Origin of the sequence: Paracoccus niistensis, from assembly GCF_042432925.1 — a bacterium.
GTDB classification, from domain to species: Bacteria; Pseudomonadota; Alphaproteobacteria; order Rhodobacterales; family Rhodobacteraceae; genus Paracoccus; species Paracoccus niistensis.
Map to the genome: position 1 here is coordinate 1 of NZ_JBHLWE010000041.1, position 53496 is coordinate 53496.

Genomic DNA, 53496 nt, shown 5'->3' on the forward strand with positions numbered 1-53496 from the left:
ACGGGAGCCCATGGCTCCCACCCGAGACCGCGACAGGCCCGCCCCAAAGGGGCGGGCCTTTTGCATGAATTCGTGCCATCGTGAGGAGCCGCTGCCGCGACCCGCAATGGCATCGTTCCGCAGTCAGGGCAGGGGAGGGCCGACATGACTCACGACGGACGCAAGCGCGCATCCGACTTCGATCCGCGCATCCTGGAAATCTTCGACGGCTATGTGCACGGCAAGATCACCAAGCGCGACTTCCTGAAACAGGCCGGGCAATATGCTGCCGCCGGCGTCACCGCGACCGCGATCCTGGAAGCCTTGCAGCCGAATTATGCGCTGGCCCAGCAGGTCGCGCCCGACGATCCCGCGATCCGCGCCGAGCGCATGGCCTACGACAGCCCCGAGGGAACCGGCCGCGTCGAGGGGCTGATGGTGCGGCCCGCCGAAGCCGCGGGCAAGCTGCCCGCCGTGCTGGTGATCCACGAGAACCGGGGCCTCAACCCTTATATCGAGGACGTGGTGCGCCGGGTCGGAAGGGCGGGCTACCTCGCCTACGGGCCGGACGGGCTGACCAGCCTCGGCGGCTATCCCGGCAGTGACGAGCAGGGCCGCGAGATGCAGGCGAGCCTCGCCCCCGAGAAGCTGATGGAGGATTTCTTCGCCGCCTACGAGTTCCTGCGCGACCATCCCGACAGCACCGGGGCAGTCGGCTGCGTCGGCTTCTGCTATGGCGGGGGCGTCTGCAACGCGCTGGCCGTGGCCTATCCCGACCTGCGGGCCTCGGTTCCCTTCTATGGCCGTCAGCCGAAGGCCGAGGACGTGCCCGCGATCCGCGCGCCCCTGATGCTGCATTACGCGGAACTCGACACGCGCATCAACGAGGGCTGGCCCGCCTACGAGGCCGCACTGAAAGCGGGCGGCAAGGACTATGAGGCCTTCTTCTACGAAGGCGTCAACCACGGCTTCCACAACGACACGACGCCGCGCTACGATCCCGAGGCGGCAGCCCTGGCGTGGGAGCGCACGATGGCCTTCTTTGATGAGAAGCTGCGCTGACCCTTTCTGACGCGGCGGCGCTGGCGCCTCGGGTGGGCAAATCCGGCAGGCGCTTGACGCGACGGGCGTAATCGGGCATGCAGCGCCATCGCCGCCGGTTCCGCAGAAGTGCGGGCGAATCGGTTGCGCCTGACAAGGCCGCCCAGAATGGGGGCGGCCTTCCAGTTTTCTCAAGGTCCGATGCTGGCGCCGTATGGTGCGATGTCAGCCTCTCGACTGAAATCCCCGACCGAGGGATGCTTTGATGCAAAGCCAGACCATCCGTATCCGGCTCAAGGCGTTCGATTATCGCGTGCTGGACGCCAGCACCGCCGAGATCGTGAACACCGCCAAGCGGACCGGCGCGCAGGTGCGCGGCCCGATCCCGCTGCCGAACAAGATCGAGAAATTCACCGTCCTGCGCGGTCCGCACATCGACAAGAAGTCGCGCGACCAGTGGGAAATCCGCACGCACAAGCGGCTGCTGGACATCGTCGACCCGACGCCCCAGACCGTTGACGCCCTGATGAAGCTCGACCTCGCCGCCGGCGTGGACGTCGAGATCAAGGTCTGAGGGGGATCGTCATGCGGACTGGTGTTATCGCCAAGAAACTGGGCATGACCCGGCTGTTCCTGGAAGACGGCCGTCAGGTGCCCGTCACCGTGCTGCAGCTGGACAACCTGCAGGTGGTCGCTCAGCGCACCGCCGGTCAGGACGGCTACACCGCGCTCCAGCTGGGCGCGGGCGACGCGAAGCCGAAGAACGTGACCGCCCCGATGCGCGGCCACTTTGCCAAGGCCAATGTCGCGCCCAAGCGCAAGATCGTCGAATTCCGGGTGTCCGAGGACAACCTGGTCCCAGTGGGCGAGGAAATCATCGCCGCCCATTACTTCGCGGGCCAGTTCGTGGACATCGCCGGCACCTCGATCGGTAAGGGCTTTGCCGGTGCGATGAAGCGGCACAACTTCGGCGGTCTGCGCGCCTCGCACGGCGTGTCGATCAGCCACCGCTCGCACGGCTCGACCGGCCAGTGCCAGGACCCCGGCAAGGTGTTCAAGGGCAAGAAGATGGCCGGCCATCTGGGCGCCGTGCGCGTCACCACGCAGAACCTGCAGGTCGTCCGCACCGACGCCGACCGTGGCCTGATCATGGTCAAGGGCTCGGTCCCCGGTTCCAAGGGCGGCTGGGTCACGATCAAGGACGCCGTGAAGAAGCCGTCGGCCGAGAACACGATCTACCCGGCCGCGCTGCGGTCGGCCGAGCGTGAAGCCAAGCGTCTGGCCGAGGAAGCCGCCGCCCAGGCCGCTGCCGAGGAAGAAGCCGCGCGTCTCGCCGCGGCCGAAGCCGAAGCCGCCGCCCAGGAGGCCGCTCTGGCCGAAGCTCAGGCCTCCATCTCGGCCGAAGGCGACGCCGCTGCCCCCGAAGGAGACGAGAGCAAATGAAACTCGACGTGATTTCGCTTTCCTCGGGCAAGGCCGGGGACATCGAGCTGCCCGACGACATCTTCGGGCTGGAGCCGCGCGCGGACATCCTGCACCGCGTCGTCCGCTGGCAGCGGGCGAAGGCGCAGGCCGGCACCCATTCGGTGCTGGGCAAGTCGGACGTCAGCTACTCGACCAAGAAGATCTATCGCCAGAAGGGCACGGGCGGCGCTCGCCACGGCTCGCGCAAGGCGCCGATCTTCCGCAAGGGTGGTGTCTACAAGGGTCCGACCCCGCGCAGCCACGCCTTTGACCTGCCCAAGAAGGTGCGCGCCCTCGGCCTGCGCCACGCGCTGTCGGCGAAGGCCTCGCGCGGCAAGCTGGTTGTGTTGGAGAACCTGGACCTTGCCGACGCCAAGACCTCGGTCCTGGCCAAGGCCGTCAAGGAGCAGGGCTGGAAGCGCGTCCTGGTCATCGACGGTGCCCAGGTGAACGAGACCTTCGCCCGCGCCGCCCGCAACCTGGAAGGCGTGGATGTCCTGCCCTCGATGGGCGCCAACGTCTATGACATCCTCAAGCGCGACACGCTGGTGATCACGCGCGCGGGTGTCGAGGCGCTGCAGGCCCGGCTGAACGGCGCGCAAGCTGCCGCTGCCGATCAAGGAGCGACCGTGTGATGGCTGCGAAACCCGAACACTACGACGTCATCGTCAAGCCGATCATTACCGAGAAGGCGACGATGGCGGGCGAACTGGCGAACGCCGTCACCTTCGAGGTGGCGAAGTCGGCCAGCAAGCCGCAGATCAAGGACGCCGTCGAGGCGCTGTTCAACGTCAAGGTCAAGGCGGTCAACACCGTCCTGACCAAGGGCAAGACCAAGCGCTTCCGCGGCCGTCCCGGCGTCCGTTCGGACGTCAAGAAGGCCTATGTCATGCTCGAGGCTGGCAACAGCATCGACGTGAACACCGGCCTCTGATAAGGGCAACGAATCTGCGGCCCCCGGGACTCTCGGGGGCCGCGGTGCTTTTCGAATGAAACGGACCTTTGGTCCAAGGCAAACGGAAGACAGAAACCATGGCACTCAAGTCGTACAAACCGACGACGCCTGGCCAGCGCGGGCTGGTACTGATCGACCGTTCGGAGCTTTGGAAAGGACGCCCCGTCAAGACCCTCACCGAAGGTCTGACCAAGACGGGCGGCCGGAACAACACCGGACGCGTCACGATGTGGCACAAGGGTGGTGGCGCCAAGCGGCTGTACCGCGTGGTCGATTTCCGCCGCACCAAGTTCGACGTGCCCGCCACGGTCGAGCGCATCGAATACGACCCCAACCGCACCGCCTTCATCGCGCTGATCCGCTATGAGGACGGCGAGCAGGCCTATATCCTGGCCCCGCAGCGTCTGGCGGTCGGCGACAAGGTCGTCGCCTCGAAGAAGGCCGACATCAAGCCGGGCAACGCGATGCCCTTCTCGGGCATGCCGATCGGCACGATCGTCCATAACGTCGAGCTGAAGCCCGGCAAGGGCGGCCAGCTGGCCCGTTCGGCCGGCACCTATGCGCAGTTCGTGGGCCGCGACGGTGGCTATGCGCAGATCCGCCTGTCCTCGGGCGAGCTGCGGATGGTGCGCCAGGAATGCATGGCGACCATCGGCGCCGTGTCGAACCCGGACCACTCGAACCAGAACCTCGGCAAGGCCGGCCGCAAGCGGCACATGGGCATCCGCCCGACCGTCCGCGGCGTCGCCATGAACCCGATCGACCACCCGCATGGTGGTGGTGAGGGCCGGACCTCGGGTGGCCGTCACCCGGTGACCCCGTGGGGCAAGCCTACCAAGGGCAAGCGCACTCGTTCCAACAAGTCGACCGACAAGTACATCCTGCGGTCGCGTCACGCGAAGAAGGGTCGCTGATCCATGGCACGTTCTGTTTGGAAAGGCCCGTTCGTCGATGCCTATGTTCTTCGCAAGGCCGAGAAGGCCCGCGAATCTGGCAAGTCGGACGTCATCAAGATCTGGTCGCGCCGTTCGACCATCCTGCCGCAATTCGTCGGCCTCACCTTCGGGGTCTACAACGGGCAGAAGCACATCCCGGTCAACGTGTCCGAAGAGATGATCGGCCAGAAGTTCGGTGAGTATTCGCCGACCCGGACCTACTACGGTCACGCGGCCGACAAGAAAGCGAAAAGGAAGTAACCGTCATGGGTAAGGAACAGAATCCGCGCCGCGTGGCGGACAACGAGGCGATGGCGAAGACCAAGATGCTTCGCACCTCGCCGCAGAAGCTGAACCTCGTCGCCGCCATGATCCGCGGCAAGAAGGTGGAAAAGGCCCTGGCCGACCTTACCTTCTCGAAGCGCCGCATCGCGGGCGACGTGAAGAAGTGCCTGCAGTCGGCCATCGCCAACGCCGAGAACAACCACAACCTGGACGTCGATCAGCTGATCGTCGCCGAGGCCTGGGTCGGCAAGAACATGGTGATGAAGCGCGGCCGTCCGCGCGCCCGCGGCCGGTTCGGCAAGATCATGAAGCCGTTCTCGGAAATCACCATCACGGTGCGCGAGATCGACGCTGCCGCCGAGGCCGCCAAGAAGGCTGCCAAGTCGCAGAAGCGCACGGCCTCGAACCGCCAGGCCGAAGCCACCACCACCCCTGAAGCCGCTGCCGAGGAGCTCGCGTAATGGGTCAGAAGGTCAACCCCATCGGGATGCGCCTGCAGGTCAACCGCACCTGGGACAGCCGCTGGTTCGCCGACAGCAAGGACTACGGCAACCTGCTGCTCGAGGACGTCAAGATCCGCGAGTTCATCCACGAGGAAGCCAAGCAGGCCGGCGTCAGCCGCGTCATCATCGAGCGTCCGCACAAGAAGTGCCGCGTGACGATCCATGCCGCCCGCCCGGGTGTCATCATCGGCCGCAAGGGCGCCGACATCGAGACGCTGCGCAAGAAGCTGGCGAACTTCACCGACTCGGAACTGCACCTCAACATCGTCGAGGTCCGCAAGCCCGAGCTGGACGCCCAGCTGGTGGCCGAGTCGATCGCCCAGCAGCTCGAGCGCCGGGTCTCGTTCCGCCGCGCCATGAAGCGCGCGGTGCAGAACGCCATGCGCATGGGTGCCCTGGGCATCCGCGTCAACGTCGGGGGCCGCCTGGGCGGCGCCGAGATTGCGCGGACCGAGTGGTATCGTGAAGGCCGCGTGCCGCTGCACACGCTGCGCGCCGACATCGACTATGCGCTGTCCGAAGCCTCGACCCCCTACGGGATCATCGGGGTCAAGGTCTGGATCTTCAAGGGCGAGATCATGGAGCATGATCCGCAGGCCCACGACCGCCGCGCCACTGAGGCGCAGGAAGGTCCGGGGCCGCGCGGTCCGCGCCGCGATCGCGACCGCGACGCGCGCTGAGGAGTAGGGAACAATGCTGCAACCGAAACGGACCAAGTTCCGCAAACAGCACAAGGGCCGCATCCACGGCGAGGCCAAGGGCGGGTTCAACCTGAACTTCGGCTCCTACGCGCTGAAGGCGACGGAACCCGAGCGCGTCACCGCGCGCCAGATCGAGGCGGCCCGCCGCGCGATCACCCGTCACATGAAGCGCCAGGGCCGTGTCTGGATCCGCATCTTCCCGGACGTGCCGGTGTCGTCGAAGCCGACCGAAGTGCGTATGGGTAAGGGCAAGGGCTCGGTCGATTTCTGGGCCGCCCGCGTCCACCCCGGCCGGATCATGTTCGAGATCGACGGCGTCGATGACGAGATCGCCCGCGAGGCGCTGCGCCTTGGCGCGCAGAAGCTGCCGGTCCTGACCCGCATCGTGCACCGCGAAGACTGGTAATCGACGGGAAATACCCGTTATCGGAAGCCCCGCCCGGAACGGCGGGGCTTTCTTCGTTTTTCCTTGCCTCGCTGGCCGAATCCGCGTATGCGCAGGCCTTCATCTCGAACTCCACCGGGAATCAGGGTGGCCCAGTCTGGCTGGGGCTCTCCGGTGATGTTGAAAGGAAGGGCGCCATGAAAGCGCAGGAACTGAGAGACAAGACCCCCGAGCAGCTGCGCGAGCAGCTGGTCGCGCTGAAGAAGGAGGCCTTCAACCTCCGCTTCCAGCAGGCCACCGGCCAGATCGAATCGACCGCCCGGATGCGCTCGGTCCGCAAGGACGTCGCCCGCGTGCTGACCGTCATGAACCAGAAGGCCGCCCAGGCGGCCGCGTCGAACTGAGGAGCGGTTTCATGCCCAAACGCATCCTGCAAGGCCGCGTCACCAGCGACAAGAACGAGCAGACGATCACCGTCCTGGTCGAGCGCCGCTTCAAGCACCCGGTGCTGCACAAGATCGTCCGGTCGTCCAAGAAGTACCGCGCGCATGACGCGCTGAACCAGTTCAAGGTCGGCGATACCGTTCGCATCATCGAATGCGCGCCGCTGTCCAAGACCAAGCGCTGGACGGTCCTGACGGACGACACCGCGACCCAGGCCGCCGAGGCCTGAACCGAACCCGCGGCGGGCCATGGGGCCCGCTCGTGATTTAGCGAAACCCTGGGGCCGGGACTGCAACCGGTCCCCAAAGGTCGGGAGCAAACCATGATCCAGATGCAGACCAATCTGGATGTCGCTGACAACTCCGGCGCGCGCCGGGTGCAGTGCATCAAGGTTCTGGGCGGATCGCACCGGCGCTATGCGTCGGTCGGCGACATCATCGTCGTCTCCGTCAAGGAAGCCATTCCGCGCGGCCGCGTGAAGAAGGGCGACGTCCGCAAGGCCGTTGTCGTGCGCACCGCCAAGGAAGTGAAGCGCGAGGACGGCACCTCGATCCGTTTCGACGCGAACGCCGCCGTCATCCTGAACAACCAGGGCGAGCCGGTCGGCACCCGCATCTTCGGGCCGGTCGTGCGCGAGCTGCGCGCCAAGAACTTCATGAAGATCATCTCGCTTGCGCCGGAGGTGCTGTAATGGCCGCCAAGCTCAAGAAAGGTGACCGCGTCGTCGTTCTGGCCGGCAAGGACAAGGGCAAGACCGGCGAGATCACGCAGGTGATGCCCAAGGACAACAAGGCGATCGTGGACGGCGTGAACATCGCCCTGCGCCACACCCGTCAGACCCAGACCAGCCAGGGCGGCCGCGTTCCCAAGAACATGCCGATCGACCTGTCGAACCTTGCGCTGATGGACGCCAACGGCAAACCGACCCGCGTCGGCTTCCGCATGGAAGGCGACAAGAAGGTCCGTTTCGCCAAGACCACGGGAGACGTGATCTGATGCTGGATCAATCGACCTACACCCCGCGGCTCAAGGCGGAATACGTCAGCCGCGTCCGCGCCGCGCTCAAGGAAGAGTTCGGCTACAAGAACGACATGCAGATCCCCCGCCTGGACAAGATCGTCCTGAACATGGGCGTGGGCGAGGCGGTCAAGGACACCAAGAAGGTCAAGCAGGCCGCCGAGGAACTGTCCCAGATCGCCGGCCAGAAGGCCGTCGTCACCCATGCCAAGAAGTCGATCGCCGGCTTCCGCGTGCGTGAGGAAATGCCTCTGGGCTGCAAGGTCACCCTGCGCGGCGACCGCATGTATGAATTCCTGGACCGCCTGATCAACATCGCGCTGCCCCGCGTCCGCGACTTCCGCGGTGTCAAGGGCACGTCGTTCGACGGCCGCGGCAACTACGCCATGGGTCTCAAGGAGCACATCGTGTTCCCCGAGATCAACTTCGACAAGGTCGACGAAGTGCTGGGGATGGACATCATCATCACCACCACCGCGAAGACCGACGCCGAGGCGAAGGCGCTGCTGAAGCACTTCAACATGCCGTTCAACAGCTGATCGCGCGAGGAAGAACGATATGGCAAAGAAATCCATGATCGAACGTCAGAAGAAGCGCGAGCGGATGGTGGCCAAGTACGCCGCCAAGCGCGCTGCTCTGAACGAAACCATCAATGACCAGTCGAAGCCGATGGAAGAGCGCTTCAAGGCCACGCTGAAGCTGGCCGAGCTGCCGCGCAACTCGTCGGCCACCCGGCTGAAGAACCGCTGCGAGCTGACCGGCCGTCCGCGGGCCTACTACCGCAAGCTGAAGCTGTCGCGGATCATGCTGCGCGAGCTCGGCTCGTTCGGCCAGATCCCCGGCCTGGTGAAGTCGAGCTGGTAAGGGAGCAGGGAAGATGTCGATGAACGATCCGCTCGGCGATATGCTGACCCGCATCCGCAACGCTCAGATGCGCGGGAAATCCACCGTCCGCACCCCGGCCAGCAAGCTGCGCGCCTGGGTCCTGGATGTGCTGAAGGCCGAGGGCTACATCCGCGGCTACGAAGAGGTGACGACCGACGCCGGTCACACCGAACTGGAAATCAGCCTGAAGTACTTCGAGGGCGCCCCCGTGATCCGCGAGCTCGCTCGCGTGTCCAAGCCCGGCCGCCGCGTCTACGCCGGCGCCAAGGCGCTGCCGCAGGTCCGCAACGGCCTCGGCGTCTCGATCGTGTCCACGCCCAAGGGCGTCATGACGGATGCAGCGGCTCGCAACGCCAATGTCGGCGGCGAAGTCCTCTGCACCGTGTTCTAAGGAGGGCGGGATGTCTCGGATTGGTAAGAAGCCGGTCGAACTGCCCTCGGGCGTGACGGCGAACATCAGCGGCCAGACGATCGAGGTGAAGGGCCCGAAAGGGACCCGCACGTTCACCGCGACCGACGACGTGACGCTGAAGGTCGAGGACGGCAAGGTGACGGTGACCCCGCGGGGCCTGTCCAAGCGCGCGCGCCAGCAGTGGGGCATGTCGCGGTCGATGGTGGCGAACCTCGTCACCGGCGTCACCACGGGCTTCAAGCGCGAGCTTGAGATCCAGGGCGTCGGCTACCGGGCCTCGATGCAGGGCAAGACCCTGAAGCTGGCTCTGGGCTACAGCCACGACGTCAACTTCGAAGCGCCGGAAGGCGTGACCGTGAACGCGCCCAAGCAGACGGAAATCGTGGTCGAGGGCATCGACCAGCAGGCCGTCGGCCAGGTCGCCGCCAACATCCGCGAGTGGAAGAAACCCGAGCCCTACAAGGGCAAGGGCATCCGCTACAAGGGTGAGGTCGTCTTCCGCAAGGAAGGCAAGAAGAAGTAAGGATCGCGCACATGGCACTGAACAAACGAGAGCTGTTCCAGAAGCGCCGCCTGCGCGTCCGGAACAAACTGCGCGAGATGGCCAACGGCCGTCCGCGCCTGTCCGTCCACCGCTCGTCGAAGAACATCAGCGTCCAGCTGATCGACGACGCGCAGGGCGTGACGCTGGCTTCCGCCTCGACCCTGGAAAAGGATCTGGGCGTGGTTGGCAAGAACAACCTCGAGGCTGCCGCCAGGATCGGCGCGGCCATCGCGGAGCGCGCCAAGGCGAAGGGCGTCGAAGAGGTCGTGTTCGACCGCGGCGGCTTCCTGTTCCATGGCAAGATCAAGGCGCTTGCCGACGCGGCCCGCGAAGGCGGCCTGAAGTTCTAAGACCCTGCGGGTGGCGGTGAACGCCACCCCGATGATCCGGGGGCGGTCCGACGGGCCGCCCACCTGGATCGGATTCACTCGGCGCCTGAGCCTGCGCCAATGCAAAAGGGATGCCTGATGGCAGAACGTGAACAGCGCCGGGACCGCCGCGACGATCGTCGCGAGCGCGAGGAAACCCCGGAATTCGCCGATCGCCTGGTTGCGATCAACCGCGTGTCGAAGACCGTCAAGGGCGGCAAGCGTTTCGGCTTCGCCGCTCTGGTCGTCGTCGGCGACCAGCGGGGCCGTGTCGGCTTCGGCAAGGGCAAGGCCAAGGAAGTGCCGGAAGCCATCCGCAAGGCGACCGAGCAGGCCAAGCGCAGCCTGGTCCGCGTGCCGCTGCGCGACGGCCGCACGCTGCACCACGACATCGAGGGCCGCCATGGCGCGGGCCGCGTCGTGATGCGGACGGCCGTTCCGGGGACCGGCATCATCGCCGGCGGCCCGATGCGCGCCGTCTTCGAGATGCTGGGCGTGCAGGACGTGGTGGCCAAGTCGCTGGGGTCGCAGAACCCCTACAACATGATCCGCGCGACCATCGACGGCCTGAAGGCCGAGGCCTCGCCCCGCTCGGTGGCGAACCGCCGCGGCAAGAAGGTCGCCGACATCCTGCCGTCGCAGGATGCCAAGCCTGCAAACGCCGGCGCCGCCGAGGTCGACTCGGCCGCTCTGGCCGAAGCCTGAGGAGACGCGACATGGCAACCATCGTCGTCAAGCAGATCGGCTCTCCGATCCGCCGCCCCAAGGAACAGCGCGCGACGCTGAAAGGCCTGGGGCTGAACAAGATGCACCGCACCCGCGAACTGCAGGACACCCCTGCGATCCGCGGCATGGTGAACGCGATCCCGCACCTGGTGCAGATCGTCGAAGAAAAGAACTGAGGAAACGGCCGGGGTTCGCCCCGGCCTTTTTCGTTGGCCCCACGCGATCACACCGGGTCGCGTTCGGGCGAGTCCCTGGACCTTTCGGTGGCCCTTGTGCGTTTCGTGCGAAACGAAAGGAGTTCGCCATGCGCCCATCCGTCGTCATCGCCGCACTCGGAGGCACCCTGGCCCTGTCCGCCTGTGCCCCGCCGCCCTCGACGACCACGGTCGTCGTCCCCGCCGCATCTACCCAATGCATCGCCGACCAGTACCAGCAGTACGTCGGCCAGCAGTCGCCGGCGATCAGCCTGCCGGCCGGCACCGAATACCGCCACTACCGCACGGGCGATCCGGTCACCAAGGACCTCAACCCCACGCGGCTGAACTTCGAATATGACCGCAGCGGCCGTCTGGTCAGCGTGACCTGCGGCTGACGCCCGAATGAAAACGCCCCGGAGATGTCCGGGGCGTTTCTGTTTCAGGCCGAGGTGGTCTGTTTGGGCGGCTGCGCCACGTAGCGCAGGTAGGGCAGGGTCTTAGTGACCTTGCCGAAGCGCTCCTCGGCCTGCTGGTCATTCAGCGACAGGGCCACGATCACGTCCTCGCCGGGGTTCCAGTTGGCGGGGGTCGAGATCGGGACGCCGTCCGTTGCCTGCACCGCGTCCAGCGCCCGCAGGATTTCCGCGAAGTTGCGGCCGACCGACATGGGATAGGTCATCGTCAGCCGCACCTTCTTGTCCGGCCCGATGATGAAGACGCTGCGCACGGTCGCAGTATGGGCGGGTGTGCGGTTCTCGGTCGGCAGAGAGACGTCGGCCGGGAACATCTCGTATGCCCGGGCGATGGTCAGCGACGTGTCGTCCGCCATCGCGAAATTGGCAGGGCAGCCCGCCACCGCCTCGATGTCGCGCTTCCATTTCCCATGGTCATCCAGGCTGTCCACCGAAACGCCCAGCACCTTGGTGTTGCGCTTCTCGAATTCCGGCACCAGCTGGGCCACGACACCGAACTCGGTCGTGCAGACGGGGGTGAAGTCGCGGGGATGGCTGAAGATGATCGCGTAGCTGTCGCCCATCCACTCGTGGAAGCGGATCTCACCCTCGGTGGTCTGGGCGGTGAAGTCCGGGGCAGTGTCGTTGATGCGCAGGGCCATGTGATGCTCCTTCAAGGCGGCAGGTTGTCACACAGATAAGATGTTGATGGGAAAAAGCCACCCGGCGCGGCAAGCGGCCGGGTCGGACACAACGCCGGTCGCGTCGGTCACATCGTCAGCCATACCGACCTTGCGCCGGCTGTGCCCCGGTGCAACGCTGTCGCCCGACAACAAGCCGACAAGGGGGATGCGACATGGCTGAACTGGCAGACAAGCGGAAATTCTACATCGACGGTGCCTGGGTGGACCCCGCCGAGGCGCGCGACCTCGAGGTGATCGATCCCACGACCGAGGAACCCTTTGCCGTCATTTCGGTCGGCGGCCAGGCCGACACCGACCGCGCCGTGGCCGCAGCCAAGGCGGCGCAGCCCGGCTGGGCCGCGACCCCGCCTGCCGAGCGGCTGGCCTTCGCCGAGCGCCTGCTGGAAATCTACAAGCGCCGCAACGACGACGTGGCCGAGGCCATGACCTGTGAGATGGGCGCGCCCACCGACATGTCGAAGGGTGACCAGGCCGAGTCGGGCTCGTTCCACATCGAGACCTTCATCAACAGCTTCCGCGACTTCGAGTTCATCCGTCCGCTTGGCGATCACGCCCCCACCAGCATGGTCGCCTGGGAGCCGGTCGGTGTCGTGGCGCTCATCACGCCCTGGAACTGGCCGATGAACCAGGTCACGCTGAAGGTGATCCCGGCGATCCTCGCCGGCAACAGCGTCGTGCTGAAGCCTTCGGAAATCGCGCCGATCTCCTCGATGGTCTTTGCCGAGATGATCCACGAGGCCGGGCTGCCCAAGGGCGTCTTCAACCTGGTGAACGGTGACGGGGCGGGCGTGGGCACGCAGCTGTCCACGCATCCGGACGTGGACATGGTGTCCTTCACCGGCTCGACCCGCGCGGGCATCGCCATCACCAAGGCGGCGGCCGACACGCTGAAGAAGGTCGCGCTTGAACTGGGCGGCAAGGGGGCGAACGTCGTCTTCGCCGATGCCGACGATAAGGCCGTCATGCGGGGCACGCGGCACGTCTTCTACAACTCGGGCCAGTCCTGCAACGCGCCGACCCGGATGCTGGTCGAGCGGTCCTTCTACGAGCAGGCGATCGAAACGGCCAAGCGCGTGGCCGAGGAAACCACCGTCGGCAGCGCGCATGAGCCGGGCCGCCACATCGGGCCCGTGGTCAGCAAGCAGCAGTGGGAAAAGATCCAGGGGCTGATCCAGACCGGCATCGACGAAGGCGCGCGCCTGGTCGCCGGCGGCCCCGGCCTGCCGGAAGGCGTCAACCGCGGCTATTTCGTCCGTCCCACGGTCTTCGCCGACGTGACCCCCGACATGACCATCTTCCGGCAGGAGATCTTCGGCCCCGTGCTGTCGATCACCCCCTTCGACAGCGAGGAAGAGGCGGTCGAACTAGCCAACGACACGATCTACGGCCTGACCAACTACGTCCAGACACAGGACGGCGCGCGGCGCAACCGGCTGGCGCGGCAACTCAAGGCCGGGATGATCGAGACGAACGGCGTGGGCCGCGGCCGGGGCTCGGCCTTCGGCGGCGTGAAGGCCTCGGGCCGGGCGCGCGAGGGTGGCGTCTGGGGCCTGGAGGAGTTCATGGATTCGAAGCAGATCTCGGGCTGGGACAAGAACGCCTGACGCACGGAAAGGAAAGGGCGCCCTCGGGCGCCCTTCCCGATCTCAGGCCTGGTGGCCCTCGCGCTCGGCCTGCAGTTCGGCCAGCGCATCCTCCCATAGGACGTCACCATAGGTGTCCCGCAGCCTGGCCTTGACCACCTTGCCGGTCGGTCCCAGCGGCAGCGTTTCCACGAAGATCACCCGGTCAGGCCGCTGCCAGCGCGGCACCTTGCCCTCGTACCAGGCCAGCAGCTCGTCTTCGGTCAGGTCGCTGCCCGGGCGCTTCTGGGCGCAGATCACCGGGCGCTCGTCCCACTTGGGATGCCGCGCGGCGATGGCGGCGGCGTTCGAGACCTGGGGGTGGCTGATGGCGATGTTTTCAAGGTCCACGGTTGAGATCCACTCGCCCCCCGACTTGATGATGTCCTTGGACCGGTCGCGGATCACCATGTAGCCGTCGGGGTCCAGCGTGGCGATGTCGCCGGTGTCGAACCAGCCGTCCCAGGTCAAGGCGGATTTCTCCTGCCCGAAATAGCTGTCCAGCACCCAGTGGCCGCGGATCTGCAGCTCGCCCTCGGTCTCGCCGTCGGTGGGCAGGACGTGACCCTCGGCATCGACGATCCGCAGATCCACCCCATAGGGCGGGCGGCCCTGGCCGGTGCCGATCCGGTCCTGCTGCTCGAAGGGCAGGGACAGGTGCTTGGCCTTGGGCGCGTTCAGCGTGCCCAGGGGACTGGTTTCCGTCATCCCCCAGGCATGGATCAGTTCCACCCCGTAGCGGTCGCGGAAGGCCGCGCGCATCGAGGGCGGCAGGGCCGAGCCGCCGACGATGGTGCGCTTGAAGCTGTCCGGCCGCTCGCCCGAGGCGTCCAGCGCGTCCATGAGGCCCAGCCAGATCGTGGGCACGCCCGCGGCCATCGTGACCCGTTCGTCGATGATCAGCCGCGCGAGGCTCTGCCCGTCCAGCCGCGGCCCCGGCATCACCAGCCGCGCGCCGACAGCGGCCGAGGCATAGGGGATGCCCCAGGCGTTGACGTGGAACATCGGCACCACTGGCATGACCGAGTCCGCCGCGCCGATTCCCAGCCCGTCGCGGTTGTTCACCGACAGCGCGTGCAGCAGCGTCGAGCGGTGGGAATACAGCACCCCCTTGGGGTTTCCCGTTGTCCCCGAGGTGTAGCAGAGCGAGGAGGGCGAGGTTTCCTCGACGGCGGGCCAGGGCGCCGCGGCATCGCCTTCGGCCAGCAGCTCGTCGTGGAACAGCAGGCCGGGCAATGCGTCGCACAGGGATTCGTCGCGCGGGCCGAGGACGACGATGCCGCGCAGGCTGGGCAACTGGTCGCGCAGGGGGGCGATCAGCGGGACGAAGGTGCGTTCGATGAATAGCATCCGGTCCGAGGCATGGTTGATGATATAGGCCAGCTGCTCGGGCGAAAGGCGCGGGTTCAGCGTGTGGCAGACCATCCCCGCGCCGGGCACGCCGAAGTAGAGCTCCAGATGGCGGCGGTTGTTCCAAGCCAGCGTGCCGACCCGGTCGCCGGGTTCCAGTCCCCGCGCGCGCAGGGCCGAGCCGATCCGGCGGGCGTTGGCGCCGACCTCGCCCCAGGTCGTCCGCTCGAACCCGCCCTCGGTCAGGGCCGAGACGATCTCGGTGTCGCCATGATAGCGCGCGGCATGGTCGATCAGCGAGCCGACCGACAGCGGCTGGTGCATCATCCGGCCAAGCAGCATGGTGTTCCCCCTCTTGCAACGCCCGCAGACTGCGCTGCCGGGTGCCGCCGCCGCAAGGGCCGAGAAGGCGGTGCACTGGGCGGTGCGCCCTGCCGTTCCATCAGGGGCGTCCCGCCAGCGCACAAGCCGCGTTCGGCTTGCCGCATCATGGAAATCCGGTCCTGTTCTGGTATGCCAGATTGCGGGACGCTCCGGCCTCGCCTATCGTCCCCGCGACTTGGCCAGAGGGGAGAGCCCATGAAACTGCTGCGATATGGTCCCGCCGGATCGGAAAAGCCCGGGATGCTGGACGACCAGGGCCGCGTGCGCGACCTGTCCGCCCATGTCGCCGACATCGCGGACGAGGTGCTGACGCCCGAGGGGCTGGCGCGCCTGGCCGCGTTGAACCCCGCCGACCTGCCGCTGGTCGAGGGCACGCCCCAGCGCGACCTTCGCCTGGGCCCCTGCGTCGGCAATGTCCGGAAGTTCGTCGCCATCGGCCTGAACTATGCCGACCACGCGGCCGAATCGAACATGCCCGTGCCGTCCGAGCCGGTCGTCTTCAACAAGTGGACCAGCTGCATCGTCGGTCCCGACGATGACGTGCGCATCCCCAAGGGCGCGACCAAGACCGACTGGGAAGCCGAACTGGGCATCGTCATCGGCAAGCCCGCCGCGGGCGTGACCGTCGAACAGGCGCTGGAGCATGTCGCGGGCTATTGCGTCGTCAACGACGTCAGCGAGCGCGAATGGCAGCTCGAGCGCGGCGCGACTTGGGACAAGGGCAAGGGCTTCGATACCTTCGGCCCGCTCGGCCCCTGGATGGTCACGGCCGACGAGATCCCCGACCCGCAGAACCTGTCCATCTGGCTCGAGGTGGACGGCAAGCGCTATCAGGACGGCACCACGCAGACGATGGTCTTCGGGGTGGCGGAGCTGGTCGCCTATTGCTCTCACCTGATGACGCTGCTGCCGGGCGACGTGATCACCACCGGCACGCCTCCGGGCGTCGGCATGGGCCAGAACCCCAAGGTCTTCCTGAAGGGCGGCGAGGTCATGCGCCTGGGGATCGAGGGCCTGGGCGAGCAGACCCAGAAGGTCGTTTCTCAGGGATGAAACAAGCGGCGGGGCCGGTCTGCGCGAGGGTGGGGCAGGGGTGATGCGCTTTTCGGCGAACCTCGGCTTTCTCTGGGCGGACCGGCCCCTGCCTGAGGCGATCCGGGCAGCGCAGGCGGCGGGCTTTGATGCGGTCGAGTGCCACTGGCCCTATGACACCCCGCCCGCCGCCGTCGCCGCCGCCCTGCGCGACACGGGGCTTGAGATGCTGAGCCTCAACACCCTGCGCGGGCAGCCGGGCGAGAATGGCCTTGCCGCCCTGCCGGGGCGCGAGGCCGAGGCGCGCGACGCGATCGACCGCGCGCTGGACTATGCCGCCGCCATCGGCTGCGGGGCGGTCCATGTGATGGCGGGCTTCGCGCAGGGGGCCGGGGCCGAGGCGGTCTTCCGCGCCAATCTCGACCACGCCTGCGTCAGGGCGGCCGCGCAGGGGGCCACCATCCTGATAGAGCCGCTGAACCATCACGACGCACCGGGCTATTTCCTGCAGCACTTGGATCAGGCCGCGCGGATCATCGCCGAAGCCGGGCATCCGAACCTGCGGCTGATGTTCGACTGCTATCACCTGCAGATCATGGAAGGGGACCTCACGCGGCGGCTGCGGGCGCTCGCGCCCCTGATCGGCCACGTCCAGATCGCCGCTGTACCCGACCGCGGCCCGCCCGATCACGGGGAACTGGATTACCGCCACATCATGGGCGTCCTCGCCGAAATCGGGTGGGACCGACCGGTCGGGGCGGAATACAGGCCGGGTGGTCTGACCGAGGGCAGCCTAGGCTGGATGGCGGCGCTGCGCGGCATCTGACCACAGGGCTGGGCGTTCAGGAGGTCAACAGGGCTGCCCGGCGCCTGCCCTTGAAAAGGTTATCAAGCACGCTAACTATCATGCGAACCAACCCGAGGGTCCGCATGCCCGACCAGTCCCCCATCGCCGCGACCCTGTTCCGCCTTCTGAAGGAGCTGCGGAGCAATTATGACGAGCAGGTTCGCGAACTGGGGCTGTCCTTCTCGCGCGCGCGGGTTCTTTCGGCGCTGATGCGGCACGAGGGCGGGACCCAGGCCGAGCTGGCCCAGGCCATGGGGATCGAGGCGCCCAGCCTCAAGCGCCAGCTGGACCTGCTTGAGGCCGAGGGGCTGGTCGAGCGCCGGGGCCTGCCCGGCGACGCGCGCAAGAGGGCGCTGTTCCTGACCGCGCAGGCCAGGGCGCTGCCCGTCACGGGCTACATGGACAGCATCCACGAGAAGCTGGTCGAAGGATTTACCCCCGACGAGCAGGCCCGGCTTCATGACGCGCTGAAGCGGCTGGCCGACAACGCTGCGCGGATGAACCAGAAATGAGGGCCGCCGAAGGCCAGGGTCCCGCGCCCGTTGCGCCGCCGGCACCGCCCGCCATGCCGCTGGGCCGGGCCCTGGCCTTTGTCCTGGCCGGGGCGATGCTGGCGATGTCGCAGGGGCTGGGGCAGGGCTTCGTCTCGGCCAACGTGCAGCAGTTCGCGGGCGGCCTCGGGATCTCGGCCACGGATGCCAGCTGGCTGATGGCGGCCTACCTGGTCCCGCGTTCGTCGCTGCCGCTGATGCTGACCAAGATCCGCACCCAGTTCGGCCTGCGCCGCTTCGCCGAGGTCGGGATCATCTGCTATGTCACGGTGGCCTTCGGCTCGGTCTGGATCGAGGACCTGCGCTCGGCCGTGGTGATGCAGTTCCTGGCGGGCGTGACCTCGGCGCCCCTGTCCACGCTGGCCTTCCTATATTTCCTCGAGCCCCTGTCGCGGGAATGGAAGATGCGGCTGGGCCTGCCGATGGCCCTGTGCCTGCTGATGATGGGGCCGTCGCTGGCGCGCGTGATCTCGCCCGCGCTGATCGGGGACGGCGGGCTGATGCGCATCCACCTTCTGGTGCTGGGGATGGCTCTGGTCTCGCTGGTGCTGGTCTACCGGCTGCGGCTGACGCCGGTTCCGCATGAGAAGGTCATCCGGCCGATGGACCTGCTCAGCTTCGGACTGATCGCCTTCGGCTTCGGCGGCATCACCGTGGGCGCCATCATGGGGCCGATCCACTGGTGGACGGCGACCCCCTGGATCGGCGTGCTGATGGCGGCCTCGGTCGCGGCGGTGACGGCGGCGCTGCTGATCGAGACGCACCGCGCCTCGCCCCTTCTGGACATCCGCTGGCTGATGAGCCCGGCCATGCTGCACCTGACGGGCACGCTGCTGCTGTTCCGGCTGCTGCTGTCGGAACAAAGCACCGGCGCGCCGCGCATGTTCCAGGTGCTGGGCGTCGCGCCCGGGCAGATGACGACCCTGTTTGCCGTGATCTGCATCGCAAGCCTTCTGGGCGGGCTCGCCTGCGTCGCCTGGATCAAGCCGGGGCGCGAGCCGCAGTTCCACTTCGTCGCTTTGGTGCTGATCGCGGCGGGGGCCTGGATGGATTCCCATTCGACGCTCGACACCCGGCCGGAACAGATGCTGGTCAGCCAGGCGATGATCGGCTTCGCAGGAATGCTGTTCATGCCGCCCGCCATGATGGTCGGGCTGATGGCGGCGCTGAAGAAGGGGCCGAACTATCTTCTGTCCTTCCTGATCGTGTTCCTGTCCACGCAAAGCATCGGGGGCGTGATAGGCGGCGGTCTCTTCAACACGCTGGTCAACTGGCGGCAGGCCTTCCACCTGCAGACGCTGGCCGAGCAGATCCGCGCCACCTCGGCCCCCGTCACGGCCGAGATCGCGCAGCGCATCACGGCCTTGGCCCCGCAACTGCCCGACATGGCCACGCGGCGCGCCCAGGCGGTCGCGCAGATCGCGCAGGAGGCCTCGGCCCAAGCCTATGTCATGGCCTACAACGACCTTTATTTCGTGATCTTCCTTGCCTCGCTCGCGGCGCTGGCCGTGCTGCTTCTGCACGTTGGGCGCGACCGGCTGTCCGCCCGCCTGTCGCCGCCCTCTGCCCCCCAATCCGGTTCCCCCGCATGAACAAGACCCATCTTCTTCCGACCCTCGTGATTGCCCTGATTGGGATCGCCGGCGTGCTGCTGATCCTGTTCGCCTGGCACCTGCCGCCCTTTGCCCCCACCCAGCCGACGACCGAGAACGCCTATGTCCGTGGCCGTGTCACCTCGATCGCGCCGCAACTGTCGGGCTATCTCAGCGAGGTGGACGTCCAGGACTTCCAGCAGGTCCGCAAGGGCGACCTGATCGCGCGCGTCGACGACCGCATCTTCCGCCAGAAGCTCGCCCAAGCCGAGGCCGCGCTGTCCGCCGCCCGCGCGGCCCTTGCGGTGGCCGAGCAGACCGTCCGCTCGGCCGAGGCGGTGCAGCGCGCGGACGAGGCGGCGCTGGCCTCGGCGCGTGCGGCGCTGGCCACGGCCGAGTCCGATTTCGCCCGCGCCCAGGAGTTGTCGGCCCGCGGCGTATCCAGCGAAACCTCGCGCGAGCAGGCGGCGCTGGCCCGCCAGCAGGCGACGGCCGCCGTCCAGCAGGCCGAGGCGCAGCTGGAGGTCCAGGTCCAGGCCATCGAGAGCGCCCGCGCGCAGGTCAGCGCCCGGCAGGCGGACATCGCCAGCGCCGAGGCGGCGGTGGAACTGGCCCGGATCGACCTTTCCAATACCGAGATCCACGCGCCCGAGGACGGGCGGCTCGGGCAGGTGTCGGCGCGGCTGGGGCAATATGTGACCGCCGGGACCGCGCTGGTTCCGCTGGTCGGGCCGGACATCTGGATCGTGGCGAACTTCCCCGAAACCGGAGTGCATGGGATGAGGCTGGGGCAGGCCGTGGACATCACGGTGGATGCCCTGCAGGACCGCCATTTCACCGGCCGGGTCGAGTCTTTCTCTCCGGCCACGGCCTCGGAATTCAGCCTGCTGGCCGGGTCGAACGCCACCGGCAACTTCACCAAGATCGTGCAGCGCCTGCCGGTCCGCATTTCAATCGATCCGGGGCAGGAGATGGGCGAATACCTCGCGCCCGGCCTGTCCGTCATCGTCAGGGTGGCGACCGGCGCAAGCTGAGCGGCAGCAAAAAAAAACCTGCCCCCGCCTTCGAGGCGGGGACCGGCCTTCAGTTGGATGTGCGGATTTCAGTGCAGGCCGAACTCGGCCATCAGCCTGCGGCGCATGGCGACAAAGCGCGCCTCGCTGCGGTCGCGGGGGCGGGGCAGGTCGATCTCGATCACCCGCGGCGGCGTGCCCTTCTCGCGCGGCATGACCAGCACCCGGTCGGCCAGGAAGATCGCTTCTTCCAAGTCATGGGTGACGAGGATCATCGTCACCTGCTGTTCGCGCCAGATGCGGGCCAGCTCGTCCTGCATGGTGATCCGCGTCATCGCGTCCAAAGCGCCAAGCGGCTCGTCCAGCAGCAGGATCTCGGGCTGCACGGCCAGGGCGCGGGCGATGCCGACGCGCTGGGCCATGCCGCCCGAAAGCTGGGCGGGGAAGGCGTTCTCGAACTCGGCCAGCCCGACCAGGCGGATGTTCTGGCGGGCCTGCGCCTCGGCCTCGGACTTCGGAATGCCGCGCACCTCAAGCCCGAAGGCCACGTTGCCCAGAACCGTCAGCCAGGGCAGCAGGCGCGGTTCCTGGAAGATGATCGCGCGTTCCGCGCCCACGCCCTGCACGGGGCGGCCGTCGATCCTGACCTGCCCGCCGTCCGGCGCCTCGAGCCCGGCCAGCACCCGCAGGAGCGTGGTCTTGCCGCAGCCCGAGGGGCCCACCACGGCCAGGCTTTCGCCCGGCCGGATATAGAGGTTCAGGTCCCGAAGGACCGGCAGCGCCGCGCCGTTCAGGGTGAAGGACTTGGACAGCCCGTGGATCCGGACCGCCCCGCGCGGGAAGGATTGGTGCGCGCCCATCACCTGGCCGCCACCGTCTGGGCCGGCGCGAACAGGATGTCGGCGGCCTTCAGCTTGCCATGTTCCAGCCGACCCTCGCGTTCCAGAACGTCGATCCAGAACTGCAGGTCGCGCTCGGTCGCGCGTCCGCCCTCGCGCACGCCGTAGCCCTTGAAGAACCGGGCGACCTCGGGGTTCTCGCCGCGTTCCTCAAGCACGCGGGCGAAGATGGCGCGCGTTTCCTCGGGGTTGTCGCGGGCATGGTCGAGCGCCCGGGCCGAGCCCTCGACAAAGGCGCGGGCCTCGGCGGGATGGGCCTCGACCCAGTCGCGGCGCAGGACAATGAAACCGCCCGCGATCTCGCCCAGCACGTCGGTGTCGTCGAAGACCGCGCGCAACCCGCCGTGTTCGCGGGCAAGGCCTTCGAAGGTCGTCTGCCAGTAGCCGAAGGCCGAGACGTCCACCTGACCCGAGCGCAGCACCTGTTCCAGTTGCGGCCCCGGCACGGTGACGAGGTTCGCCGCGTCCTGCGGCAGCCCCTTCCCGTGCAGCGCCTCGCGCACGGTATAGTCGAGATGCGCGCCCAGCGTGTTCACGGCGATGGTCTTGCCGGCGATGTCCTCGATCGTGCGGATGGGGCTGTCCTCCAGCACGTAGAAGATCGACTGCACCTCGTCGTTGATGCCGTTCGAGGGGAAGGCCGCCACGAAGTCGTTGCCGCCCGCGATCGAGTTCAGGACGGCCGCCGTCGCGGCGCTGCCCAGTTCCACGCTGCCGCCGGCAAGGGCGATCAGCGATTCCGGGCCGCCGCTGGAATAGCCCACGTTTTCCAGCGTGATGCCGGTGCCCTCGAAATAGCCCAGTTCCTCGGCCAGTTCATGGGCGGAAAGCCCCCCATGGCTGGCGAGATAACGGATCGTCACGTTCGCCTGCGCGGCGCCGGCGAAGGCAAGGCCAAGCGCGGTGGTCAGGGCGAGGCTGCGGAGGGTGATGGTCATGGTCGTGTTCCTTGTGAAAGAGGCGGGATCAGCGCTGCACGTCGGCCCAGCGGCACAGGCGGCGCTGCAGCAGGACGAGGATGAGGTTCGCGGCAAGGCCGAGGCCGGCCAGCAGGAAGATGGCCGCGAACATCAGGGGGATCTGGAAGTTGTACTGGGCGTTCATCACCTGGAAGCCGACGCCCTTGTTCGCGCCGATCATCTCGGCCGCGATCAGAAGCAGCAGCGCCGTGGTGGCCGACAGCCGCAGCCCGACAAAGATGGCGGGCACCGAGGCGGGCAGCACCACGCGGCGGAAGACCGTCAGGCGGCTCGCGCCGAAGGTCCGCGCCATCTCGATCAGCTTGCGGTCCACCTGCTTCACCCCGCCGATGGTCGCGAGCAGGATCGGAAACAGCGTGGCCCAGAAGATGACGAAGACCTTGGACGCCTCGCCCAGGCCCAGCAGCAGGATGAACACCGGGTAGAGCGCCAGCGCCGAGGTCTGGCGGAACAGTTGCAGGATCGGGTCGAGCGCCCGTTCCACCGCTGCGATCTGGCCCATGAACAGCCCCAGCGGGATGCCCAGCGCCACGGCGGCGGCGAAGGCGATCCCCGAGCGTTGCAGGCTGATGGCGATGTCGTCCAGCAGCGCCCCCGAGGCGAGGCCCTTCCACAGCGCCGCCGCGATGCTGTCCAGCGGCGGGAAGACGGCCGGGTTCACCCAGCCCTGCGTGGCGGACACCTGCCACAGCACCACGAAGCCGGTCAGCAGCCCCCAGCGGGACGCGAAGCCGCGCGCCCCGGCCCTTACCCGGCGCCGGATCGCGGCGCCGGGGGAGGATCTGCCTTCAAGAGGGGCGTCGAGCGATTGCAGCGCCATGGCCCTTACTCCGCTGCCTGCACGGCCGCGCGGGCGGCGGCGTGGCGGTTGACCGGATAGGGCAGGCCGAGGTTCTCGCGCAGGGTCCGGCCCTCGTATTCGGTGCGGAACAACCCGCGGCGCTGCAGTTCGGGGATCACCAGGTCCACGAAGTCGGTCAGCCCCGTCGGCAGCCAGGGCGGCAGGATGTTGAAGCCGTCGGCGCCCTCGTTCTCGAACCATTCCTGCAAGGTGTCGGCGATCTGGGCGGGCGTGCCCACCACGGTGAAATGCCCCCGCGCCGAGGCGACCCACTGGTAGAGCTGGCGGATGGTGAAGCCGTTCTCGTCCGCGATCTGGCGGATCAGCGCCTGCCGGGACTGGTTGCCCTCGGTTGGCGCCAGTTCCGGCAGCGGCCCGTCGAGGTCATGGCCCGTCAGGTCCAGCGAGCCGCCGGTCAGCCCCTTGATCAGGGCGATGCCGTCCTCCTCAAGGATCAGGCCGGTGAGGCGGTCGTATTTCTCGCGGGCCTCGGCCTCGGTCCGGCCCACGAAGGGCGAGACGCCGGGCATGATGAGGATATGGCTCGGGTCGCGCCCCAGACCCCGGGCGCGGGCCTTGATGTCGCGATAGAACTCCTGCGCGGTGTCCAGCCGCTGGTGGGCGGTGAAGATCACCTCGGCGGTGGCAGCCGCCAGGCCGCGGCCGTCCTCGGACTGGCCCGCCTGCACGATCACCGGATGGCCCTGCGGGCTGCGGCTGACGTTCAGCGGGCCCCGGACCTTGAAATGCTCGCCCGCGTGGTCGGTGTAATGGACGCGCGCGGTGTCGTAGAAGACGCCCGTCTCCTTGTCGCGGATGAAGACGTCATCCTCGAAGCTGTCCCACAGCTTCTTCACCACATCGACATGTTCCACCGCGCGCCTGTAGCGGTCAGCGTGCGGCAGTTGCCGGTCGAGGTTGAAGTTCTGCGCGGCGGCCTCGGTCGCGGTGGTGACCACGTTCCAGCCCGCGCGCCCGTCCGAGATCAGGTCCAGCGAGGCGAACTTGCGCGCGGTGTTGTAGGGTTCTTCGTAGGTGGTCGAAGCGGTGGCGATGAAGCCGATGTTGGTCGTCAGGGGCGCCAGCGCGGCAAACAGGGTCACCGGCTCGAAGCCCACGACCTTGGCGTTGCCGCCCTCGGTGCCGCCGCCGAAGGCCACCGCCAAGCCGTCGGCCAGGAAATAAGCGTCGAATAGGCCGCGCTCGGCCTCACGCGCGAGGTCGGCGTGGAAGGCGAAGCTGGTGGCACCGTCGGCGGGCTGGTCGGGGTGGCGCCAGGCGGCGATATGCTGGCCGCCACCGGGAAGAAAGGCGCCAAGGCGGATCTTGCGGGTCATGTCGGAGGTCCTTTCGGGGTGAGAAGGGCCGCCCCGCCGGGATGGCGGGTTCATGCGGGCCGGTCGGAGGGGAAGGGTCAGGCGGCCGAGGAGGCCGCCGCCTGATCCTGCGAAAGCCAGGGCGCGAACTGCTCGACTGCCCGGTCAAGGCGGGTCAGCAGCGCGTCCGAGGCGGGCTGGCCGTTGCGGAAGTCGGCGCCTCCGGCATAGACGCCGGTCGGCAGGCTCGCCGCCTCGAAGAAGCCGAAAAGCGGGCGCAGCTGATGTTCGATCACCAGCGCGTGACGATCACCGCCGCCAGTCGCAGTCAGCAGCACGGGCTTGCCGGCCAGCGCCGCAGGGTCGATCAGGTCGATCAGGTGCTTGAAGAGGCCCGTGAAGCTGCCCTTGTAGACGGGCGTCCCCATGACCAGCGCATCCGCCGACAGGATTGTGTCCAGAATCGCGCGGGGCAGGGCATCCAGCTGGTCGGCGCTCTGCGCCTGTCCCAGCGAGGGCTGGAGGTCCGCGATCTCGTAGCTTGCCGCCGCGCAGCCGAAGCGGCGCGCGGCACGCGACACCGCCAGATCGACCAGCGCCCGGGTCCGCGAAGGGCTGCTGAAGTTGCCCGAGAAGCCAACGATGCGAGGGGGCATTTCGCTCTCCTGAATAACGACTCGTCTTGTAGATGATTGTGGAGGCGGAAGCTGCCGGGAGCCATTCCAAAGATCGGGCCGGATGGAGAAGCCGTCTGTCGCAGTAAAGGCGTGCCGGGGAATGGCGTTCTCCGAGGCGGGCAGCAGACATGCCCAAAGATCGGGCGTTTGTCTCGGGTTCGGGAAAGAGAAGGAAAATTCCTTCTCTCGCCTCGGGAAAGTTTGGAACCCAAATCTCGATTGAGTTGATAGATATATAGGAGTGCACTCGGCAGGAGGATCCGATGCCCGCCAGATCGATCCCGCGGCACCGCGCGTCGGAAAGGCCGCCCGGCCGGGTCGGACCGGCAGTCCTGCCCTGTCCCTGTCCCTGTCCCATCCGCGAAGGAGAAGCCCATGACGTTCTTCACGCATAATGCCAGTCGGCCCGCCGAGCCCCCTCATGCGGGCACGCGCCATGTCGTGGTTGTCGGCGGCGGCGCCAGCGGCGTGCTGATGGCGATCCATCTTCTGGAGCGCAGGGAGGCCGATTTCCGCGTCACGATCCTGGAAGGGCGCAACATGCTGGGCTGCGGCATCGCCTATTCCACGCAGGACCCCGGCCACCTGCTGAACACCCGCGTCAGCAACATGAGCGCCTTTGCCCGCGATCCCGACCATTTCCGCCGCTGGCTGGCGGCCCGGCCGGGCCTGCCCTCGGACGATCTGTGCTTTGTCGGCCGCGCAACCTACGGCGCCTATCTGTCGGACCTGCTGCATTCCTGGCAGTCGGGGCCGGGTCGGGGGCGGCTGTCCTGCATCCGCCAGACCTGCACGGGGCTGCGCCGCAAGGGCGGGGGCTTCGTGCTGGAGCTTGAGGGCGGGGCGAGCCTGCTGGCCGACCAGGTGATCCTGGCCACGGGGCACAGCCGCCCGGACGGCGATCCCTCGGGGCTGCTGACGGGGGCTTGGGACGCGATCCCCGAAACGGACCCGGACGGGCGCGTGCTGATCATCGGCACGGGGCTTTCCATGATCGACCAGGCGCTGTCGCTGCTGGCGCAGGGCCACCGGGGCGAGATCGTGGCCCTGTCACGGCGCGGGTTGCTGCCGCGCGAACATGGCCCGGCCGTGCCCCTGATCCTGTCGGTCGCCGACGTTCCGCTGGGGGCGCCTGTCAGCGCCCTGTTCCGCTGGGCCCGCAGGCTGGCGCGGCAGGCCGAGGCGCAGGGCGGCAGCTGGCGCGACGCGATGGACGCGATCCGCCCTCATGTGCGGCGGTTGTGGACCGGCCTGTCCACCCCGGAACGGGCGCGCTTCCTGCGCCATGCGGTCGCCTGGTGGGACGTCCATCGCCACCGCATGCCCCCGGCCTCGGCCGAGCGCATCGGCAAGGCCATGGCGCGCGGGCAGCTTCGGGTGATGCGGGGCGCCTTTCTGTCGGCCCGCCCCGGCAAGGACGGCGTCATTGCCGAGCTGCGCCTGCCCGGCGAAAGCGGCTGCGTCGAGTTCTCTGCCGCGCGCGTCATCGACTGCCGCGGCATCCGGCGCGACCTGCGGCAGCATGGCTCGCCCGTGGTGCGCGACATGCTGGCCAGGGGGCAGGCGCGGCTCGACCCCCTGCAGATCGGACTGGACGTCGAGCCGGACTGCACCCTGCGGGACGCGGCGGGCGAGAGGATCGAGGGGTTGTTCGCCATCGGCCCTGTTTCACGCGCGGCCTTCTGGGAAATCACCGCCATTCCCGACATCCGCGAACAGGTCGCGACGCTTGCGGCCGCCATGGGTCGGGCCTGCTGCATGCGCGAGGTGGGCTGACGGGCGGCCTTCAGTAACCGATGGCGGCGCCCGCGGTTGCGCGGCTGTCGATGGCGCCGTGATAGCCGGTCCCGTCGCCTTTTTCGATGTCGGCCAGGTCCTTGCCGCCCACGAGGATGCCCGCCGCCTCGCCCCAGATCGTCCAGTTGGGGTCGATGCCCACGGTGTAGCCCATGCCGGTCAGCAGGCGCAGGGTGTCGGGCGACAGCGCGCGGGGCTCCATGAACACCCGGTCGGGCAGCCACTGGTGATGGATGCGGGGCGCATCGATGGCTTCCTGGATGTCCATGCCGTGATCGACCACGTTCATGATCGCCTGCAGCGTGATGGTGATGATGCGCGCCCCGCCCGGGCTGCCGATCACCATGAAGGGCTCGCCGTCCTTCGAGACAATGGTCGGGCTCATCGAGGACAGGGGCGACTTGCGCGGCTCGATGGCATTGGCCTCGCCCTGCACCAGCCCGTAAAGGTTCGGCACGCCCGGCTTGACCGTGAAGTCGTCCATTTCGTTGTTCAGCAGGATGCCGGTGCCCTCGGCGACCTTGGCCGTCCCGAAGGACCCGTTCAGCGTATAGGTGACGGCGACGGCGTTCCCGTTCTTGTCGATGATCGAATAATGCGTCGTTTCCGGCGACTCGGGCGAGACATTGACCTTGAGGTCCGCGCTGACCCCCGCGCGATAGGCGTCGATGCGCGACCGGATCTCGTCGGCATAGGCCTTGCTGGTCAGCTTCCCGACCGGGTTGTCGACGAAATCCGGGTCGCCCAGGGCGGTGTTGCGGTCCACATAGGCGTGGCGCATCGCCTCGACCATCAGCCGTGTCGTTTCCGCCGAGCCATAGCCCAGATACGAGATGGGATAACCTTCCAGCACGTTCAGGATCTCGCAGATGATCAACCCGCCGGACGACGGCGGCGGCGAGGACGCGATCTCGTAGCCGCGGTAGCTGCAGGTCACCGGCGCCATCTCGCGGACCTTGTACTGCTCGAAGTCCTCCTTCGCGAGGATGCCGCCATTGGTCTGACTGGCCTGCACGATCAGGTCGGCGATCCCGCCTTTGTAAAAGGCGTCCGCCCCGCCTTCGGAAATCTGCGTCAGGGACTTGGCCAGGTCGGCCTGCACCAGCCGGTCGCCTATGGCATAGGGCTCGCCGTCCTTGAGGAAGATCCTGGCGGCGGCCGGGTCCTGGGCCAGCCGCTTGTTGCCCCTTGCCAGCGAGGCGACGTCACCCTGTTCCAGAACGAAGCCCTCGGAGGCCAGCCGGATCGCGGGGGCCAGCAGTTCCTCGCGCGGCTTGGTGCCGTATCTCTCGCGCGCCATCTCGAAGCCCGCGACCGAGCCGGGGGTGCCGACCGCCAGATAGCTCTCGGTACTGGCGCCGGGGACCGGATTGCCCTGCGCGTCCAGATACATCGTCTTCGTCGCGGCCAGCGGCGCGCGCTCGCGGAAGTCGAGGAAGGTGGTGGTGCCATCAGCCATGCGGATCGTCATGAAGCCGCCGCCGCCCAGGTTGCCCGCGGTCGGATAGACCACGGCCAGGGCATAGCCCACCGCCACGGCCGCATCGACGGCATTGCCGCCGGCCTTCAGCACGTCCACCCCGACCTGGGACGCAAGATGCTGGGCGGTCACGACCATCCCGTTCTGCCCTTCCACCGGCGCGGGCGAGGCCGCGAAAGCCGGGGCCGTCCCCACCCACAGCGCCACCACGAAAGACAGCCGCGTCAATGTCGGGTAATGCATGAGAACCCCTCGCCTGAGTCAGGAGACTGCCTGAACCGAATGCCGCATCGAGGATGCGCCCGTTCGGCCTGTGCGTCCAGCCGCGATTCGCCCGTGAAGGGTCGTCCCGGCCCGGAACGGTTCCGGCGCGGCCGCGTTGCCGATGCATTCCTCTGGCCGCCCTTCTGCGGCATAGGGACCCCCGCCGTTGCGCAGGCGCCTTGGCCCGCGCCGACCGCGCCTTCATGCATTCACCGAAAGGATCTTCCGAATGACCGTCCTTGCCTATGGCGCCCCTGCCGCCGACCGCCCGCTGGAGGAAATGGCGATCACCCGGCGCCAGCCCGGTCCCCATGACATGCAGATCGAGATCGTCTTCTGCGGCATCTGCCATTCGGACCTGCACCAGGTCCGCAGCGAATGGGCGGGCACGATCTATCCCTGCGTGCCGGGCCACGAGATCGTGGGCCGCGTCAAAGCCGTGGGCGGCCACGTGACCTCGCACAAGGTCGGCGACCTGGTCGGCGTGGGCTGCATCGTGGACAGCTGCCAGCATTGCCCCGACTGCGAGGAAGGGCTGGAGAACTACTGCGACGGGATGATCGGCACCTACAACTCGCCCACTCCCGACGCGCCCGGCCATACGCTGGGCGGCTACTCGCAGCAGATCGTCGTGCATGAGCGCTATGTGCTGAAGATCACCCATCCCGAGGAGCAGCTGGCCGCCGTCGCCCCGCTGCTCTGCGCAGGGATCACGACATACTCGCCGCTGCGCCACTGGGGGGCGGGGCCGGGCAAGAAGGTCGGCGTCGTGGGGATCGGCGGCCTCGGTCACATGGGCCTGAAGCTGGCGCATGCCATGGGCGCGCATGTGGTGGCCTTCACCACTTCGCCCGACAAGATCGAGGATGCGAAGGCCCTTGGTGCGGACGAGGTGGTCGTCTCGCGCAACGCAGACGAGATGGCGACTCATGCGCAAAGCCTCGACTTCATCCTGAACACGGTTGCCGCGCCGCATGACCTCGACGCCTTCCTGGCGCTTCTGAAGCGCGACGGCACCATGGCGCTGGTGGGCGCGCCCGCGACGCCCCATCCCTCGCCCAACGTGTTCAACCTGATCATGAAGCGCCGCAGCCTTGCCGGCTCGATGATCGGCGGCATCCCGGAAACGCAGGAGATGCTGGATTTCTGCGCCGAGCACGGCATCACCGCCGACATCGAGATGATCCGCGCCGACGAGATCGAGCCCGCCTATGAGCGGATGCTGAAGGGCGACGTGAAATACCGCTTCGTCATGGACATCGCCACGATGGGTGCCTGATCCCCCTGCGCGGGCGGCATCGCTTTCGCCCGCGCAACCCGCCCGAAGGGCCGTCAGTCCTGTCCGTGCACCCAGATCCCCACAAGGGCGGCTGCCGCCACCGCCGCCAGGAACAGGTTGACCGAGATCAGCACCCATCCCGGCAGCTTGCGGATGTCGGGCGCCAGAAGCTCGGCCCGGAAGATCTGGCGCCACACCCCGGCGATGAAGCAGAAGATGGCGAAAAGGATCAGGACCGAGGCCTGACCCATGACCAGCCAGCCGGGCACCAGTCCTTCCAGCAGGCTGCGCGCGCCGATGCCGCTGGCAAGGCCGACAAGGCCGGTGCGCACCCAGGCCGCATAGGTCCGCTCGGCGGCGAAGACGGTGCGGTCGCCCGCAAGCTCGGTGCGCCGCTCGGCGCTGTCCTTTGTGACGACGGCGGCCTTGGCCGTCACCTGCGCCGCCTTGGCCGAGGTTTCCGCCGCCGCCGAGGTCCGGGAGGCCGCCTGCGTCGTCTGCTGCGCGGCGGCGCTGGTGTCCTCGGCCGCGCTGGCGGCGCTTTCCGCGGCATCCTGCGTCTGCCGGGCCGTCCGGGTCACGGCCTCGGCCGCGTTCTCGACCTTGCGCTCGTCCATGTGCTCCTCGGTGCAGGCTCAGCCGAAGGCCAGTCTAATACCCCTCCGGGCGGTCTGTCGCTTGCGAATCGCGCAGCCGATGCATGCGCCTGAGCGCCTGTCCGGCACAGGGCGTGTTCCCTTGGCCGCCTATCCCCTGCGGACCCACGGCATCATGCCCGGGACATCCTGCGGAGCCATGACACCCGCACTGTTCCGGCCTGCCGTGGAGGGGCCTTTCCGCGGTAAAGAAAGGGGAAAGACGCCATGATAGTTTATGCGAATGGCCCCATATCCTTTTAGACAGATTGCGGGTCAGCGCGTAGAATGGTTCATGGCGATCAAGACGATCGTCTTGAACATGTCACCTGTTTCATGTGTCTGCCTGTTTCTTGTCTGGTGACGCGACAACAAGACCACCCGCGCAGCCCTGCTGCGCGGGTCCTTTCATGACCGGAATCCGCCGCCGTCGCGGCAAGGCCAGCGTCTCCGCGTCCTGAGCGCGCCCCTTCGAGGAAAGACTGGTTCGCAAGCCGCGCCTGCTGCCCGGCGCGCCCACCCTCCTTGGCCCCGCGCCCGGCAGCAGGCGTTGCCCGGCAAGCCTGTGGCGAAAGCCCGGCCTTCCTCAGCCCAGTTCCTCGAGGAAGCGGGTCAGGAGGGCGGCATAGGCGGGCGCGACCTCGACGCCGGGCAGGTGGCCCGCGCCGGGAAGGACCTCGAAGCGTGCGCCGGGGATCAGGGCGGCCGTGTCGCGCACGATCTCGGGGGGCGTCGCGCCATCCAGCTCGCCCGCGATGGCCAGAGTGGGCAGCCGCAGGGTGGCCGTGGCCTCGCGCAGGTCGGCGGCAGCGATGGCCTCGCAGGCGGCGGCATAGGCGTCCAGCGGCTGGCGCTCCAGCATCATCTGCCAGGCGCGGCATTCGGTCGTTTCGCGGAAGGCGGGCGAGAACCAGCGTTCCATCGTGGCGGCGCCGATGGCCTCGATGCCGCCCGCGCGGACGGTGGCGATGCGGTCGCGCCACAGCTCTGGCGTGCCGATCTTCGCGGCGGTGTTCGACAGCACCAGCCCGCGCAGCAGGTCGGGGCGGCGCGCGGCGAGGCTTTGCCCGATCAGCCCGCCGATCGACAGGCCCACGAAGACCGCGTCCCGCAGCCCGAGGTGATCCATCAGCGCGGCGGCGTCATCGGCCAGCTGCCCGATGCTGTAGGGGCCGGGCGTCGCCTGCGTCAGCCCATGGCCGCGCTTGTCATAGCGCACGAGCCGCAAGCCCCGAGGCAGCAGCGGCAGCACCGCATCCCAGACCCTCAGGTCGGTGCCCAGCGAGTTGCCGAAGACGACCGCGCGGCCGTCGCGCGGCCCCTGGTCGGCGTAATGGACCGCAAGGCCCTGAAGCTCTGCCACCTGCATCGGACGGACAACTCCTTATGTTGCTGCGCAGCGGTGCCGGCCCGTGACCGGCCCATCGTCCAGCGATAGAACAGGCACCCGCCGCTTGAAAGCAGGCCCTCAGCGCGCCGCTGTCAGCGAGGCCACGCGCCGCAACCCTAGGCGGTACCCCTCGGTCCCGCAGCCCGCGATCACTCCGTCCGCCCGCAGGCTGATATAGGAATGGTGGCGGAAGCTTTCTCGCTGGTGGACGTTCGAGATATGGACCTCGATCACCGGCCCGTCGAAGGTCTTCAACGCATCCAGGATGGCGACCGAGGTATGGGTGAAGGCCGCCGGGTTGATGACGATGCCCGCCGCGTTTTCGCGCGCCTCGTGGATCCAGTCGATCAGCTGGCCCTCGTGGTTCGACTGCAGGAAGCGGATTTCCACCCCCAGTTCACCGGCAAGGGCCGCGCAGTCGCGTTCCACGTCGGCCAGAGTCTCGTGCCCGTAGATCTCGGGCTGGCGCTTGCCCAGCAGGTTCAGGTTGGGGCCGTTGAGGATGTAGATCAGGCGGGCCATGCTGTCCTTTCATGCGCGGCGGGGTTGCGGCCGCGCTCAGTCGTCCCAGTCGGGCGAGAAGTCGTAATCGCAGTAGCGCCGTCCCTCGGCGAGGCGGTGGATGGCCGCCATCTCGTCCCCGGACAGGACGAAGTCGAAGATGTCCAGGTTCTCGGCCAGCCGCGCGGGTCTGGAGGACCGGGGAATCGCCGCCACGCGGTCCTGCTGGACCAGCCAGCGCAGCGTGACCTGCGCGGGCGTCTTGCCGTGGCGCGCCCCGATCTGCTGCAGCAGGGCCACGTCCGCCACCGCGCCCCGCGCGATCGGCAGATAGGCCACCAGCAGCATGTCGGCCCGCGCCATGCGGTCAAGCAGCCGGGCCTGCGACAGGAAGGGGTGGTATTCCACCTGGTTGCAGAAGAGGTCCGCCTTGTGGACCTCCAGCGCCTCGTCCAGCAGGGGCAGGGTGAAGTTTGCAACCCCGATCAGGCGGGTGCGGCCGGCGGCCTTTTCCTCGGCAAAGGCGGCCAGAGTCTCGCCCAGGGGGATGTCGCGGGCGGGCCAGTGAACCAGCAGCAGGTCCACCTGGTCCAGCCCCAGCCGGTCCAGGCTTTCGGCCATGCGGGCATGGACGTCGTCTGGGCGCAGGTCGCTGGGCCAGATCTTGGTGGTCACGAACAGATCGTCCCGCGCCACGCCGCTGTCCCGGATCGCGCGGCCGACCTCGGATTCATTGCCATAGCGGATGGCGGTGTCGAGATGGCGATAGCCCATGGCGATCCCGTCGCGGATCGCGGCCTGCCCCGAGGCGCCCGTCAACTGGTATGTCCCCAGCCCCAGCGCCGGGACAGTGTCGCCCCGGATCGTCTTCAGCATGCCCGACCCCTCCGTTTCCGCTGGCCCGCAACCTACGGGGCCGCCCGGCGGCTTGTCAAAGCGGGGCGGACGCATGAATCCGCCCTCGGCTGCACGGCTTTCGGCAACAGCCCCATTGGCGGAAATCCGGACCGCTGCTACAAATTGGCCAAACCCCGTCGGATGGACAATATATGGACCAGGATCACGAGCCGCCGGTGCTGATTTCCTCGGCCGGCCGGCGGTCGGCGCTGCTCGCGGCCTTCCGCGAGGCGGGGGCAGGCCCCCTTCATGCCTGCGACCTGAACCCGGAGCTTTCGGCGGCCTGCCGGCTGGCCGACGCCGCCCATGCGGTGCCGCGCTGCGACGCGCCCGGCTTCGTCGAGGCGGTCGAGGCCATTGTCCGCGACAACGGCATCCGTCTGGTCGTGCCTACCATCGACACCGAGCTTCCCGCCTATGCCGAGGCCGCAGGGCGGTTTGCCGCCCTTGGCGCGCGGGTCCATGTCTCGGACCCCGCCACCATCGCCGTGGTGCGCGACAAGCAGCTGACGATGCAGGTGCTGGGCGCGGCGGGCGTTCCCGTCCCCGAGACGCGGACGGAAGCCGAGCTGCGCGCCGATCCGCAGGGCCTTGGCTGGCCGGTCTTCGCCAAGCCCTCGGGCGGCAGCGCGAGCCGGGGGCTCGCGGTCTATCGCTCGGTGGGCGAGCTGCCGGAAGGTTTCCCCGAGCCGATGATCTTCCAGACCCGGCTCTCGGGGCCGGAATACACGGTCAACATCTTCGTGGACCAGGCGGGCGAGCTGCGCTGTGCCATTCCGCACCTGCGGCTTCAGACCCGCGCGGGCGAGGTGGAAAAGGGCCGGACCGAGCGGCGGGCCGACCTGGCCGCCATCGCCCGGAAGGTGGCCGCCGCCCTGCCGGGCGCACGGGGCGTCCTGTGCTTCCAGGTGATCGACGATCCCCGCCACGGCCCCCGCGTCTTCGAGGTCAACGCCCGCTTCGGCGGCGGCTACCCCCTGGCGCACCAGGCGGGGGCACGCTTCGCCGACTGGCTGCTGGACGAGATCGACGGCCGCCCCTGCCGCGCCCATGACGGCTGGCGCGAAGGCGTCACGATGCTGCGCTATGACGATGCGGTCTTCCTTGGCTGAGCGGATCGTCTTCGACCTGGACGACACGCTTTACCTGGAACGCGATTTCGCCTTCAGCGGCTACCGCGCGGCAGGCGACTGGCTGGAAGCGCAGGGCAGCGCCCCGCCGGGCACGGGTTCACGTCTTGCCGACGCCTGCCGGGACCTGTTCACCCGGGGCGAGCGGCGCGCCATCTTCGACCTCGCGGCGCAAGGTCTGGGGCTGGCCCCGGAACTCGTGCCCGAACTGATCGAGGTCTACCGCGGCCACATGCCCCGGATCTCGCTTTGCCCCGACGCGAAGCGTTATCTCGCCGGGCATAAGGGGCTCGGCCTCATCTCGGACGGCTTCGAGCAGACGCAGCGCAACAAGATCGCGGCGCTGGGGCTGCAAGCGCATTGCGACATCATCCTGCCGACGGGGCAATGGGGGGCGGGCTACGGCAAGCCCCATCCGCGCGCCTACGAGATCGTGTCTGCCGCCTCGGGGGGGCGGACCTGCGTTTATGTCGCGGACAACGCGGCCAAGGACTTCCTTGCGCCGAACCGGATGGGCTGGATCACGGTGCAGATCCTGCGGCCCGGCCGCGTGCACGAGGGAAGCCCGCCCACCCCCGCCCATGCGGCGGGGGCGGTGATCGAGAGCCTCGATCAGCTGGACCAGGCCATCGCCGCCTTGCGCGGCTGAAGCGCGGCGCCCAGCACGGCGTCCCATTGCGCCATGATCCGGCCCTGCTCGAACCGGGCAGCGGCGATATGGGCCGCCTGGCCCAGGCGATTGCGCAAGGCGGGATCGGCGGCAAGCCGCGTCATCGCGCCCGCCAGCGCCGCCACGTCCTCGGGCGGGACCAGAAGGCCGTTCCGGCCTTCGACGATCATCTCGGAAGGGCCGTAGGGACAGTCGAAGGACACCACCGGCAGGCCCGAGCAGGTCGCCTCGGCCACGACGTTGCAAAACCCCTCGAAGCGCGAGCTGACCACCAGAACATGCCCCGCCCCCAGCCATTCCTCCGGCCCTTGGGCGATACCGGGCAGCGAGACGCGGTCCCCAAGGCCCGAGGCCCGGACCAGGCTCTCCAGCGGCCCGCGCTCGGGCCCCTCTCCGAAGATGGTCAGGCGCGCGCCGGGATGGGGCACACGGGCGAAGGCCCGGATCAGCAGGTCGAAGCCCTTCTGCGGGTCCAGACGCCCCACGGCGATGAATTGGCAGTCGGGGGCGGGCGAGGCGCGGCGGAAGGGGACCGGATTGCAGAAGTTGTGGATCACCACCGCGCGTTCCTGCAGCGCCGGGGGCAGGTCGTCGCGCTGGCCCCTGGTCTGCATCACGATCCCGGCCGCGCCATGGGCGAGGACCTGCTGGGCGCGGTTCCAGAAGCCGGGCGACTGCATCAGCGGGTTGTTGCGTTCCGAGATGACGACCGGGATGCCCGTTCCCCGCGCGGCCAGCATCGTCAGGCAGTTCACCTTGGTCAGGAAGGACAGGATCACGTCCGGCTTCACCCGGCGGATCAGCCTCCGGATCGCGGCCAGCCGCCGCAGGTGCAGCAGCTTGTCAGGGCGCGCGCCGTCGGCCAGCAGATGCAGGCGGACGTCGGGCGGATAGGGAAAGAACGGGCCCGCAGGCGGCATGAACATGCCCGCCACGTGAACCTCGTCCCCTTGCGCGTGGCGATGCGCCCCGATCGCGGCCATGATCTTCTCGGCTCCGCCCGTTCCGAAGCCGCCTTGTATCATCAACAGCCTCACTCGGCGGCCTCCATGCGCAGGGGGGTGACGGGGCCGGGGGCGTTCAGCGCGGCCTCGACGATCGGGGCGTTGATGTTCTTGGTCTGCAGGAAGATGCGGCCGATGTATTCGCCCAGGATGCCCAGGAACATCGCGTTCAGCGTCATCGACATCAGGAGCAGCACCACCAGCGTGGCAAAGCCAGGCGGCCATTCCTGCCCGAACAGCAGCTTGCCCACCAGGTAGCCCAGCAGCACCAGAAAGGTCAGAAGCCCCGCCAGCAGCGATACGGTGGACGCAAGCCGCAGCGGCAGCAGCGAATGGTTGACCAGCCCGTCCACCGCCAGTCCCAGCATGGCGCGGAAGGGGAACTTGGACTGCCCCGCCACCCGCGCCGCGCGGTCGTAGTCGAAGCCCGCCTGGCGGAAGCCCATGGCGCTGATCATGCCCCGCATGTAGGGCGAGCGGTCCTCGGACCTGCGGATCTGGTCCAGGATCACGCGGTCGGTCAGCCGGAACTCGCCTGCGTTGCGAGGCAGCTCGTCGGGGCTGACGCGATCGATGAACCAGTAGAAGGCCCGCCTGAGCGCGGCCACCACCGGGCCGTCGGGCAGGCTGCGGCGGATGCCGTAGACGACCTGGTTCCCCTGCCGCCACAGGTCCAGCATCTTCGGGATCAGCTCGGGCGGGTCCTGCAGGTCGCTGTCCAGCTGGATCGCGCAATCGCCCCGCGCTGCCTTGTAGGCGAACATGACCGAGTTCTGGTAGCCCACGTTGCGCGAGAAGCGGAACACCCGGACGCGGGGATCCTCTTCGGCGATCTCGCGCAGGATGGCGAAGGTCAGGTCGGTGGAATGGTTGTCGGTGAAGATGATCTCGGCCTCGACATCCTTCAGGCCGTCCAGCACCGCCGCGACGCGCGCGTGGCAGTTGCGGATGTTCTCTTCCTCGTTGAAGCAGGGGATCAGGATCGAGATCAGGGTCATGCAAGGCACTCCTGCGGGGGCATGATGCGCGCCCGCTCCCAGGTGATCGTTTCGCGCAGGCCCTCGGCCAGCCCGACGCGCGGGTGCCAGCCCAGGGCCGTGATCTCGGGCGAGGGACGGCAGGACACGACATGCGCGGCCAGGGCGGGAACCGGCGGTGGCGGGGGCAGGGGGCCGTCGGGGCGCAGGGCCAGCGCCCCGATGCCCTCGGCCAGATGGCTGGCCAGCAGGGGGCGCCCGGTGGCCACGGTAACGACGGGCGGCAGGGCGGCGGCATGGTCGGCCGCAAGCCGAAGGGCCGCCACGCAGTCGCGGACATGGATCAGGTCGCGCTGGGCCTGCGGCCGCTGCACCTGAAGCGGAAGGCCGGACAGGGCGCGGCGGATCAGGCCCGGAACCAGGAAGTCCGGGGACTGGTCGCCGCCATAGGTCAGGCACAGCCGCGCCGTGACGGCGGGCAGGCCCAGGCGCGCGCGGGCCAGCCGCAGCACCTGGGTGCCCATCAGGGCCGACAGCCCGTAGCCGTCACCGGGGCGCTCGGCCTCGTGCGGGTCGAGCACCCGGTTCGTTTCGCCCATCTCCGCCAGCGATCCGGTGCGGACCAGTGCGGGCGGGTGGGCCAGCCGCCGCAGCGCGTCCAGAAGAACCCGCAGCGGCGCGACATTCGCGGCGACCGCCTCGTCGAGATCCGACAGGTCGTCCCGCGCGGGGCTGCGCGTGCGGGCCGCGAGGTGGAAGACCTGCTGCGGCCGCGCGTGGGCCACCGCGGCGGCGACCGCCGGGGCGTCCAGGGGATGGGCGCGGGCCAGGGTGATCCGCCCCGCGAGATCCGCCAGCCGCCAGGGATCGCTGCCGGGGCGGGCCAGCACCGTGACCTCGTCCCCGCGCGACAGGCAGTCGCGCGCGAGATGCGAGCCGATGAAGCCCGTCCCTCCCGTGATCAGCACCCGCGCCATGCGCCTTACCCTTCGCCGCCGCCGACGATCCGGGGATAAGGCAGCGGCACGATGAACTTGCCCCCCGCCGCCTCGTAGTCGCGCAACTGGTCCCGGATCTCATCGAAGAAGTTCCAGGCCAGCACCAGCAGGTAGTCGGGGCGCTGCTCCTCGATCTTCTCGGGCCCGTGGATCGGGATCAGGACGCCCGGCGACAGCGTGCCCTGCTTCAGCGGGTTGCGGTCCACCAGGTAGTCCAGCGTTTCGGGGCCGATGCCGAAGTAGTTCAGCAGCGTGTTGCCCTTGGCCGCAGCCCCGTAGCCCGCGATCCGGGCGCCCGAGGCCTTGAGGTCGGCCAGCATCCAGACCAGCCGGTCGCGGATGTCCTCGACCCGCTGGGCGAAGTCGGCGAAGGCCTCGGCGCCCTGCATCCCCGCCTCGCGCTCGGCCTCGAGCATGGCCGTGACCTCGGCGCTGGGCGCCTGCGCGGCCTGGGCCTTGCGCATGAAGACGCGCATGGAGCCGCCGTGGACCGTCAGGCGCGTCACGTCCACCACCGCCATGCCCGTCGCCTCGGCCAGCCGGACCAGCGACATCAGGCTCATTTCCGACATGTGCTCGTGATAGACATTGTCGAACTGGTTGGTCAGCAGGATGTCGCGGCCCCAGGGCACCTCGACCACGAACCAGCCGTCGTCGGACAGCAGCGTGCGCACGCCCTCCATGAAGCCATGCAGGTCGCCGATGTGGTTGAGCGTGTTGGTGGTCGAGATCACCTGCGCCGGGCCGCGCTGGGCGCGGACGGCGGCGGCGGTTTCGGGGCCGAAATAGGCGACATGGACCTCGACCCCGTTGGCGGCGGCGTTGGCGACCAGGTTCGCGGCAGGGTCGATCCCCAGGGTCCGACCGCCCATGCGGTTGGCGAAGGACAGCATCAGCCCGTCGTTGCAGCCCACGTCCACGATCAGCCCGCCCTGGGCCAGGTCGGTCAGGACGCGGGCCAGCCCCTCGAAATGGCCGTGCATGGTCCGCGCCCCCGAGGGGACGTAAAGGTAGTGCGTGAAGAAGCCGTCCGGGATCTGGTCGGCCACCTGGATCATCCCGCAATCAAGGCAGGCCTGGGTGTTCAGCGGAAAGGCCGGCTGCGGCGCATCGCGATCCTCGGGGCGGACGAACATGTTGGCCGGCGGATGGTCTCCCATCGGCAGGAACAGCAGCAGGTTGTCCGAATCGCAGGCGCGGCAGCGGTCGAGCTGGTCGGGGCGGGGGGCGTGATCCTTCATCATCCGGCCTTTCTGCTGGCGTGATCGGCGAAGTCCTGGAACGAGGCGTGCATGTAGTCGATCTGGTCGTCCGTCAGCCCGTGGTGGCAGGCCATCAGGATGCCGCCGCGCATCACCGCGTCGGCGACCGGATAGCCGCCGGGGGCCTCGCGCCGGGGCTGGTTGCGCATGGCAGGCTGGCGCAGGATGTTGCCGGTGAAGACGGGCCGGGTCTGGATGTCGCGGCGCTCCATCCAGATCTGCAGGTCGCGCCGGGTGAAGGGCGCCTCGGGCCGCACGGTCAGCGGGAAGGCCAGCCAGCCGGTCACCGAGTCGGGCAGCTGCCGGGGCAGGATGAACCAGTTCCGGTAGGCCGAGAAGAAATCGAGATGGCGGGTGAAGTTCGCTTCTCGCGCGGCGATGTTGGCCTGCAGGCGGCCCAGCTGGACCAGCCCGAAGGCCGCGCCCATCTCGGACGGCTCCATGTTGTAGCCCAGTTCCTCGAACAGGAACTTGGCGTCATAGGGGATGCCGTCCAGGTCCACGTTGAAGCGGTTCTCGATCGTCTCGCTTTCGACGAACAGCGACGAGGTCCGTCCCCAGGACCGCAAGAGCAGCGCCCGCCGCGCCAGCGCGTCGTCGTTGACGCAGAGCATTCCCCCGTTGCCCGCGCAGTTGATGACATGGCTGCCGTAGAAGCTGGTGGTCGAGATGTCCGACCATGTCCCGGTGCTGGTCCCGCCGATTGTGGCGCCCAAGGTGTCGGCGCTGTCCTCGATCACCTTCAGCCCGTGGGCGTCCGCGATCCGGCGGATGCGCGGCCAGTCGGACAGGTTCCCGATCAGCGAGGGCACCATGATCGCGCGGGTGTCGGGGCCGATCATCGCCTCGATCCGGTCCGCGTCGATGTTGTAGGTCCCCTCGGCCGCGTCCACGAAGGCCGGCACCAGCCCGTGCTGGAGGAGGGGGGCGACGGTCGTGGCGAAGGTCAGCGCAGGCGTGATGACCTCGGACCCTTCGGGCAGGTCCAGCAGCGCGACGGCTAGGAAATTCGCCGACGAGCCCGAGTTCACCATGATCCCGTGCCGCTTGGAAAACAGCGCCGCCACCCGCTCCTGCATCTCGCGCACGTGCTTGCCCATCTGGGTCGAACTGCGCAGCACCGCCGTGACGGCGGCGATTTCCTCTTCTCCGTGAACAGTCTGGCCGTAGTTGACGCGCATCTCATCCCCTCTGAATGGCAAGTTGGCTGGTCGGCAATGCAGGGCGGGCCAGGGCTGCGGGCATGGGCCGCAGGCGGGCCGCGTAATCGGCGATCTGGCCCAGCGACAGGCGCAGCATGTCGGCGCCCGCGGCCTGGGCGCGGTACCAGGCCGCGGTCAGGCCCAGCGCCTCGCGCAGGGACAGACGCGGCTGCCAGCCCAGGCGCTGGCGCGCCTTGGTGCTGTCAAGCCGCAGGATGCCGGCCTCGTGGGGCGCGTTCGGTGGCGGGTCGGCGCGGAAGCGGGGGCCGTCCTCGCCCCAGGCCTCGGCCAGCATCGCGCAAAGGGTGCCGACCGGGACCGCCGCCTCGCTGTCGGGGCCGAAGTTCCAGGCGCCCGCGACCTCGGTCCCGCGCCCTTCCAGCATGGCCGCGCCGATGGTCAGGTAGCCCGCCAGCGGTTCCAGCACATGCTGCCAGGGGCGCAGGCTCGCGGGGTTGCGGATCACCGTTTCCCGCCCCTCGAGGGTCGCCCGCACGATGTCGGGGATCAGCCGGAAGGGCGACCAGTCGCCGCCTCCGATGACATTGCCCGCGCGCACGGTCGCGAGCTGCGGCCCGGCGGGGTCGGCGAAGAAGGACTGCCGGTAGGCCTCGGCCACCAGTTCCGTGCAGGCCTTGGAGGCCGAGTAAGGGTCACGCCCGCCCAGCCGGTCGGTTTCGCGATAGCCCCAGTCCCATTCGCGGTTGTCGTAGCATTTGTCCGAGGTGACGACGATCACGCCGCTCAGGCTGTCGCGGTGGGCGCGCGCGATCTCCAGCACGTTGGCGGTGCCCACGACATTGGTGGCGAAGGTCTCGGCCGGGCGGTCGTAGCCGCCGCGCACGATCGCCTGGGCCGCCATGTGGATGATGAGGTCGGGCCTGAAGCCTGCCACCGCGCGCGCGAGGTCCAGGGGCACGTTGATGTCGGCAAAGCGGCTGTCGCAGAGCGTGTCGATCCGCGCCAGGTGATACAGCGCAGGCTGGGTGTCGGGGGGCAGCGCGACCGCGCGCGTCTCGGCCCCCAGCCGGTCCAGCCACATCGCGAGCCACCCGCCCTTGAAGCCGGTCTGTCCGGTCAGCAGCACCCGGCGGCCCAGGAAGGATTCGCCGAAGGGACCCTCGGGGCCGAAGCCGGTGTCATGGCGCGGGCCGTTCATATCGCCAGCGCCAGATGCTCGCGCCGCCGGGTCTTTTCATCGAAGCACAGCCAGGGCGGCGTGTCCTCCATGCAAAGCTCGTTCAGCGTGTTGCGGTCGCGCACCGTGTCCATCGGGTGCCAGAAGCCGAAGTGGCGATAGGCCATCAGCTCGCCATCCTGCGTGAGCTGGGCCAGCGGCGTCTGCTCCAGCGGCTCCATCTCGTCCACGAGATAATCGAAGACGGCGGGCTCGAAGACGAAGAAGCCGCCGTTGATCCAGGTGTCATAGCGCCGGACCTTCTCGGTGAAGGCCTGAACGCGGTCGCCGACCAGCTCGATGTTGCCGAAGCGGGCGGGGGGCTGGACGGCGGTCACGGTGGCCAGCTTGCCGTGGCTGCGGTGGAACTCCAGCAGGGCGCCGATGTCCACGTTGCCCAGGCCGTCCGAGTAGGTGACCATGAAGGTCTCGTCCCCGATCCAGTCGCGCAGTCGCGCGATCCGGCCGCTGGTCATGGTATAGGCGCCCGTGTCCACGACCGAAACGGTCCAGCCGCCCTTGCTGATGGGCGACAGCCGCACCTCGCCCGTGTCCACCGAGACGCTGATGTCATTGGCGATCAGGTGGTAGTTGGCGAAGAACTGCTTGAGCATCATCGCCTTGTAGCCCGCGGCCACGATGAAGTCGGTGTGGCCGAAGTGGCAGTAGATATCCATCACCCGGGCGATGATGGGGCGGCCGCCGACCTCGACCATGGGCTTGGGGATGGCCACGGTTTCCTCGGCCAGTCGAGAGCCGAGGCCGCCCGCGAGCAGGATCGTCTTCATGGAGTGCCTCCTGGGTTGTTCTGGGTTGAGCCGGCGGGAAGCCAGAGCGTTCCGGTCCCGTATCGGTCGTGGATTTCGGGGATGGCCCGGGGCCGGTAGCCATGAGCGCGGGCATAGTCTTCCAGCGGGGCTTCCAGCGCGGGATCGAAGCCCGTGAGGATGGCCACCGGAGGCCGCGTCCCGAACAGCCGGGCAAGGTCCTCGGGCCCGGCCATGACGTAGGAGGCGCGCAGCGCGGGGTCGATGTGGCCTGCCACGCGCCAGGCGAAGGGGCCGGTGGCGAACTCGGGATAGATCGGCAGTCCGGCCTGCAGGGGATAAAGGGGCGACAGCGTGGCGACCGGGCCGGCGGCGAGCCCGTCGGGGGCGGCAAGCCGGGCCAGCGCCTCGGCCCCGTGGCTCAGGCGCGCGGGCGTCAGGCGGTCGGGGTGGCGCAGGTCGACGAGCCCCGTGGCAAGGCGCGGCAGCGCGACCGCCCCCATCAGGACGACGGCGGCGGGCAGGGCGCGCAGCAGGAAGGTGCGCGGCGCGGGCGGCAGGGCGCGGATCGCCAGCGCCGCCAGCACCGGCAGCCCGGCCAGTGGCTGGACGAAATACTGGGGGAAGGCGGGCGTCGGGACAAAGGCCAGCGCCGCCGCCGTCCCCATCGCCGCCCCGACCACGGCCGCCGCCTGCACGGCCCGCGCGGCGTCATCGTCGCGTCCGCAGGACCGCGGCCACATCGCCCAGGCTGTCGCCGCGACGAACAGCCCCAGGATCGCGCCCCCTGCCAGCCAGACCCCTTGGGCCAGCTGGACCTTTCCGGGCAACCCCATGGCCAGCCCCGGCTCGGAAGCGGCGTTGGCCTGCCAGTAGGCGACATGGGGGCCCGAATGATAGCGCAGGATGTGGTCGAAGAAGGTTGGCTCGGTCAGCGCGAGCCAGATCAGCGGCAGCGCGCCGACCAGGCCTCCCAGCGCCACCGGCAGCGCCGTCAGCCGCGCGCGCCGGGCCAGCGGAACCCCGCGCGGCAGCATGAAACAGGCCGCCACGACAGCAGGCACGAAGGCGATGGCGCTGGCCTTCATCCCGGCCGCAACGGACAGCGACAGCCCGGCGGCGAAATAGAGGACAAAGGGCGAGCGCCCGCTGAGGTGCGCCATGGCGAAAAGCGCCAGCCCCAGCAGGATGAAGGGCAGCGGCAGCAGGTTGTTGGTCGCGGCCATGCCGGCCTGCGACAGCAGCGTCTCGCTGGCCAGGGGGATTGCCGCCGCAAACAGGCCCGTCACGGGCGACCCGGTGATCCGGCAGCCTGCCCAGAAGCCCCCGCCCATCAGCAGGATCCAGGCCGCAAAGACCGTCAGCCGTGCCGAGGTCAGCAGGTCGAGGCCCGGCAGCATCAGGTGGACGGCGCGGAAGGCCCAGGCCGAATAGGGCACATGGTTGTAGAACTGCCCCGAATACAGCGGCCAGTCGCCCAGGGTGGCGGCGGGCGGAACGAACATCCATTCGTCGCGACGCAGGTCGAAGCCCATGATGCGCCCGTAAAGCGCGGCCCCCAGGATCAGCAGGCCCGCGATGGCCAGGGCGGCCAAGGCCGCCTGGCGCGGCAGGCTGCGGGTGACGGGCAGGTCGGTGACGCTCATGCCCTGCCTCCGGCGGTGTGAAAGCCCATGACGCGGCCGATCAGCCCCCAGGACAGAAGGACCGTCGCGGGCAGGATCAGCGCCTGCGCCGCCAGCGCGCCTGTGCCCGCCGCCAGCAGCGCGCGCAGAGCCAGCGCGTTCAGCACCCAGATCAGCAGATAGGCGCCCACATAGGTGGGCAGGCGGTCCCAGCCCCGGACGGCGAAGACCAGCCGCGCGTGCAGGCGATAGTTCCACAAGGCGCCCAGCAGGAACTGCAGCGCCAGCGCGGCCTGTGCAGGCAACCCGGCCAGCACGCCCCCCGCATAGACGCCGTAGCCGAACGCGGTGTTCAGCACGCCCACGGCGAGGAAGCGCAGGAAGGCCGTGCGCGTGTCCGGGCGAAGGGGCAGGGCCGCCGAGATCATGCCGCCGCTTCCCGTTCCAGCGCCGGGCTGGCGCCCTCGGCCTCGAGGCCCGTGGCGGTCAGGATCATCCGGTTGATCAGATCGACGTCATGGCGCGCGCAGACCTGCCGCCGCGCCTCGGCCCCCATGCGCCGGGCCAGCGAGGGGTCCTGGGCGAAGGCCCGCATGGCGCGGGCCAGCGCGGGCACGTCGCCGGCCGGCACCACGAGACCCGACTGTCCGTCCGCCACGGTCTCGCGGCAGCCGGGCGCGTCGGTGGTGATGACGGGGCGGCCGCAGGCCATGGCCTCCAGGATGGTGCGCGGCACGCCCTCGCGCAGGCGGGTGGGCAGGACGACGACATGGGCGCGGTGCAGGTGCGGGATCACGTCGCGCGACTCGCCCAGCACCACCGCCTCGCCCGAGGCCTGCCAGCGTGCCAGCAGCTCGGGCGCGATGGCGTCGGGGTTGCTGTCGGTCGGGCCCAGCAGTTCCAGCCGCACGGGCAGTCCGTCCGCGCGCAGCAGGCGGGCGGCGGCCAGCGCGTCCTCGACCCCCTTGCTGCGCAGCATCCGCCCGACGAAGAGGAAGACCGGCGGACCGGGCGGCAGGGGCGCGGGCGCAAAGCGCGCCGTATCGACGCCCGAGCCGGGGATCTCGACCAGCCGCGCGGCCCTCGGGATCATCCGGTGCCGGCGGATGTCGTCCCGGTCGGCGTCGTTGTAGCAGAAGGCAAGCTTCACCCCGCCCGTCGCCAGCCGGTGCAGCGCGACCGAGATGTCGCGCACCATGCGCCGCTTGCCGCGCGGGTGCGGGTCGGAAAAGGCGTAGCCCAGACCCGTGAACAGGGGATGACAGGCGGGCACCCCGGCCAGCCGCGCGGCCATCGCGCCATAGACGATGGGCTTCATGGTATAGGGGATCACGACATCCGGCCGCTCGCGCCGCATCAGGCGGCGCAGGGCCTCCATTGTCGCCATGTCGGCCAGCGGGTTGATCCCGGTGCGCTGCATCGGCACCGTGGCGGTGCGGATGCCCAGGGCGTCCAGCCTGCCCCGGACCTCTCCGTCCAGGTCGGGCGCGACGGCGGTGACATCGTGGCCGTTCGCCATCATCCGCCGCATCAGGTCCAGCCGGAAGTTGACCAGCGACCAGCCCAGCGAGCCGATGACCATCACCCGGCGCGGCGGCACGCCTGCCCCCGGATGACCGCCGAACGGAGGAAGCATGCGGTTCATGCGACCCTCGGCTGCTGGTCGGGCTCGGTGCCGTCCGTGCGATAGCCGGGCACGAGATCGGCCAGAAGCCGGCGCACCGCGTCCTCGTCGCCCGCCCGGGCGGCCCGTTCCAGCTGCACCATGACCCCCCGCAGGCGCGAGATCGGGACCGGCGTCGGCACCGCGCAGTTGACACCTGCGAAGCCCGCGGGGCGGACGACCTCGTTGCGGTCGAACAGTTCCTCGAACAGCTTCTCGCCGGGGCGGATGCCGACGAACTCGATGCGGATGTCGCGGCCCGGCTCCTTGCCCGCCATGCGGATCATGCGCTCGGCCAGATCGACGATGCGGACGGGCTTGCCCATGTCCAGGACGAAGATCCGACCGTTCTCGTTCGGGCTGCGCAACCCCTGCGCGGCCGCGACCAGCGTCAGTTCCACCGCCTCGCGGATGGTCATGAAATACCGCTCCATCCGCGGGTCGGTGACGGTCAGCGGCCCGCCGCGGGCGATCTGTTCCTGAAACAGCGGCACCAGAGAGCCGGACGAGCCCAGCACGTTGCCGAAGCGCACGGCGAAGAAGCGCGTTTCCCAGCCGATCTCGCGGGTGATGAGATCCTGCGCCTGGGCGTAGAACTCGGCCACGCGCTTGGTCGCGCCCATGACATTGGTGGTGTTGACCGCCTTGTCGGTGGACACCTGCACCATCGCCAGCGCCCCCACATCGCGGGCGGCGTCCGACACGTTGCGCGCACCGATGATATTGGTCAGCACGCCCTCGGCCGGGTTCTGTTCCACCAGGGGGACGTGCTTCAGGGCGGCGGCGTTGAAGACCAGTTCGGGCCGGTGGCGCCGGAACAGCGCCAGCAGCTTTTCGCGGTCGCGCACGCAGCAGATATGCAGGTGGCGCGGAACATCGGGGAAGTGGCGGGCCAGCGAACGGTCGATCTGGTAGGCGTTGAACTCGCAGTTCTCGATCAGCACGATCTCGGCCGGGCGCAGCGAGGCGATCTGGCGCACCATCTCGCTGCCGATGGACCCGCCCGCGCCCGTCACCAGCACCCGCCGGCCCTGGTAGGTCAGGGCCAGAAGCTGGCGTTCCACGCGTGCCTGCGGGCGGGTCAGCACGTCCTCGGGGTCGATGTCGCGCAAGGCGCCGCCGCCGGCCGGGATGCGGCCCCCGTCGGGGTCGGTCAGGTCGGGCAGCGAGCGCACGCGGATGCCCCGGCCTTCCGCCCATTTCATCAGCACGGCCATGCCGTCGCGGTCGAAATGCGTGACCGGCCCGGTCAGGAAGATCTGCCGGGGCAGGCGGCCCGCGGCGGCCAGCCGCGCCAGCACGGGGCCGGGATCGCGCACGGCCCCCAGGATCGGCACGCTGTGGAACAGCAGGCTGGCGCTGGTGCTTGAGCTGTCGATGATCCCGATCACGTCATAGCGCGCGGGTCCCTGGCGGATCGCCCGCAGGAACAGGTCGGCCGAGGCGTCCGTGCCCACCAGAAGCACCGGTTCCCGCGGAGTGTCAGCCGTCTCGCGGCTGTCCAGGCGCAGGATCTCGCGGTGGCGGGCGACCAGGCGCGCGCCGCCCAGCAGCGGCATCAGCGCCAGGAACAGGATCGGCCAGGTCGTCAGCGGCGCCTCGGGGACGAGATTGACGGTGTTCTCGATCCACAGGGCGATCAGCAGCGCCGTGGCGGTTCCGGGGACGAGGATCGGCAGGTCCGGCAGCGAGGACGAGCGCGCGTGGCGCCGGTAGAAGCCGAAGCAGGTGAAGACGGGCATGCCCACCAGCAGCACCAGTGCCGCCAGCCGGGGCAGGGCGGCCAGTTCGGCCATGCCGAAATGGGGGCCTGCCGACAGCAGAAGGGCCGTCCCGCAGGCCACCACGATGCCCGCCGCATCGGCAAGGACAAGCTTGTTGTTGGCCTGCAATTGCGCCTTGAGGCTCGCAGCCTGGGCGCGGATGGCCCCGTTCAAACCCTCGCCCGTATTACCGACATCCGCGTGCATGATGTGCAGTCCCGCCTGAGTGAAGCAGGGCCGTTCGGAACCGACCCCTGCTGGCAGTCTTGCGCCGGCAGGCGCGCATCGCCCCATGTGAATGGAGGGGGACTGGTAAGAGTTAAGACATGTTAATGATTATTAACGGAAAGACATTCTCAGCCATTTGCAATGCCGTCGTGCGCGGATTCAAATCTGACTTCTGATTGCGCTAAATAACAACCATGGGTCGTAATGAAGGGGGCGTTACTCTCTTGTCCTCAAACCATTAGCCCATTTTGGCCGGTGCTGCGATTCGGGACCGGAAGGCCAGAAAGACAGACGCCCTCGCTTCGGAGGGCGTCAGACAACTTGCGGAAAGGCTGCGGAACTCAGGCGCGGCTGCCCCATGCCGCGGGATCGATACCTGTCAGAACAGCCAGTCGGGCGATCTGCGGCTTGTAGAAATCGGCGATCTCGCTGCGCAGGACGGGGTCCAGCGGGGGATAGCGATAGGGACGGGCCACCATGCCGCGCAGGGCGCGCAGCGGGGCAGTGCCGCGGATCGGGTCCAGCACCGGCCGCAGCGGCGCCAGCAGCCGCCGCAGCGGGCGCGGAACGGCTGCCGCGCGGGCATCCTTGACCCGCTCGGTGAGCGGCGGAGCCAAGGCGCCCGAATGGCCCACATGCGCCGCCAACAGGCGCAGCTGGCGTTCCGGGGCGCGGCGGACATCCTCGTACAGCAGGACCAGGATCGGTTCCGCCCCGAAAAGCGCGATGAAGCGTTCCAGGTGGTCGGCATAGCAGCCATCCGCCAGAAAGCGGCCCTGCGCCGCGCGGTCGGGATCGAGGTGGCGGGCCACGTCACCATCCACTTCGCCGCGCCGGAACAGCATGCAATAGTCGGAATAGGCCCGCGCCACCGGGTCGCGCAGCTGGAAGACCAGCCGCACGCCGGGCAGGTGGCGGTGGATGCGGCCCGCCGCCTCGGGCATCGTCAGGTACGAGTTGGACTTCTCGCCCGTCAGCGCGCCCGGCGGGGCATCCGCGAAATGGCGCAGGTAGGAGGGAAAGCCCGACTCGTAGGTGCGGGAAAAGAAATGCAGTTCGGGGTCGGGCATCCAGATGTCCGGCGAGGCCTGCAGAGACTGCTGAAGCCAGGTCGTCGCGGATTTCGCGGCGCCCGCGATGATGAAGTCGGGTCCTCGTGTCATGTCCGTTCCAGAACCTCGTCGTAAAGGGCCTGCACGCGGCGCAGGTGCTCGGCCGTGCTGTAGCGGTCGAGACCCGTGCGGGCGGCGGCGGTGATGTGAGCGGTCACTCCCGGCTCGTCCAGCAGGCGGGCGAGCGGGGCAGCGAAGGCGGCAGGATCGTCGGGATCCACCAGGAACCCGTTCCGCCCGTCCTCGATCGCCTCGGGGTTGCCGCCGTGGCGGGTGGCGATCACGGGGGTGCCCAGGTGCATCGCCTCGATCAGGGTGCGGCCAAAGGGCTCGCCCCGCGCCGTCACCAGCAGGGCGAAGACGCCCGCAAGCACGGGTTCGACCGGCGAGACATGGCCCATCAGGTGGATGCGGTCGGCGATCCCCAACGACTGGGCAAGGGCGCGCAGGTCCTGCTCGACCGGGTCGCCGTCGCGCTCGGGGCGGCCGAAGATCGCGCCGTGGATGTCCCGGCCGGGCAGGGCGCTGCGGATCGCGGCAATGGCGCGGACGAAATGGTCGGGCCGCTTGCGCTCGTTCAGCGCGCCGAAATAGCCCAGCACCACCGCGCCGGGCGCGGCGCCGATGCGGGCGCGCAGTGCCTGGGCGCAGGCGGCGCGGTCGGGTTGGTCGGTGGGCGTGTCGAAGGGGCTGCGGATCACGCGCAGCCGGTCCCCCAGCGGCCGGATCGGACGTGCGGGACGCGAGAAGTCCGAGACCGTCACCACCCGGTGCGCCAGAAGCGGCGCCACCCGGTTCACGCCCGCGGCCCCGGGGTCGCCGCGGTGGTGCCAGATCAGCCGGCAGCCGGCCAGACGCGCGGGCAGGGCCCAGGTCAGGTGCATTCGCCCGTCGTTGGTATGGACGATGTCGATCTTCCAGCGCCGCAGCAGGCGCGCAAGGCGCGGCACTCCTGTCAGCAGGTAGCCCGGCGCCGAGGCGTCCCCTGGCCTGCGGCTATAGCGCGGCGCGATGATCCCGGGCCGGTCGACGCGGATCGGGTCCAGCCCGTTCTGGGTGGCGAAGCGCGCGACCTTGCCGCCCTCGCCATGCACCAGCACGACCGGCTCGAAGCGGCGGCGGTCCAGCCCGGCGGCCAGCCGCAGCGCCGACTGGTGGCTGCCGCCCACCAGATCGCCCCCTGCGAAGGGGAACAGCACGCGCACCGCTGCCGTCATCGCGCCGCCAGGGCAGGGCTGGCCGCCGCGACCTGTCCCACGGCGGCAGGAGGCGGAGCCGCCGCGACCGGCCGGGCAGAGGCATCGACGGCACCGGGCAGGGCGATCTCGAGCACGTCGCCGGGTTCGAGCGCCATGTCCGGCGTGGCCTCGATCCGCTCGGGCGTGCCATCGGTGATGCGGGTGACGACGAAAACGGGCTGCTCGGCCGCGCCCGGCTCGGGCGCGAGTTCGCCCGCCAGCATGGCCTGGGTCAGCAGCCGGTCGGCCGTGCCAAGGCGGATCGCGGTGGCGGCCATCTCGTCTTCCAGTTCGGCCAGCTTCTGCAGGTTGGCGCTGCGGGCGTCGTCGATGATGGCGGCGCGGTCGCGCTCGGCCTCGTTCAGCTGCTGCTCGGCCATCAGCAGGGTCGCCTCGAGGTCCAGGCGCTTGGCCTCCATGTCGTTGATGGCGGTGGTCAGGGCGGTGACCCGGGCGTTCACAGCCAGGCCCTTTTCCTTCAGCTCGGCGATGCCTTCCAGGTCGCGGCGGTTGTCGGCCAGTTGCTGGTCGCGCAGGACGATCTGCTGGCGCAGCTTGTCGGCCTTGTCGCGCAGCAACTGCTGCAGGCTGTCGAGGCTGGCCGCCTGGGCATTGCGCGCCACCCGGTCGGCCGCCTGCAGCCGGCTGCGCAGGTCGGCGTCGGCGGGCAGCTCGGTGTCCTGCTGCGGCTCGGGGCTTTCCAGTTCGGCCAGCTCGGCCTCGATGGCGGCGCGCTCGGCCCCGTGCTGGCGCAGCTCCTCGGCCGCCAGTCGCGCGTCGCCCGCGATGCGCGCCATCAGCATCGGGTCGGCCGAGGACAGGTTGCGGTAAACCCCGCCCGCCAGCGCCAGCGCCTGCCGGGCGGTCAGGCCGGGGCGGAAGGCAACCGCGCCCTGGCTCTGGGCCGCGCCCAGGACATAGACGGGCAGGCTTTCGACCAGCTCGACCGTGACATGGGGCGGGCGGTCCAAGCCCGCGTTGCGTCCCAATGCCGTGGCCAGCTGTTCCTGCAGGGCGGTCATTGTCTGCCCCTCGGCCGCCACAGTGCCTGCCAGCGGGAATTGCAGCGTTCCGTCCGAAGCCAGAAGGTATTCGCCCGACACGCCCGCCCAGTCGGCCAGCCCGTTGGCGTCGGGGTCCCAGGCCACGACCCGCACCAGAAGCCGGTCCTGCGCATGCAGGCGGTAGGGTTCGGCCAGGGCGGGCGCGGCGCCCAGGGCCAACAGCAGGGCGGAAAGGACAAGGTCACGCATGGGCTGCACTCCGGCTCGGGCGCGGCGCGCGGGCCTGCGGCAGGGCGCAGGACAGCGACAGGGCAAGGATCAGGGGGACGTTCCAGAACCGCGCGTAGAAATGGGGAAAGGTGTTCAGCATCAGGGCGAAGATCAGCAGGATCGTCAGCGTTGTGGCCGCGACCCCGCGGTAGCGGCGGAAAGGCAGGTGCGACAGCGGCGCGGGCAGCCCGGCCAGCATCAACGCCACCAGCCCGCAGAGCGACAGCAGTCCGCCTTCGTTCAGAAGCAGCAGATAGGTGTTGTGGACGGGCGCATCGAAGACACTGATGTTGCGGAACTGCTCGGCCCCCATGCCGATCAGCAGGCGCTCGTCTGCCAGGCGGAAGGCCTCCTGGATCAGCAGCATGCGGTCGGCGAATGTGCCGGACAGGGCCGGGTCGGCCGCCGCGATCCCTTCCAGAACGCGGCTGCGGAAGACGTCTGGCACCAGCGCCGGAAAGGCGAAACCCAGGGCGAGGATCGACCCCGCCACGACCAGTACGAACAGCGTCAGCCTGCCCGAGGGCGCGAAGACCATGATCATGCCCACGCCCAAGGCCGCGCACATCAGCCCGGTGTTCGATCCGGTCAGCATGATCCCGTAGGCCAGGATCGGCAGCGCGACCAGCAGCTCCCACAGCCGGGCAAAGCCCGCCTGCCACAGGCCCAGCAGGAACACGACCGCCACCGCGCCCAAAGCCGCGCATTCGTTTTCCCGCTCGACCAGCGAGCGCATGCGGTTGTTGTAGGACACGAAGCGCAGGGGCGGGTCGGGGACGAAATGGATCATCCACATGCCGAACAGCATGACCACGACGATGGACAGCACCAGCACCCGCGCCAGCGCCACCGTCTTGTCCAGGCTGCGCCCCGCGACGACCAGAGGCACCAGCAGCAGCGAAAAGGCATACTGGGCCATCACCTTGCCCAGCTCCACCCCCGCCGCATGGGCGATCGAGCCCAGCATCAGCCCGGTCCCCAGCATCAGGAACCCTGCGATCCACAGGCCCGTGGCGCCGCCGAAGGGACGCCGGGGCAGCGCGCCCTGCCACAGCATCACCACCAGCGCCACGACCACCGCGGCGTCCGAGGCGGTGATATAGACGACATCAAGCCGGAAATGGTTCATCGGCGACAGGAACACCGCCAGCATCGCCAAGTGAAAGCCGGGAGAATGCGCCGGCGCCAGCACGCCCATGTGCGGGACTGGCAGGGGGGATGTCATGCGGGCGCCCCTTGCGGTCATGTGGCAGCCTGCCCCTGGGTGGGCACGCGGGAGGCCGACAGGGCCAGCGCCAGGCAGGCCACCAGCCACAGCGCGTTGCCGACAAGCTGCATGGCCGCCGCGCCTTCGGCCCCCCAGATCCGGGCGGCAGGGATCAGCGCGGCAAAGAAGAAGGCGGTCGTGGCCCCGGTCAGCACGGTCATCGCCTGATCGCGCCCCAGCACCATCAGCGCGGGCCCGCTGGTCAGCCCTGCCATGTACAAAGCCATCGCCGCCGTCATGATGTTGACGCAGGCGGCGGCGCCCGCGAAGCCGGAGCCGAAGGCCAGCGGCAGCAGCCGGTCCATCTGGGTCGCGACCGGCGCCAGGATCACCAGCAGCGCCGCGCTGAGCCCCAGCGAGGACCAGACCAGCAGCCGCCGCAGCCGCGCCCGGTCGCCCCGCGCCACCAGCCGCGCGAATTCGGGGAATGTCACCTGCCCAAGCGGGCGGCCCAGCCGCAGGGCCGCTTCTCCGATCCGGCGGGCAAGCTGATAGTGCCCCAGGGCCGAGGCGGGCAGGACGCCCGCCAGCAGCACGATGTCGAAGCGCTGGCGCAACTGGCGCAGGGTGACGTTCGCGTTGCTGTTGACGAAAAGGCGCAGCAGGCCCGGGTTCTCGGCCGCGATCCGGCGGGGCGAGGCCGGGCACAGGCGGTGCCCGCGCCGGCGCATCTGGGGCAGGGTGAACAGCATCGGCAGCAGCCCGTCGGCGATGGTCCAGGCGACGAACACCAGCACGAAGGCGAAAAGTTCACCGCCTGCTGCCCAGACCACGGCCACCAGCGCCAGCCTGAGG

Annotated in this window: 59 protein-coding genes and 1 pseudogene (1 of these 60 only partly in view); 32 read left to right on the forward strand and 28 right to left on the reverse strand. The window is 69.0% G+C overall.

Features of this window, described 5'->3' with window-relative positions; all coding sequences use genetic code 11:
• The first annotated feature begins 144 nt into the window (after positions 1-144).
• The 22 genes and pseudogenes from yghX (at position 145) to ACFFII_RS13265 (ending at position 11236) form a co-directional block, all read left to right on the forward strand.
• Positions 145-1041, forward strand: coding sequence for a YghX family hydrolase (gene yghX, locus ACFFII_RS13160; protein ID WP_377699339.1), 897 nt, complete (start codon positions 145-147; stop codon positions 1039-1041).
• Positions 1042-1285: 244 nt separating this feature from the next.
• Positions 1286-1594 carry a 30S ribosomal protein S10 gene (gene rpsJ / locus ACFFII_RS13165; RefSeq protein ID WP_036717366.1) on the forward strand — a complete coding sequence of 103 codons (309 nt, stop codon included), beginning with the start codon at positions 1286-1288 and terminating at the stop codon, positions 1592-1594.
• Positions 1595-1605: 11 nt separating this feature from the next.
• Positions 1606-2463 (forward strand): 50S ribosomal protein L3, encoded by an 858-nt coding sequence (rplC, locus tag ACFFII_RS13170; protein ID WP_377699340.1) that lies wholly within the window; start codon positions 1606-1608, stop codon positions 2461-2463.
• Positions 2460-3119 carry a 50S ribosomal protein L4 gene (rplD, locus tag ACFFII_RS13175; RefSeq protein WP_377699341.1) on the forward strand — a complete coding sequence of 220 codons (660 nt, stop codon included), beginning with the start codon at positions 2460-2462 and terminating at the stop codon, positions 3117-3119. The genes rplC and rplD overlap by 4 nt, the downstream gene beginning before the upstream one ends.
• Positions 3119-3418, forward strand: a complete 300-nt coding sequence (locus ACFFII_RS13180) for a 50S ribosomal protein L23 (protein WP_090757261.1) — start codon at positions 3119-3121, stop codon at positions 3416-3418. The genes rplD and ACFFII_RS13180 overlap by 1 nt, the downstream gene beginning before the upstream one ends.
• Positions 3419-3516: 98 nt before the next feature.
• Entirely contained in the window at positions 3517-4353 is an 837-nt protein-coding gene (gene rplB / locus ACFFII_RS13185; protein ID WP_377699342.1) for a 50S ribosomal protein L2, read from the forward strand.
• A 3-nt stretch (positions 4354-4356) separates the two neighbouring features.
• Positions 4357-4635 carry a 30S ribosomal protein S19 gene (gene rpsS, locus ACFFII_RS13190; RefSeq protein ID WP_377699343.1) on the forward strand — a complete coding sequence of 93 codons (279 nt, stop codon included), beginning with the start codon at positions 4357-4359 and terminating at the stop codon, positions 4633-4635.
• Between the two features lie 5 nt (positions 4636-4640).
• Positions 4641-5018 (forward strand): annotated as a pseudogene (gene rplV / locus ACFFII_RS13195) (50S ribosomal protein L22); the annotation flags it as partial.
• Positions 5019-5119: 101 nt separating this feature from the next.
• Positions 5120-5842 (forward strand): 30S ribosomal protein S3, encoded by a 723-nt coding sequence (gene rpsC, locus ACFFII_RS13200; RefSeq protein ID WP_377699344.1) that lies wholly within the window; start codon positions 5120-5122, stop codon positions 5840-5842.
• A gap of 13 nt (positions 5843-5855) precedes the next feature.
• Positions 5856-6269, forward strand: a complete 414-nt coding sequence (gene rplP / locus ACFFII_RS13205) for a 50S ribosomal protein L16 (RefSeq protein ID WP_090757266.1) — start codon at positions 5856-5858, stop codon at positions 6267-6269.
• A 176-nt stretch (positions 6270-6445) separates the two neighbouring features.
• Positions 6446-6652: a 50S ribosomal protein L29 gene (gene rpmC / locus ACFFII_RS13210; protein ID WP_090757267.1), complete on the forward strand. Its 207-nt coding sequence runs from the start codon at positions 6446-6448 to the stop codon at positions 6650-6652.
• Between the two features lie 11 nt (positions 6653-6663).
• Positions 6664-6921, forward strand: coding sequence for a 30S ribosomal protein S17 (rpsQ, locus tag ACFFII_RS13215; RefSeq protein ID WP_090757268.1), 258 nt, complete (start codon positions 6664-6666; stop codon positions 6919-6921).
• Positions 6922-7014: 93 nt separating this feature from the next.
• The gene (gene rplN / locus ACFFII_RS13220) at positions 7015-7383 is read left to right on the forward strand and encodes a 50S ribosomal protein L14 (RefSeq protein WP_036717337.1); all 369 of its coding nucleotides are present in this window, start codon (positions 7015-7017) and stop codon (positions 7381-7383) included.
• The gene (gene rplX / locus ACFFII_RS13225) at positions 7383-7688 is read left to right on the forward strand and encodes a 50S ribosomal protein L24 (RefSeq protein ID WP_377699345.1); all 306 of its coding nucleotides are present in this window, start codon (positions 7383-7385) and stop codon (positions 7686-7688) included. Before rplN ends, rplX begins: the two co-directional genes overlap by 1 nt.
• A complete protein-coding gene (gene rplE / locus ACFFII_RS13230) occupies positions 7688-8248 on the forward strand; it encodes a 50S ribosomal protein L5 (RefSeq protein WP_377699346.1) in 561 nt (186 codons plus the stop codon). Before rplX ends, rplE begins: the two co-directional genes overlap by 1 nt.
• Positions 8249-8267: 19 nt before the next feature.
• On the forward strand, positions 8268-8573 hold the full coding sequence (gene rpsN / locus ACFFII_RS13235; protein WP_377699347.1) for a 30S ribosomal protein S14: 306 nt from the start codon (positions 8268-8270) through the stop codon (positions 8571-8573).
• A gap of 13 nt (positions 8574-8586) precedes the next feature.
• Positions 8587-8985: a 30S ribosomal protein S8 gene (rpsH, locus tag ACFFII_RS13240; protein ID WP_090757272.1), complete on the forward strand. Its 399-nt coding sequence runs from the start codon at positions 8587-8589 to the stop codon at positions 8983-8985.
• 10 nt (positions 8986-8995) lie between these two features.
• Positions 8996-9529: a 50S ribosomal protein L6 gene (gene rplF / locus ACFFII_RS13245; RefSeq protein ID WP_377699348.1), complete on the forward strand. Its 534-nt coding sequence runs from the start codon at positions 8996-8998 to the stop codon at positions 9527-9529.
• Between the two features lie 11 nt (positions 9530-9540).
• On the forward strand, positions 9541-9900 hold the full coding sequence (rplR, locus tag ACFFII_RS13250) for a 50S ribosomal protein L18 (protein ID WP_377699349.1): 360 nt from the start codon (positions 9541-9543) through the stop codon (positions 9898-9900).
• A 117-nt stretch (positions 9901-10017) separates the two neighbouring features.
• Positions 10018-10623: a 30S ribosomal protein S5 gene (rpsE, locus tag ACFFII_RS13255; protein ID WP_377699350.1), complete on the forward strand. Its 606-nt coding sequence runs from the start codon at positions 10018-10020 to the stop codon at positions 10621-10623.
• Positions 10624-10634: 11 nt separating this feature from the next.
• Positions 10635-10820, forward strand: a complete 186-nt coding sequence (gene rpmD, locus ACFFII_RS13260) for a 50S ribosomal protein L30 (RefSeq protein ID WP_090757276.1) — start codon at positions 10635-10637, stop codon at positions 10818-10820.
• 128 nt (positions 10821-10948) lie between these two features.
• Positions 10949-11236, forward strand: coding sequence for an I78 family peptidase inhibitor (locus ACFFII_RS13265; protein WP_377699351.1), 288 nt, complete (start codon positions 10949-10951; stop codon positions 11234-11236).
• Positions 11237-11280: 44 nt separating this feature from the next.
• On the opposite strand, the gene ACFFII_RS13270 is transcribed toward ACFFII_RS13265, so the two are convergent.
• Positions 11281-11955, reverse strand: coding sequence for a peroxiredoxin (locus tag ACFFII_RS13270; RefSeq protein ID WP_377699352.1), 675 nt, complete (start codon positions 11953-11955; stop codon positions 11281-11283).
• A 203-nt stretch (positions 11956-12158) separates the two neighbouring features.
• Between ACFFII_RS13270 and ACFFII_RS13275 the strand changes: the two genes are divergently transcribed.
• Positions 12159-13601 (forward strand): aldehyde dehydrogenase family protein, encoded by a 1443-nt coding sequence (locus ACFFII_RS13275; protein ID WP_377699556.1) that lies wholly within the window; start codon positions 12159-12161, stop codon positions 13599-13601.
• Between the two features lie 42 nt (positions 13602-13643).
• Here the strand turns inward: ACFFII_RS13275 and ACFFII_RS13280 are convergent, their stop codons facing one another.
• Positions 13644-15311, reverse strand: a complete 1668-nt coding sequence (locus ACFFII_RS13280) for a long-chain fatty acid--CoA ligase (protein WP_377699353.1) — start codon at positions 15309-15311, stop codon at positions 13644-13646.
• A gap of 237 nt (positions 15312-15548) precedes the next feature.
• Between ACFFII_RS13280 and ACFFII_RS13285 the strand changes: the two genes are divergently transcribed.
• The 5 genes from ACFFII_RS13285 to ACFFII_RS13305 all read left to right on the forward strand — a co-directional run bounded on the left by ACFFII_RS13285 (position 15549) and on the right by ACFFII_RS13305 (position 20409).
• Positions 15549-16406, forward strand: coding sequence for a fumarylacetoacetate hydrolase family protein (locus ACFFII_RS13285; protein ID WP_377699354.1), 858 nt, complete (start codon positions 15549-15551; stop codon positions 16404-16406).
• 43 nt (positions 16407-16449) lie between these two features.
• On the forward strand, positions 16450-17211 hold the full coding sequence (locus ACFFII_RS13290; protein WP_377699557.1) for a hydroxypyruvate isomerase family protein: 762 nt from the start codon (positions 16450-16452) through the stop codon (positions 17209-17211).
• Between the two features lie 104 nt (positions 17212-17315).
• The gene (locus ACFFII_RS13295) at positions 17316-17744 is read left to right on the forward strand and encodes a MarR family winged helix-turn-helix transcriptional regulator (protein ID WP_377699355.1); all 429 of its coding nucleotides are present in this window, start codon (positions 17316-17318) and stop codon (positions 17742-17744) included.
• Positions 17741-19375, forward strand: a complete 1635-nt coding sequence (locus ACFFII_RS13300) for an MFS transporter (RefSeq protein ID WP_377699356.1) — start codon at positions 17741-17743, stop codon at positions 19373-19375. The genes ACFFII_RS13295 and ACFFII_RS13300 overlap by 4 nt, the downstream gene beginning before the upstream one ends.
• Positions 19372-20409, forward strand: coding sequence for an HlyD family secretion protein (locus ACFFII_RS13305; protein ID WP_377699357.1), 1038 nt, complete (start codon positions 19372-19374; stop codon positions 20407-20409). The genes ACFFII_RS13300 and ACFFII_RS13305 overlap by 4 nt, the downstream gene beginning before the upstream one ends.
• A gap of 68 nt (positions 20410-20477) precedes the next feature.
• Here the strand turns inward: ACFFII_RS13305 and ACFFII_RS13310 are convergent, their stop codons facing one another.
• From ACFFII_RS13310 to msuE, 5 genes are all read right to left on the reverse strand, one after another.
• Complete coding sequence (locus tag ACFFII_RS13310) at positions 20478-21248, reverse strand: ABC transporter ATP-binding protein (protein WP_377699358.1); 771 nt, start codon at positions 21246-21248, stop codon at positions 20478-20480.
• Positions 21248-22225 (reverse strand): ABC transporter substrate-binding protein, encoded by a 978-nt coding sequence (locus tag ACFFII_RS13315; protein ID WP_377699359.1) that lies wholly within the window; start codon positions 22223-22225, stop codon positions 21248-21250. The genes ACFFII_RS13310 and ACFFII_RS13315 overlap by 1 nt, the downstream gene beginning before the upstream one ends.
• A gap of 28 nt (positions 22226-22253) precedes the next feature.
• Positions 22254-23087 (reverse strand): ABC transporter permease, encoded by an 834-nt coding sequence (locus tag ACFFII_RS13320; RefSeq protein WP_377699360.1) that lies wholly within the window; start codon positions 23085-23087, stop codon positions 22254-22256.
• Positions 23088-23092: 5 nt separating this feature from the next.
• Positions 23093-24445, reverse strand: a complete 1353-nt coding sequence (locus ACFFII_RS13325; protein ID WP_377699361.1) for an LLM class flavin-dependent oxidoreductase — start codon at positions 24443-24445, stop codon at positions 23093-23095.
• A gap of 77 nt (positions 24446-24522) precedes the next feature.
• On the reverse strand, positions 24523-25080 hold the full coding sequence (gene msuE / locus ACFFII_RS13330) for an FMN reductase (RefSeq protein ID WP_377699362.1): 558 nt from the start codon (positions 25078-25080) through the stop codon (positions 24523-24525).
• Positions 25081-25476: 396 nt separating this feature from the next.
• On the opposite strand from msuE, the gene ACFFII_RS13335 reads away from it, so the two are divergent.
• Positions 25477-26877, forward strand: a complete 1401-nt coding sequence (locus tag ACFFII_RS13335; protein WP_377699363.1) for an FAD/NAD(P)-binding protein — start codon at positions 25477-25479, stop codon at positions 26875-26877.
• Positions 26878-26887: 10 nt separating this feature from the next.
• On the opposite strand, the gene ggt is transcribed toward ACFFII_RS13335, so the two are convergent.
• Entirely contained in the window at positions 26888-28621 is a 1734-nt protein-coding gene (gene ggt / locus ACFFII_RS13340) for a gamma-glutamyltransferase (protein ID WP_377699364.1), read from the reverse strand.
• Positions 28622-28871: 250 nt separating this feature from the next.
• On the opposite strand from ggt, the gene ACFFII_RS13345 reads away from it, so the two are divergent.
• On the forward strand, positions 28872-29921 hold the full coding sequence (locus ACFFII_RS13345; RefSeq protein ID WP_377699365.1) for an NAD(P)-dependent alcohol dehydrogenase: 1050 nt from the start codon (positions 28872-28874) through the stop codon (positions 29919-29921).
• Between the two features lie 53 nt (positions 29922-29974).
• Here the strand turns inward: ACFFII_RS13345 and ACFFII_RS13350 are convergent, their stop codons facing one another.
• The 4 genes from ACFFII_RS13350 to ACFFII_RS13365 form a co-directional block, all read right to left on the reverse strand.
• Positions 29975-30538, reverse strand: a complete 564-nt coding sequence (locus tag ACFFII_RS13350; RefSeq protein WP_377699366.1) for a DUF202 domain-containing protein — start codon at positions 30536-30538, stop codon at positions 29975-29977.
• Between the two features lie 604 nt (positions 30539-31142).
• Positions 31143-31925, reverse strand: a complete 783-nt coding sequence (gene pcaD / locus ACFFII_RS13355) for a 3-oxoadipate enol-lactonase (protein ID WP_377699367.1) — start codon at positions 31923-31925, stop codon at positions 31143-31145.
• A gap of 99 nt (positions 31926-32024) precedes the next feature.
• On the reverse strand, positions 32025-32468 hold the full coding sequence (gene aroQ, locus ACFFII_RS13360; RefSeq protein ID WP_377699368.1) for a type II 3-dehydroquinate dehydratase: 444 nt from the start codon (positions 32466-32468) through the stop codon (positions 32025-32027).
• A 36-nt stretch (positions 32469-32504) separates the two neighbouring features.
• Entirely contained in the window at positions 32505-33323 is an 819-nt protein-coding gene (locus tag ACFFII_RS13365; protein WP_377699369.1) for an aldo/keto reductase, read from the reverse strand.
• A gap of 173 nt (positions 33324-33496) precedes the next feature.
• Here ACFFII_RS13365 and ACFFII_RS13370 point away from each other — a divergent pair, with 173 nt between their 5' ends.
• Together ACFFII_RS13370 and ACFFII_RS13375 are read left to right on the forward strand one after the other, a co-directional pair.
• Entirely contained in the window at positions 33497-34456 is a 960-nt protein-coding gene (locus tag ACFFII_RS13370) for an ATP-grasp domain-containing protein (RefSeq protein WP_377699370.1), read from the forward strand.
• Positions 34431-35123, forward strand: a complete 693-nt coding sequence (locus tag ACFFII_RS13375) for an HAD family hydrolase (protein WP_377699371.1) — start codon at positions 34431-34433, stop codon at positions 35121-35123. Before ACFFII_RS13370 ends, ACFFII_RS13375 begins: the two co-directional genes overlap by 26 nt.
• Here the strand turns inward: ACFFII_RS13375 and ACFFII_RS13380 are convergent.
• The 16 genes from ACFFII_RS13380 to ACFFII_RS13455 all read right to left on the reverse strand — a co-directional run.
• Complete coding sequence (locus ACFFII_RS13380; protein WP_377699372.1) at positions 35087-36181, reverse strand: glycosyltransferase family 4 protein; 1095 nt, start codon at positions 36179-36181, stop codon at positions 35087-35089. The genes ACFFII_RS13375 and ACFFII_RS13380 overlap by 37 nt on opposite strands.
• Complete coding sequence (locus ACFFII_RS13385) at positions 36178-37146, reverse strand: glycosyltransferase family 2 protein (protein WP_377699373.1); 969 nt, start codon at positions 37144-37146, stop codon at positions 36178-36180. The genes ACFFII_RS13380 and ACFFII_RS13385 overlap by 4 nt, the downstream gene beginning before the upstream one ends.
• The gene (locus tag ACFFII_RS13390; protein ID WP_377699374.1) at positions 37143-38102 is read right to left on the reverse strand and encodes an NAD-dependent epimerase/dehydratase family protein; all 960 of its coding nucleotides are present in this window, start codon (positions 38100-38102) and stop codon (positions 37143-37145) included. Before ACFFII_RS13390 ends, ACFFII_RS13385 begins: the two co-directional genes overlap by 4 nt.
• A 5-nt stretch (positions 38103-38107) precedes the next feature.
• Positions 38108-39364, reverse strand: a complete 1257-nt coding sequence (locus ACFFII_RS13395) for a class I SAM-dependent methyltransferase (RefSeq protein ID WP_377699375.1) — start codon at positions 39362-39364, stop codon at positions 38108-38110.
• Positions 39364-40566, reverse strand: a complete 1203-nt coding sequence (locus tag ACFFII_RS13400) for a DegT/DnrJ/EryC1/StrS family aminotransferase (protein WP_377699376.1) — start codon at positions 40564-40566, stop codon at positions 39364-39366. Before ACFFII_RS13400 ends, ACFFII_RS13395 begins: the two co-directional genes overlap by 1 nt.
• 1 nt (position 40567) lies before the next feature.
• Positions 40568-41746, reverse strand: a complete 1179-nt coding sequence (rfbG, locus tag ACFFII_RS13405) for a CDP-glucose 4,6-dehydratase (RefSeq protein ID WP_377699377.1) — start codon at positions 41744-41746, stop codon at positions 40568-40570.
• Entirely contained in the window at positions 41743-42552 is an 810-nt protein-coding gene (gene rfbF, locus ACFFII_RS13410) for a glucose-1-phosphate cytidylyltransferase (protein WP_377699378.1), read from the reverse strand. The genes rfbG and rfbF overlap by 4 nt, the downstream gene beginning before the upstream one ends.
• Positions 42549-44177 carry a glycosyltransferase family protein gene (locus ACFFII_RS13415; RefSeq protein ID WP_377699379.1) on the reverse strand — a complete coding sequence of 543 codons (1629 nt, stop codon included), beginning with the start codon at positions 44175-44177 and terminating at the stop codon, positions 42549-42551. The genes rfbF and ACFFII_RS13415 overlap by 4 nt, the downstream gene beginning before the upstream one ends.
• Complete coding sequence (locus ACFFII_RS13420; protein ID WP_377699380.1) at positions 44174-44584, reverse strand: GtrA family protein; 411 nt, start codon at positions 44582-44584, stop codon at positions 44174-44176. Before ACFFII_RS13420 ends, ACFFII_RS13415 begins: the two co-directional genes overlap by 4 nt.
• Entirely contained in the window at positions 44581-45801 is a 1221-nt protein-coding gene (locus tag ACFFII_RS13425; protein WP_377699381.1) for a glycosyltransferase family 4 protein, read from the reverse strand. Before ACFFII_RS13425 ends, ACFFII_RS13420 begins: the two co-directional genes overlap by 4 nt.
• The gene (locus ACFFII_RS13430; protein ID WP_377699382.1) at positions 45798-47789 is read right to left on the reverse strand and encodes a polysaccharide biosynthesis protein; all 1992 of its coding nucleotides are present in this window, start codon (positions 47787-47789) and stop codon (positions 45798-45800) included. Before ACFFII_RS13430 ends, ACFFII_RS13425 begins: the two co-directional genes overlap by 4 nt.
• A gap of 362 nt (positions 47790-48151) precedes the next feature.
• Positions 48152-48973, reverse strand: coding sequence for a sulfotransferase family protein (locus ACFFII_RS13435; RefSeq protein ID WP_377699383.1), 822 nt, complete (start codon positions 48971-48973; stop codon positions 48152-48154).
• A complete protein-coding gene (locus ACFFII_RS13440; RefSeq protein ID WP_377699384.1) occupies positions 48970-50139 on the reverse strand; it encodes a glycosyltransferase in 1170 nt (389 codons plus the stop codon). The genes ACFFII_RS13435 and ACFFII_RS13440 overlap by 4 nt, the downstream gene beginning before the upstream one ends.
• Positions 50136-51413 carry a polysaccharide biosynthesis/export family protein gene (locus ACFFII_RS13445; protein WP_377699385.1) on the reverse strand — a complete coding sequence of 426 codons (1278 nt, stop codon included), beginning with the start codon at positions 51411-51413 and terminating at the stop codon, positions 50136-50138. The genes ACFFII_RS13440 and ACFFII_RS13445 overlap by 4 nt, the downstream gene beginning before the upstream one ends.
• Positions 51406-52659: an O-antigen ligase family protein gene (locus ACFFII_RS13450; protein WP_377699386.1), complete on the reverse strand. Its 1254-nt coding sequence runs from the start codon at positions 52657-52659 to the stop codon at positions 51406-51408. The genes ACFFII_RS13445 and ACFFII_RS13450 overlap by 8 nt, the downstream gene beginning before the upstream one ends.
• A 17-nt stretch (positions 52660-52676) precedes the next feature.
• On the reverse strand, positions 52677-53496 hold the 3' portion of the coding sequence (locus ACFFII_RS13455) for a lipopolysaccharide biosynthesis protein (RefSeq protein WP_377699387.1). Its footprint extends 479 nt past the window's final position; only the last 820 of its 1299 coding nucleotides appear in the window; its start codon lies off the right edge, out of view; its stop codon occupies positions 52677-52679.

What these genes read in the sequence shown, in the direction of transcription:
- ACFFII_RS13280 (WP_377699353.1), bottom strand. Translation starts at nt 15,311, where the DNA reads ATGCTGCTTGGCCGGATGATGCACCAGCCGCTGTCGGTCGGCTCGCTG.
- rpmD (WP_090757276.1), top strand. Translation starts at nt 10,635, where the DNA reads ATGGCAACCATCGTCGTCAAGCAGATCGGCTCTCCGATCCGCCGCCCC.
- rpsS (WP_377699343.1), top strand. Translation starts at nt 4,357, where the DNA reads ATGGCACGTTCTGTTTGGAAAGGCCCGTTCGTCGATGCCTATGTTCTT.
- rplD (WP_377699341.1), top strand. Translation starts at nt 2,460, where the DNA reads ATGAAACTCGACGTGATTTCGCTTTCCTCGGGCAAGGCCGGGGACATC.
- ACFFII_RS13325 (WP_377699361.1), bottom strand. Translation starts at nt 24,445, where the DNA reads ATGACCCGCAAGATCCGCCTTGGCGCCTTTCTTCCCGGTGGCGGCCAG.
- rplC (WP_377699340.1), top strand. Translation starts at nt 1,606, where the DNA reads ATGCGGACTGGTGTTATCGCCAAGAAACTGGGCATGACCCGGCTGTTC.
- ACFFII_RS13430 (WP_377699382.1), bottom strand. Translation starts at nt 47,789, where the DNA reads ATGCACGCGGATGTCGGTAATACGGGCGAGGGTTTGAACGGGGCCATC.
- rplX (WP_377699345.1), top strand. Translation starts at nt 7,383, where the DNA reads ATGGCCGCCAAGCTCAAGAAAGGTGACCGCGTCGTCGTTCTGGCCGGC.
- ACFFII_RS13400 (WP_377699376.1), bottom strand. Translation starts at nt 40,566, where the DNA reads ATGCGCGTCAACTACGGCCAGACTGTTCACGGAGAAGAGGAAATCGCC.
- ACFFII_RS13395 (WP_377699375.1), bottom strand. Translation starts at nt 39,364, where the DNA reads ATGAAGGATCACGCCCCCCGCCCCGACCAGCTCGACCGCTGCCGCGCC.
- ggt (WP_377699364.1), bottom strand. Translation starts at nt 28,621, where the DNA reads ATGCATTACCCGACATTGACGCGGCTGTCTTTCGTGGTGGCGCTGTGG.
- ACFFII_RS13310 (WP_377699358.1), bottom strand. Translation starts at nt 21,248, where the DNA reads ATGGGCGCGCACCAATCCTTCCCGCGCGGGGCGGTCCGGATCCACGGG.
- ACFFII_RS13315 (WP_377699359.1), bottom strand. Translation starts at nt 22,225, where the DNA reads ATGACCATCACCCTCCGCAGCCTCGCCCTGACCACCGCGCTTGGCCTT.
- ACFFII_RS13445 (WP_377699385.1), bottom strand. Translation starts at nt 51,413, where the DNA reads ATGCGTGACCTTGTCCTTTCCGCCCTGCTGTTGGCCCTGGGCGCCGCG.
- ACFFII_RS13390 (WP_377699374.1), bottom strand. Translation starts at nt 38,102, where the DNA reads ATGGCGCGGGTGCTGATCACGGGAGGGACGGGCTTCATCGGCTCGCAT.
- ACFFII_RS13350 (WP_377699366.1), bottom strand. Translation starts at nt 30,538, where the DNA reads ATGGACGAGCGCAAGGTCGAGAACGCGGCCGAGGCCGTGACCCGGACG.
- ACFFII_RS13415 (WP_377699379.1), bottom strand. Translation starts at nt 44,177, where the DNA reads ATGAGCGTCACCGACCTGCCCGTCACCCGCAGCCTGCCGCGCCAGGCG.
- ACFFII_RS13450 (WP_377699386.1), bottom strand. Translation starts at nt 52,659, where the DNA reads ATGACATCCCCCCTGCCAGTCCCGCACATGGGCGTGCTGGCGCCGGCG.
- ACFFII_RS13300 (WP_377699356.1), top strand. Translation starts at nt 17,741, where the DNA reads ATGAGGGCCGCCGAAGGCCAGGGTCCCGCGCCCGTTGCGCCGCCGGCA.
- rpsE (WP_377699350.1), top strand. Translation starts at nt 10,018, where the DNA reads ATGGCAGAACGTGAACAGCGCCGGGACCGCCGCGACGATCGTCGCGAG.
- ACFFII_RS13270 (WP_377699352.1), bottom strand. Translation starts at nt 11,955, where the DNA reads ATGGCCCTGCGCATCAACGACACTGCCCCGGACTTCACCGCCCAGACC.
- pcaD (WP_377699367.1), bottom strand. Translation starts at nt 31,925, where the DNA reads ATGCAGGTGGCAGAGCTTCAGGGCCTTGCGGTCCATTACGCCGACCAG.
- rplB (WP_377699342.1), top strand. Translation starts at nt 3,517, where the DNA reads ATGGCACTCAAGTCGTACAAACCGACGACGCCTGGCCAGCGCGGGCTG.
- rplP (WP_090757266.1), top strand. Translation starts at nt 5,856, where the DNA reads ATGCTGCAACCGAAACGGACCAAGTTCCGCAAACAGCACAAGGGCCGC.
- ACFFII_RS13370 (WP_377699370.1), top strand. Translation starts at nt 33,497, where the DNA reads ATGGACCAGGATCACGAGCCGCCGGTGCTGATTTCCTCGGCCGGCCGG.
- ACFFII_RS13335 (WP_377699363.1), top strand. Translation starts at nt 25,477, where the DNA reads ATGACGTTCTTCACGCATAATGCCAGTCGGCCCGCCGAGCCCCCTCAT.
- yghX (WP_377699339.1), top strand. Translation starts at nt 145, where the DNA reads ATGACTCACGACGGACGCAAGCGCGCATCCGACTTCGATCCGCGCATC.
- ACFFII_RS13265 (WP_377699351.1), top strand. Translation starts at nt 10,949, where the DNA reads ATGCGCCCATCCGTCGTCATCGCCGCACTCGGAGGCACCCTGGCCCTG.
- rpsQ (WP_090757268.1), top strand. Translation starts at nt 6,664, where the DNA reads ATGCCCAAACGCATCCTGCAAGGCCGCGTCACCAGCGACAAGAACGAG.
- ACFFII_RS13365 (WP_377699369.1), bottom strand. Translation starts at nt 33,323, where the DNA reads ATGCTGAAGACGATCCGGGGCGACACTGTCCCGGCGCTGGGGCTGGGG.
- aroQ (WP_377699368.1), bottom strand. Translation starts at nt 32,468, where the DNA reads ATGGCCCGCCTGATCTACATCCTCAACGGCCCCAACCTGAACCTGCTG.
- ACFFII_RS13180 (WP_090757261.1), top strand. Translation starts at nt 3,119, where the DNA reads ATGGCTGCGAAACCCGAACACTACGACGTCATCGTCAAGCCGATCATT.
- ACFFII_RS13290 (WP_377699557.1), top strand. Translation starts at nt 16,450, where the DNA reads ATGCGCTTTTCGGCGAACCTCGGCTTTCTCTGGGCGGACCGGCCCCTG.
- ACFFII_RS13420 (WP_377699380.1), bottom strand. Translation starts at nt 44,584, where the DNA reads ATGATCTCGGCGGCCCTGCCCCTTCGCCCGGACACGCGCACGGCCTTC.
- ACFFII_RS13375 (WP_377699371.1), top strand. Translation starts at nt 34,431, where the DNA reads ATGACGATGCGGTCTTCCTTGGCTGAGCGGATCGTCTTCGACCTGGAC.
- ACFFII_RS13425 (WP_377699381.1), bottom strand. Translation starts at nt 45,801, where the DNA reads ATGAACCGCATGCTTCCTCCGTTCGGCGGTCATCCGGGGGCAGGCGTG.
- ACFFII_RS13305 (WP_377699357.1), top strand. Translation starts at nt 19,372, where the DNA reads ATGAACAAGACCCATCTTCTTCCGACCCTCGTGATTGCCCTGATTGGG.
- rplR (WP_377699349.1), top strand. Translation starts at nt 9,541, where the DNA reads ATGGCACTGAACAAACGAGAGCTGTTCCAGAAGCGCCGCCTGCGCGTC.
- rpsH (WP_090757272.1), top strand. Translation starts at nt 8,587, where the DNA reads ATGTCGATGAACGATCCGCTCGGCGATATGCTGACCCGCATCCGCAAC.
- msuE (WP_377699362.1), bottom strand. Translation starts at nt 25,080, where the DNA reads ATGCCCCCTCGCATCGTTGGCTTCTCGGGCAACTTCAGCAGCCCTTCG.
- rpsN (WP_377699347.1), top strand. Translation starts at nt 8,268, where the DNA reads ATGGCAAAGAAATCCATGATCGAACGTCAGAAGAAGCGCGAGCGGATG.
- rpsC (WP_377699344.1), top strand. Translation starts at nt 5,120, where the DNA reads ATGGGTCAGAAGGTCAACCCCATCGGGATGCGCCTGCAGGTCAACCGC.
- ACFFII_RS13435 (WP_377699383.1), bottom strand. Translation starts at nt 48,973, where the DNA reads ATGACACGAGGACCCGACTTCATCATCGCGGGCGCCGCGAAATCCGCG.
- ACFFII_RS13385 (WP_377699373.1), bottom strand. Translation starts at nt 37,146, where the DNA reads ATGACCCTGATCTCGATCCTGATCCCCTGCTTCAACGAGGAAGAGAAC.
- ACFFII_RS13285 (WP_377699354.1), top strand. Translation starts at nt 15,549, where the DNA reads ATGAAACTGCTGCGATATGGTCCCGCCGGATCGGAAAAGCCCGGGATG.
- rfbG (WP_377699377.1), bottom strand. Translation starts at nt 41,746, where the DNA reads ATGAACGGCCCGCGCCATGACACCGGCTTCGGCCCCGAGGGTCCCTTC.
- ACFFII_RS13295 (WP_377699355.1), top strand. Translation starts at nt 17,316, where the DNA reads ATGCCCGACCAGTCCCCCATCGCCGCGACCCTGTTCCGCCTTCTGAAG.
- rfbF (WP_377699378.1), bottom strand. Translation starts at nt 42,552, where the DNA reads ATGAAGACGATCCTGCTCGCGGGCGGCCTCGGCTCTCGACTGGCCGAG.
- rplN (WP_036717337.1), top strand. Translation starts at nt 7,015, where the DNA reads ATGATCCAGATGCAGACCAATCTGGATGTCGCTGACAACTCCGGCGCG.
- rplF (WP_377699348.1), top strand. Translation starts at nt 8,996, where the DNA reads ATGTCTCGGATTGGTAAGAAGCCGGTCGAACTGCCCTCGGGCGTGACG.
- ACFFII_RS13320 (WP_377699360.1), bottom strand. Translation starts at nt 23,087, where the DNA reads ATGGCGCTGCAATCGCTCGACGCCCCTCTTGAAGGCAGATCCTCCCCC.
- rpsJ (WP_036717366.1), top strand. Translation starts at nt 1,286, where the DNA reads ATGCAAAGCCAGACCATCCGTATCCGGCTCAAGGCGTTCGATTATCGC.
- rplE (WP_377699346.1), top strand. Translation starts at nt 7,688, where the DNA reads ATGCTGGATCAATCGACCTACACCCCGCGGCTCAAGGCGGAATACGTC.
- rpmC (WP_090757267.1), top strand. Translation starts at nt 6,446, where the DNA reads ATGAAAGCGCAGGAACTGAGAGACAAGACCCCCGAGCAGCTGCGCGAG.
- ACFFII_RS13440 (WP_377699384.1), bottom strand. Translation starts at nt 50,139, where the DNA reads ATGACGGCAGCGGTGCGCGTGCTGTTCCCCTTCGCAGGGGGCGATCTG.
- ACFFII_RS13345 (WP_377699365.1), top strand. Translation starts at nt 28,872, where the DNA reads ATGACCGTCCTTGCCTATGGCGCCCCTGCCGCCGACCGCCCGCTGGAG.